Source organism: Streptomyces sp. NPDC006339, from assembly GCF_040612775.1.
In the GTDB taxonomy this organism is placed as follows: domain Bacteria; phylum Actinomycetota; class Actinomycetes; order Streptomycetales; family Streptomycetaceae; genus Streptomyces.
In genome coordinates, this window is sequence record NZ_JBEXQW010000033.1 from 1 (window position 1) to 57,671 (window position 57,671).

At 74.9% G+C, this 57,671-nt stretch carries 49 protein-coding genes; 31 read left to right on the forward strand and 18 right to left on the reverse strand.

All coding sequences use genetic code 11. From position 1 onward, the window contains the following. Nucleotides 1-366: 366 nt before the first annotated feature. A complete protein-coding gene (locus ABZ135_RS25190; protein ID WP_356698519.1) occupies nt 367-735 on the reverse strand; it encodes a hypothetical protein in 369 nt (122 codons plus the stop codon). A 178-nt stretch (nt 736-913) separates the two neighbouring features. Between ABZ135_RS25190 and ABZ135_RS25195 the strand changes: the two genes are divergently transcribed. Both ABZ135_RS25195 and ABZ135_RS25200 read left to right on the forward strand, forming a co-directional pair. Then, entirely contained in the window at nt 914-2,344 is a 1,431-nt protein-coding gene (locus ABZ135_RS25195) for a carboxylesterase family protein (RefSeq protein ID WP_356698520.1), read from the forward strand. 131 nt (nt 2,345-2,475) lie between these two features. After that, nucleotides 2,476-2,646: a hypothetical protein gene (locus tag ABZ135_RS25200; RefSeq protein ID WP_356698521.1), complete on the forward strand. Its 171-nt coding sequence runs from the start codon at nt 2,476-2,478 to the stop codon at nt 2,644-2,646. On the opposite strand, the gene ABZ135_RS25205 is transcribed toward ABZ135_RS25200, so the two are convergent. Further along, on the reverse strand, nt 2,619-3,392 hold the full coding sequence (locus ABZ135_RS25205; protein ID WP_356698522.1) for a metallophosphoesterase: 774 nt from the start codon (nt 3,390-3,392) through the stop codon (nt 2,619-2,621). The two genes, ABZ135_RS25200 and ABZ135_RS25205, sit on opposite strands and share 28 nt — an antisense overlap. Nucleotides 3,393-3,631: 239 nt before the next feature. On the opposite strand from ABZ135_RS25205, the gene ABZ135_RS25210 reads away from it, so the two are divergent. Next, nucleotides 3,632-4,327 carry an RraA family protein gene (locus ABZ135_RS25210; RefSeq protein ID WP_356698523.1) on the forward strand — a complete coding sequence of 232 codons (696 nt, stop codon included), beginning with the start codon at nt 3,632-3,634 and terminating at the stop codon, nt 4,325-4,327. A gap of 163 nt (nt 4,328-4,490) precedes the next feature. Here the strand turns inward: ABZ135_RS25210 and ABZ135_RS25215 are convergent, their stop codons facing one another. Both ABZ135_RS25215 and ABZ135_RS25220 read right to left on the reverse strand, forming a co-directional pair. Then, complete coding sequence (locus ABZ135_RS25215; RefSeq protein ID WP_356698524.1) at nt 4,491-4,931, reverse strand: OsmC family protein; 441 nt, start codon at nt 4,929-4,931, stop codon at nt 4,491-4,493. A 64-nt stretch (nt 4,932-4,995) separates the two neighbouring features. Then, entirely contained in the window at nt 4,996-5,772 is a 777-nt protein-coding gene (locus ABZ135_RS25220) for a type 1 glutamine amidotransferase (protein WP_356698525.1), read from the reverse strand. Nucleotides 5,773-6,031: 259 nt separating this feature from the next. Here ABZ135_RS25220 and ABZ135_RS25225 point away from each other — a divergent pair, with 259 nt between their 5' ends. Both ABZ135_RS25225 and ABZ135_RS25230 read left to right on the forward strand, forming a co-directional pair. Next, nucleotides 6,032-6,322, forward strand: a complete 291-nt coding sequence (locus ABZ135_RS25225) for a hypothetical protein (RefSeq protein WP_356698526.1) — start codon at nt 6,032-6,034, stop codon at nt 6,320-6,322. A gap of 141 nt (nt 6,323-6,463) precedes the next feature. Then, the gene (locus ABZ135_RS25230) at nt 6,464-6,883 is read left to right on the forward strand and encodes a hypothetical protein (protein ID WP_356698589.1); all 420 of its coding nucleotides are present in this window, start codon (nt 6,464-6,466) and stop codon (nt 6,881-6,883) included. Nucleotides 6,884-7,434: 551 nt separating this feature from the next. Here ABZ135_RS25230 and ABZ135_RS25235 read toward each other — a convergent pair. Further along, nucleotides 7,435-8,211, reverse strand: a complete 777-nt coding sequence (locus ABZ135_RS25235) for an NAD(P)-binding domain-containing protein (protein ID WP_356698527.1) — start codon at nt 8,209-8,211, stop codon at nt 7,435-7,437. Nucleotides 8,212-8,392: 181 nt separating this feature from the next. On the opposite strand from ABZ135_RS25235, the gene ABZ135_RS25240 reads away from it, so the two are divergent. The 4 genes from ABZ135_RS25240 (at nt 8,393) to ABZ135_RS25255 (ending at nt 12,753) form a co-directional block, all read left to right on the forward strand. Then, nucleotides 8,393-10,807: a molybdopterin cofactor-binding domain-containing protein gene (locus ABZ135_RS25240; RefSeq protein WP_356698528.1), complete on the forward strand. Its 2,415-nt coding sequence runs from the start codon at nt 8,393-8,395 to the stop codon at nt 10,805-10,807. 55 nt (nt 10,808-10,862) lie between these two features. After that, a complete protein-coding gene (locus tag ABZ135_RS25245; RefSeq protein ID WP_356698529.1) occupies nt 10,863-11,342 on the forward strand; it encodes a (2Fe-2S)-binding protein in 480 nt (159 codons plus the stop codon). 58 nt (nt 11,343-11,400) lie between these two features. Further along, on the forward strand, nt 11,401-11,970 hold the full coding sequence (locus ABZ135_RS25250; protein ID WP_356698530.1) for a dihydrofolate reductase family protein: 570 nt from the start codon (nt 11,401-11,403) through the stop codon (nt 11,968-11,970). A gap of 126 nt (nt 11,971-12,096) precedes the next feature. After that, nucleotides 12,097-12,753 carry a maleylpyruvate isomerase N-terminal domain-containing protein gene (locus ABZ135_RS25255; protein WP_356698531.1) on the forward strand — a complete coding sequence of 219 codons (657 nt, stop codon included), beginning with the start codon at nt 12,097-12,099 and terminating at the stop codon, nt 12,751-12,753. Nucleotides 12,754-12,807: 54 nt separating this feature from the next. Here the strand turns inward: ABZ135_RS25255 and ABZ135_RS25260 are convergent, their stop codons facing one another. After that, complete coding sequence (locus ABZ135_RS25260; protein ID WP_356698532.1) at nt 12,808-13,509, reverse strand: FCD domain-containing protein; 702 nt, start codon at nt 13,507-13,509, stop codon at nt 12,808-12,810. 310 nt (nt 13,510-13,819) lie between these two features. Here ABZ135_RS25260 and ABZ135_RS25265 point away from each other — a divergent pair, with 310 nt between their 5' ends. The 6 genes from ABZ135_RS25265 (at nt 13,820) to ABZ135_RS25290 (ending at nt 20,924) form a co-directional block, all read left to right on the forward strand. Then, entirely contained in the window at nt 13,820-15,715 is a 1,896-nt protein-coding gene (locus ABZ135_RS25265; RefSeq protein ID WP_356698533.1) for a 2-isopropylmalate synthase, read from the forward strand. Further along, entirely contained in the window at nt 15,712-16,560 is an 849-nt protein-coding gene (locus tag ABZ135_RS25270) for an ATP-binding cassette domain-containing protein (RefSeq protein WP_356698534.1), read from the forward strand. Before ABZ135_RS25265 ends, ABZ135_RS25270 begins: the two co-directional genes overlap by 4 nt. 97 nt (nt 16,561-16,657) lie before the next feature. Next, nucleotides 16,658-17,665, forward strand: coding sequence for an alpha/beta hydrolase (locus tag ABZ135_RS25275; protein ID WP_356698535.1), 1,008 nt, complete (start codon nt 16,658-16,660; stop codon nt 17,663-17,665). Further along, nucleotides 17,658-18,839: an acyltransferase gene (locus ABZ135_RS25280; RefSeq protein ID WP_356698536.1), complete on the forward strand. Its 1,182-nt coding sequence runs from the start codon at nt 17,658-17,660 to the stop codon at nt 18,837-18,839. The genes ABZ135_RS25275 and ABZ135_RS25280 overlap by 8 nt, the downstream gene beginning before the upstream one ends. Then, a complete protein-coding gene (locus ABZ135_RS25285; protein WP_356698537.1) occupies nt 18,832-20,253 on the forward strand; it encodes a sensor histidine kinase in 1,422 nt (473 codons plus the stop codon). The genes ABZ135_RS25280 and ABZ135_RS25285 overlap by 8 nt, the downstream gene beginning before the upstream one ends. Further along, a complete protein-coding gene (locus ABZ135_RS25290) occupies nt 20,250-20,924 on the forward strand; it encodes a response regulator transcription factor (protein ID WP_356698538.1) in 675 nt (224 codons plus the stop codon). Before ABZ135_RS25285 ends, ABZ135_RS25290 begins: the two co-directional genes overlap by 4 nt. 66 nt (nt 20,925-20,990) lie before the next feature. On the opposite strand, the gene ABZ135_RS25295 is transcribed toward ABZ135_RS25290, so the two are convergent. Further along, a complete protein-coding gene (locus ABZ135_RS25295; protein ID WP_356698590.1) occupies nt 20,991-21,812 on the reverse strand; it encodes a hypothetical protein in 822 nt (273 codons plus the stop codon). Nucleotides 21,813-21,985: 173 nt separating this feature from the next. Beyond that, nucleotides 21,986-23,278: a VWA domain-containing protein gene (locus ABZ135_RS25300; protein ID WP_356698539.1), complete on the reverse strand. Its 1,293-nt coding sequence runs from the start codon at nt 23,276-23,278 to the stop codon at nt 21,986-21,988. A gap of 202 nt (nt 23,279-23,480) precedes the next feature. On the opposite strand from ABZ135_RS25300, the gene ABZ135_RS25305 reads away from it, so the two are divergent. The 8 genes from ABZ135_RS25305 (at nt 23,481) to ABZ135_RS25340 (ending at nt 33,772) form a co-directional block, all read left to right on the forward strand. Continuing rightward, nucleotides 23,481-24,152, forward strand: a complete 672-nt coding sequence (locus ABZ135_RS25305; protein ID WP_356698540.1) for a GntR family transcriptional regulator — start codon at nt 23,481-23,483, stop codon at nt 24,150-24,152. Nucleotides 24,153-24,497: 345 nt separating this feature from the next. Then, entirely contained in the window at nt 24,498-25,484 is a 987-nt protein-coding gene (locus ABZ135_RS25310; RefSeq protein ID WP_356698541.1) for an alpha/beta hydrolase-fold protein, read from the forward strand. A 126-nt stretch (nt 25,485-25,610) separates the two neighbouring features. Further along, nucleotides 25,611-27,107, forward strand: coding sequence for a peptidoglycan DD-metalloendopeptidase family protein (locus tag ABZ135_RS25315; protein WP_356698542.1), 1,497 nt, complete (start codon nt 25,611-25,613; stop codon nt 27,105-27,107). Nucleotides 27,108-27,118: 11 nt separating this feature from the next. After that, nucleotides 27,119-28,585 carry a hypothetical protein gene (locus ABZ135_RS25320; protein ID WP_356698543.1) on the forward strand — a complete coding sequence of 489 codons (1,467 nt, stop codon included), beginning with the start codon at nt 27,119-27,121 and terminating at the stop codon, nt 28,583-28,585. A 39-nt stretch (nt 28,586-28,624) separates the two neighbouring features. Continuing rightward, a complete protein-coding gene (locus tag ABZ135_RS25325) occupies nt 28,625-30,649 on the forward strand; it encodes a family 43 glycosylhydrolase (protein ID WP_356698544.1) in 2,025 nt (674 codons plus the stop codon). Nucleotides 30,650-30,804: 155 nt separating this feature from the next. After that, nucleotides 30,805-31,374, forward strand: coding sequence for a hypothetical protein (locus tag ABZ135_RS25330; protein WP_356698545.1), 570 nt, complete (start codon nt 30,805-30,807; stop codon nt 31,372-31,374). Between the two features lie 149 nt (nt 31,375-31,523). Beyond that, on the forward strand, nt 31,524-32,297 hold the full coding sequence (locus ABZ135_RS25335) for a serine/threonine protein kinase (protein WP_356698546.1): 774 nt from the start codon (nt 31,524-31,526) through the stop codon (nt 32,295-32,297). Between the two features lie 2 nt (nt 32,298-32,299). Beyond that, complete coding sequence (locus ABZ135_RS25340) at nt 32,300-33,772, forward strand: serine/threonine-protein kinase (protein WP_356698547.1); 1,473 nt, start codon at nt 32,300-32,302, stop codon at nt 33,770-33,772. A 22-nt stretch (nt 33,773-33,794) separates the two neighbouring features. On the opposite strand, the gene ABZ135_RS25345 is transcribed toward ABZ135_RS25340, so the two are convergent. From ABZ135_RS25345 to ABZ135_RS25360, 4 genes are all read right to left on the reverse strand, one after another. Beyond that, nucleotides 33,795-35,201, reverse strand: coding sequence for an alpha/beta fold hydrolase (locus ABZ135_RS25345; RefSeq protein ID WP_356698548.1), 1,407 nt, complete (start codon nt 35,199-35,201; stop codon nt 33,795-33,797). A 122-nt stretch (nt 35,202-35,323) separates the two neighbouring features. Continuing rightward, the gene (locus ABZ135_RS25350) at nt 35,324-36,205 is read right to left on the reverse strand and encodes a helix-turn-helix transcriptional regulator (RefSeq protein ID WP_356698549.1); all 882 of its coding nucleotides are present in this window, start codon (nt 36,203-36,205) and stop codon (nt 35,324-35,326) included. 162 nt (nt 36,206-36,367) lie between these two features. Continuing rightward, entirely contained in the window at nt 36,368-37,168 is an 801-nt protein-coding gene (locus ABZ135_RS25355; RefSeq protein ID WP_356698550.1) for an endonuclease, read from the reverse strand. Nucleotides 37,169-37,341: 173 nt separating this feature from the next. Then, nucleotides 37,342-40,062 (reverse strand): FAD/NAD(P)-binding protein, encoded by a 2,721-nt coding sequence (locus ABZ135_RS25360; protein WP_356698591.1) that lies wholly within the window; start codon nt 40,060-40,062, stop codon nt 37,342-37,344. 253 nt (nt 40,063-40,315) lie between these two features. On the opposite strand from ABZ135_RS25360, the gene ABZ135_RS25365 reads away from it, so the two are divergent. Further along, nucleotides 40,316-40,777 carry an Rrf2 family transcriptional regulator gene (locus ABZ135_RS25365; RefSeq protein WP_356698551.1) on the forward strand — a complete coding sequence of 154 codons (462 nt, stop codon included), beginning with the start codon at nt 40,316-40,318 and terminating at the stop codon, nt 40,775-40,777. Nucleotides 40,778-40,823: 46 nt separating this feature from the next. Here the strand turns inward: ABZ135_RS25365 and ABZ135_RS25370 are convergent, their stop codons facing one another. After that, nucleotides 40,824-41,279 (reverse strand): Lrp/AsnC family transcriptional regulator, encoded by a 456-nt coding sequence (locus ABZ135_RS25370; protein ID WP_345491484.1) that lies wholly within the window; start codon nt 41,277-41,279, stop codon nt 40,824-40,826. A 110-nt stretch (nt 41,280-41,389) separates the two neighbouring features. On the opposite strand from ABZ135_RS25370, the gene ABZ135_RS25375 reads away from it, so the two are divergent. From ABZ135_RS25375 to ABZ135_RS25385, 3 genes are all read left to right on the forward strand, one after another. Continuing rightward, nucleotides 41,390-42,430: an asparaginase gene (locus tag ABZ135_RS25375; protein WP_356698552.1), complete on the forward strand. Its 1,041-nt coding sequence runs from the start codon at nt 41,390-41,392 to the stop codon at nt 42,428-42,430. Nucleotides 42,431-42,646: 216 nt separating this feature from the next. Further along, entirely contained in the window at nt 42,647-44,101 is a 1,455-nt protein-coding gene (locus ABZ135_RS25380; RefSeq protein ID WP_356698592.1) for an aspartate ammonia-lyase, read from the forward strand. A gap of 72 nt (nt 44,102-44,173) precedes the next feature. Beyond that, nucleotides 44,174-44,857: a hypothetical protein gene (locus ABZ135_RS25385; RefSeq protein WP_356698553.1), complete on the forward strand. Its 684-nt coding sequence runs from the start codon at nt 44,174-44,176 to the stop codon at nt 44,855-44,857. A 13-nt stretch (nt 44,858-44,870) separates the two neighbouring features. On the opposite strand, the gene ABZ135_RS25390 is transcribed toward ABZ135_RS25385, so the two are convergent. Beyond that, nucleotides 44,871-46,295 (reverse strand): serine hydrolase domain-containing protein, encoded by a 1,425-nt coding sequence (locus tag ABZ135_RS25390; RefSeq protein ID WP_356698554.1) that lies wholly within the window; start codon nt 46,293-46,295, stop codon nt 44,871-44,873. Between the two features lie 278 nt (nt 46,296-46,573). On the opposite strand from ABZ135_RS25390, the gene ABZ135_RS25395 reads away from it, so the two are divergent. Both ABZ135_RS25395 and ABZ135_RS25400 read left to right on the forward strand, forming a co-directional pair. Further along, a complete protein-coding gene (locus ABZ135_RS25395; RefSeq protein ID WP_356698555.1) occupies nt 46,574-47,704 on the forward strand; it encodes a CapA family protein in 1,131 nt (376 codons plus the stop codon). 60 nt (nt 47,705-47,764) lie between these two features. Continuing rightward, nucleotides 47,765-49,072 carry a phosphoribosyltransferase family protein gene (locus tag ABZ135_RS25400; protein WP_356698556.1) on the forward strand — a complete coding sequence of 436 codons (1,308 nt, stop codon included), beginning with the start codon at nt 47,765-47,767 and terminating at the stop codon, nt 49,070-49,072. 119 nt (nt 49,073-49,191) lie between these two features. Here ABZ135_RS25400 and ABZ135_RS25405 read toward each other — a convergent pair whose 3' ends face one another. Next, the gene (locus tag ABZ135_RS25405) at nt 49,192-49,767 is read right to left on the reverse strand and encodes a TetR family transcriptional regulator (RefSeq protein WP_356698593.1); all 576 of its coding nucleotides are present in this window, start codon (nt 49,765-49,767) and stop codon (nt 49,192-49,194) included. A 79-nt stretch (nt 49,768-49,846) separates the two neighbouring features. After that, a complete protein-coding gene (locus ABZ135_RS25410) occupies nt 49,847-52,588 on the reverse strand; it encodes a SpoIIE family protein phosphatase (RefSeq protein ID WP_356698557.1) in 2,742 nt (913 codons plus the stop codon). A gap of 1,201 nt (nt 52,589-53,789) precedes the next feature. Between ABZ135_RS25410 and ABZ135_RS25415 the strand changes: the two genes are divergently transcribed. Then, entirely contained in the window at nt 53,790-54,863 is a 1,074-nt protein-coding gene (locus ABZ135_RS25415) for an enoyl-CoA hydratase/isomerase family protein (protein ID WP_356698558.1), read from the forward strand. A 36-nt stretch (nt 54,864-54,899) separates the two neighbouring features. Here ABZ135_RS25415 and ABZ135_RS25420 read toward each other — a convergent pair whose 3' ends face one another. Continuing rightward, nucleotides 54,900-55,694, reverse strand: a complete 795-nt coding sequence (locus ABZ135_RS25420; protein ID WP_356698559.1) for a VOC family protein — start codon at nt 55,692-55,694, stop codon at nt 54,900-54,902. 235 nt (nt 55,695-55,929) lie between these two features. Here ABZ135_RS25420 and ABZ135_RS25425 point away from each other — a divergent pair, with 235 nt between their 5' ends. Next, nucleotides 55,930-56,706, forward strand: coding sequence for a DUF2182 domain-containing protein (locus tag ABZ135_RS25425; RefSeq protein ID WP_356698594.1), 777 nt, complete (start codon nt 55,930-55,932; stop codon nt 56,704-56,706). A gap of 8 nt (nt 56,707-56,714) precedes the next feature. Here the strand turns inward: ABZ135_RS25425 and ABZ135_RS25430 are convergent, their stop codons facing one another. Next, entirely contained in the window at nt 56,715-57,659 is a 945-nt protein-coding gene (locus ABZ135_RS25430) for an endonuclease/exonuclease/phosphatase family protein (protein ID WP_356698560.1), read from the reverse strand. Between the last annotated feature and the right edge of the window lie 12 nt (nt 57,660-57,671).

The following is a 57,671-nucleotide window of genomic DNA, read 5'->3' on the forward strand; positions in this document are numbered from 1 at the left end:
GCCGCCTCGACTACCTGCACAGCACGCAGGAGGGGCAGCGCTTCTACATCGGGCGGCGGCACGTGCACGACGCCGCCCCGCCGCCGGCGGGGCCTTCGCCGGGGTGGTGCCGCCTGCGTGGCGGGGCAAGCTGCCGCGGCACCGGAGGCGCACGGAGCCGTCCGGGCCCTCTGGGCCGTGCCCGTTGCCCGGGCGGTACTGCCCGTAATGCGCCCGTACCTGCGCTGGCCGCACCGCCGTTGCCGGCCGCACCGCCGGTGTCCGCCGTGCCGGCCGCACCTGCTGTCCCGCCTGCCGGCGTACAAGCCCTCCCGACCGTCCAGGCTGCCTCGACCCGCCAGAAGGTCGATCCGTCCCCAGCCGCCGCTAGCGCAGCGAGCCGTACGCGTCCGTCACGCAGTCCGCCGCGCAGCGGCCCCGCTCGTAGGCGTGGCGCAGGGCGGCGGCGGCGTGTTCGCGGGTGATCTCCTCGTAGCCGAAGCGGTCGCGGGCGAGTCGGACGACATCCTCGACGGTGACGATGGCCGGCTCGCCCCGGCCCGCCGCGTCCCGTGCGGCGGCGATCGCCAGCTCAGCGGAGCGGGTCAGGGCCCGGACGTACGCCTGCCAGGCGAGGGCACGCGCCCGGCGCGGCGCGAGGGGGCGGGTCGACCGGCCCTTCCAGCGCGCGCCGGCGGCCATGAGCGCGGCGCCGGTCACGACCACCAGGACGCCGACGGCGGCGTCGGGACTCATGTTCACAGGGCCTCCCTTCCCCGCCGGGGCCGCGTCGAACCGGTCGGCCCGCTCGGGGCCTTGGGCGCCGCCGTTGACACGTGTAAATTGGCGGCGTCACGCTGTCCGCAGCACCGCGCGTCCACTCGCGCACCGGCCAGGCCAGGAAGGCACGCCCATGTCCCCGGAGACCCCTCTCGTGACCACGACCCGCGGCCCGGTCCGCGGCGAACGGCGGGCCGACGGAAGCTGCCGCTTCCTCGGCATCCCCTACGCCGAGCCGCCCATCGGCGCGCTCCGCTTCGCCGCGCCCGTGCCGCCCCGGCCGTGGACCGAGCCGCTCGACGCCACCGCGTACGGGCCGACCGCCCAGCGCCGCCCCTTCGCCGAGGTGACCACCATTCCCGAGCCGTCCGTTCCGGGCGCCGGCGTGCTCAACCTCAACGTGTTCACGCCCGAGCCCGACCCGGAGGCCGGTCTCCCGGTGCTCGTCTGGATCCACGGCGGCGGCTATGTCGCGGGCTCGGCCGCAAGCCCCTGGTACGACGGCGCCGCGTTCAACCGCGACGGCGTCGTGCTCGTCTCCCTCGGCTACCGGCTCGGGATCGAGGGCTTCCTCCACCTCGACGGCGCGCCCGACAACCGCGGCGTACGGGACTGGATCGCCGCCCTGGAATGGGTCAGGGACAACATCGCGCGCTTCGGCGGCGACCCGGCCAGGGTGACCGTCGCCGGGCAGTCGGCGGGCGGCGGAGCCGTGCAGACCCTGTTGGCCGTGCCCTCCGCACGCGGACTGTTCCGCGGCGCCCTGTCCGTCTCCGGCGCCGTGATGCGGCCCGACGGGCCGGAGGTCGCACGCGCCGTCTCACGCCTGTTCACCGCGCGCACCGGCCTGCCCGCCACGGCCGCCGCGCTCCAGGACCTGGACGACGACGAACTCCTCGACCTCCAGGACCGGCTCGGTGCCCCCGGGCCGGACCGCGAGGGACTGCCGCCGATGCTGTCCCTCGCCCCGTTCGCCGACGGCGAGCTCATCCCCGAGCCAGTCCTGGACGCTCTGACGGTGGGCGCCGCGGGCGCCGACATCCCGCTGATGCTGGGCTTCACCGCCCACGAGTTCGACATGATCCCCGCACCCGGCCCGGACGGGCCGCCCCTGCCGGTGCTGCTCGGCGGACTCGGCCTCACCGAGGACCGGGCGGCCGCCTTCGCCGAGGCGTACGCGGACACCGATCCCGGCGGCCGCTTCGGCAAGGCCCTCACCGACGTCACCTTCCGCGCCCCCTCCCTCGCGGTCGCCGACGCCCGCGCCGAGCGCGCACGGCCCACCTGGCTCTACCAGTTCGAGTGGACCTCGCCCGTCAACGGCCGGGCCTTCCACTGCCTCGACCTGCCCTTCGCCTTCGACCTCCTCGACGCCGAGGGTGTCGAGGCCGCCGCCGGCCCGACCCCGCCCCAGTCGCTCGCGGACGCCCTCCACCGCGCGTGGGTCTCCTTCGTGACCGACCAGGACCCGGGCCCGGACTGGCCCCCGTACACCTCCGACACCCGCACCACCAAGCTGTGGAACACGCCCCCGACCACGGACGGCGACCCGCTCCGGCGCGTGCGCGCGATCTGGCTCGACTGAGGGGCGGGAGGGACTCCTGCCGGAATGTCTTCTTCGACGGAGGATGGCGGCTGTCCGGCACGGGGACCTGGGAACTGGTCGACCGCAGCGGGGGACAGACCGTCCGCCTCACCCTGACGAAGCGGACCGCCGTGGACCGAACCGACCGCGCCGACCGTGCCGATGGCGCGGGCCGGGCGGACGGCCGCGGCTCCGGCAAGGACGTCGTGCTGGTCTTCTTCTTCGGCGACCGCGACATCGGGAACACGTACGTCATGCGGCGCGCCGCGCCGGGTCAGCCGCCGAGCGGCACGCTTCGGTAGTGCGTCGTCAGCCGGCCGTCCTTGGAGAGGAGATGGAAGGCCAGCGACGGGGCCATCTCGTCCCGGTACACGTAGTCCGACGGGCCGCCGGACTGCTCCCACGGCAGCTTCGACGTCGACACCACGCCCGGCGCCACGAGGAGCGGGCGGCCGGCGAACGTGGTGGCGGCGGCGGTGTGGGAGTGGCCGCAGAGGAAGGCGATGACGGAGGGGTACCGGCGGGTCAGGGCGGCGAGGCGGTCCTCGCCGAACTGCCGGAGGCCGTCCACATAGGGCATGCCGAGCGTCGCCGGCGGGTGGTGGAAGCCCACGAAGACCGGCGTGCCCTCCGGTGTCCGAGCCAGTTCCTCCTCCAGCCAGGTCAGCGTCTCGTCCTCCAGGAAGCCCTCGTCCTTGCCCGGTATCGACGAGTCGCACAGCGCCAGGACGAAACCGTCGCGGCGCAGCACCTGGTTCACCGGTGCCTCAGGAGCCGGAGGTTCCGCGCCGAGCAGTACCCGGCGGAAGACGTCCCTGCGGTCGTGGTTGCCCGGACAGGTGAGCACGGGATGCCGGGTGGACAGGACGTTCTCGCGGATCCACACGTACTCCGACTCCGCGCCGTGGTCGGCCAGATCGCCCGTGACGATCACCGCGTCGAAGTCGTACGGGAGCGAGTCCAGGAAGCCCATGGTGGCCTTCGTCCGCTCCCTGCTGCGCGGCGAGTCGTCGACGTGGATGTCACTGAGGTGCGCGATCACGATCACGGTTCGTCCCCTTCACGGTCCCGGAGGGTTCTTTCCTCTCCCTGCCGAGCGGAACGTATCCCGCACCCCGGCGCCGTCGCGCGGGCCAACCCCTGCGCATTGGCCCTTTTCCCGCGCTCCGAGCGGGCTAGCCTCGAACAGGCCGCGCACGCCCCGTGCGCCTGACCTGCTGCGCATCCGCCGGGCGCCTGCCGCCTGCCGCCCGTCCACCGCGCATCCGCCGAAGGGACCGTCGCCCCATGCACAAGAGGTTCGCCGAACTCTCCACCCCGCTGGTCGCCGATGCCTGCGTACGGCTCCGGGTACCGCTACGGGCCGCACCCGCCGGCGTCCGGCCGGTGGTCCCCGGCCACCGCGTCGCCGGACGGGCACTCCCCGTCCGGCACTACGGCAGCGTCGACGTCTTCCTGGAGGCATTCACCACCCACGCCACCCCCGGCGACGTACTCGTCATCGACAACGACGGCCGCGAGGACGAGGCATGCGTCGGTGACCTCGCCGTCCTGGAGGCCCAGGCGGCCGGTCTCGCGGGCGTCGTCGTCTGGGGCCTGCACCGCGACACCGCCGACCTGCGCGAGATCGACCTGCCGGTCTTCTCCTACGGGGCCCACGCCCCCGGACCCGTACGCCTCGACCCGCGCGGGCCGGAGGCCCTGCGCACCGCCCGCTTCGGCGCGCACACGGTCGGCGCCGACGACGTCGTCTTCGCCGACGACGACGGTGTGCTGTTCGTGGCGGCCGACCGCGTCGACACCGTACTCGACACCGCCGAGACCATTTTCCGCACCGAGCGGAACCAGGCCCGGCGGATCCGGGCCGGGGAGACCCTGCGCGAGCAGACCCGCTTCGACGCGTACCTCCGACGGCGGGCCGAGGACCCGGAGTACACCTTCCGGCAGCACCTGCGCGGCATCGGCGGCGCCATCGAGGAGTAGCGCCGGACCGGTCGGCAGGGCAGGACCGGACCGGTCGACAGGACAGGGCGGGCGGGGCAGGGGCAGGGTCGCCACGCCCGCCGCCCGCCGCCCGCCACTCGCCGGGGCACGGGAGCGGCCGCCCCGCCTGCCGCCCGCCGGGGCACAGGAGCGGCCGGGCCGTTCAGCCCGCGCGGAAGCCGGTCGACCCGTCCGGCAGCAGCGCCTCGACCTCCGCGCCGTGCTCCACGGTGCGGCTCACCGTGCAGTACTTCTCGTGCGTGAGCCGCACCCCGCGGGCGAACACGTCGGCCGCCCGCGGGTTGTTGTCCGGCAGCTCGAACTCGTAACTCACCCTGATCCGCCCGATCCTGCCGTCGTCCTCGGGACCCGACACGCCCTCCACCACGATCCGCAGGTCGTCGTGGTCGACGGCCCGCGCCGTGCGGTCGATGACCAGCCCGCCGCAGCCGCCCATCGCCGCGAGCAGCAACTCGACGGGCGTGAACGACGGCTGGGCCGCCGCGTCGTCCTCGGCCGCGATCCGCACCTCCGCGCCGCGGTCGTTGCGGGCGGTCCAGGTGCGGTATCCGGTGCGAACGGTCTCGATCCGGTAGTCGGCCATGACGGCACTGCTCCTCGCTGCGGGACGGCGTGCGGACGCGAGCGCGTCCGCACGGCCCATCCCATCACTCCCGCCCGGCGGCCGCCCGCACGGGCGCGCCCTCCCGCACGACGGCCGCCCATCGCTCGGCCATCGCCCCCCACACCGTCCGCAGCAGCGGCTCCGCCTCCCGCAGGGAGGTCACCGCGCCGACCGGGTCTCGGCCCTCCGCGCGCACCTGCGGACCGTCGGCGGCGGCCCAGTCGGCGACCGTGCCGGAGAGCGCCTCCGGGTGGAACTGCAGGCCCCACGCGCACGGGCCGATCCGGAATGCCTGGTACGGGCAGTCGTCACCGGCCAGCAGCGGCACCGCCCCGGGCGGCAGCCGTTCCACGTCGTCCCAGTGCCACTGGGCGGCCGGCGCCCCCTCGGGCACCGCGCCGAGCAGCGGATCGTCCTCGGCGCCGGGCAGCCGGCGCAGCGGCACGACACCGAGCTCGGGCCCCTGGCGGCGGGGCGTGACCCGCCCGCCGAGCGCGTGCGCCATGATCTGGCCGCCCAGGCAGATGCCGAGGAGCGGGACGCGGGCCTCGACGGCCTCCCGTACCAGCGCCCTGACCCGTGGCAGCCACGGAGCGGCGGTGTCGTCCTCGCAGTTGGCCGAGCCGCCCAGGACGAGCAGTCCCGCCCAGCCGTCCAGGGACGCGGGCAGAGCCTCGCCCCGCCACGGGTGGCGCACCCGCGGGTCGAGCCCGGCCGCGCGCAGCCGTTCGCCGACGAGCCCCGGCCCGGCGCCGGCCTCGTGCTGGACCACCAGGACCCGGGGCCGGAGCCCTGTCCGATGGCCGGTGGGGTGCGTCACCTTCGTCACAGTCGTCCCGCCTCCACGATCCGTCGCAGCCACGTCCTGGTGTGCGCTGTCACTGCTCCGAGGGTGGCTGAAGAACCGTTTCCGCGAGGCCGGTTCGCCGGACTCGACGACTCGGCCCGCCCCGGCCGCCCCGCGTTCCGTACGGCTCTTGCGGGCGTACGGCGCACGGGCGGCACTGAGTACCCGGTGTGCGGTGGACTGAGTACCTCGTCCGATGTCCCGGCCCCGGTGCCGTTGATGAACTGGCGTCATGACCGACGACGCCCCGCGCACCACCGCCCGTCCCCTCCGCCACGTCACCGCCACGGCCACCGCCACCGGTTCGGCCCTCGCCGTGGCGCTGCTGCCGGTCGTGGTCGGCGCGCTGCTCGCGCGCTCGGTGGGCGGAGACCCGATGGCGTCCGTCAACGCGCTCATCGCGAGCGGCGGTCAGCGGGCCAAGCTCTCCCGTACCCAGCTAGGCGACTGCGGCGGCCGGGCCGTCGCCACGGCCCGGGGCGTCTGGGACCGTTCGGCGCGTCGCGCCGATGTGTACCGGTAGGCGCGGCGAGAGGTGCGCGACCGGTCACGGCGTGACAGCCTGACCGAGGCCCGGCGGCCGGCGACCGGCGACCGGCGACCGGACGGCCGACGCCGGGGCGGGGAACGCCGGGGAGCGGCGGGGGAGCGGGGAGTGGGGGAGATGGAAGAGGCGGTGTACGCGTCCGTCACCTACGCGGCTCCGTGCGGAGAATGCGGCGCCGAGCTGGAATGTCACGGCGTGCAGGCGCTCGTCGGTCGCCGACTGCGCTGGGACGTCGAACTCGTCTGCTGGGCCTGCGGCTTCGAGCTCGCCGTCTGCGGTGGCGACCTGCCTCCCGAGCGGCGGGCTCAGTTGTTGGCCCGGCACGGCGCCACGGCGCTTCGGGTGAGCGGCCCCGGGGCGAGCGCGGTCGCCGTGCTGCGGGTGGTGCGGGCGGAGCTCGGGCTCGACCTGGCGGCCGCCAAGCTGATGGCGCGTCGGGTCCTGGACGGGAAGTGCTCGGGGACGCTGCCCGAAATGGAACGGCTGGCGCGCGCGTTGCGCACGCACGGCGTGCCCGCGACCGTGGCCGGGCAGTGACTCCCCGTCTCGCTGGCTGGCTGACCGGTTTCCCAGTTGACCGGGTGACCGGGTGACCGGGTGACCGCGTGTCCGGAGCGCCGTCGTACGGCCGACCGGGTCGCCGCCCCCGTACGGTCCGCCGCGCCGTCTGCCGGGCCCGTCGGCGGTCCGTAACGGTCCGCCGCGCCGTTCGCCGGGCCCGTCGGCGGTCCGGTCGGCGGGGGCCGCCGGCGGTCCGGTCGGCGGGGGCCGCCGGTGGTCCGGTCGGTGCTCCGGTCGGCGGAGGCTCGCCCGTGGTCCGTGCGGCGGGGACTGCAGGTGGGTCCGTGGTCCGTACGGTTCGCCGCGCCGGTCACCGGGACCGTCGGTGGTCCGGTCGGTGGTCCGTACGGGACGCCGTGGCGGGACGGCCGGTGTCGGCGCCCACCCCGGACAGCCCTACGACCCCGCCCCTGGACAGCCCTACGACCCCGGCCTCCGACGGCCCTGCGAGACCGGCCCCGCCCTCCAGGCGTCCTGACACCCGCCTCAATCCGAGCCGCCGCCTTCCGGGGCAGCCCCCCCGGGGCTCAGCCGCGGAAGGCCGCCGGGCGTTCCGGGGAGGCGTCGGCGAGGGCCTTGCGGACCGCTTCCACGCCCGCCCGCAGGCCGTAGACGGGGGTGTCGGGCTGCTGGCGCCAGGAGTCGTCGATGCCGCCCGCGTCGACCGTGTCGAAGCCGAGCTCGTCGATGAGGGCGCGCACCGTCTTCTTCGCCACCTCGTCGTCGCCCGCGACCGGCAGGGCGATCCGCTCGGGGTCACCGGCCGGGCGGGGGCGGTCGATGATGTCCTCCGCGTAGGTGCCGTTGAACGCCTTGACCACGGGGTGGCCGATCTGCCGCTCGGTCCAGCGGCTCTCGGTCAGGCCCTCGTCCTCGATGGCGGCGATGCGGCCGTCGCGCTCCCGCGGGTAGTAGTTGCCGGTGTCGATGACGACGAAGCCCTCCGCCGCCCCGTCGAAGAGGCCGGCCGGCAGGTCGGGGACGGCCTTGAGCGGGACCGTCACGACCACCACCTCCGCGCCCCGCGCGGCCTCCGTGACCGCGACCGGCGTCGCACCGGTCTCCTCGGCCAGGGCCGTGAGCGTGTGCGGGCCCCGCGAGTTGGCGACGGAGACCTCGTGCCCGAGCTTCGTGAGACGACGGGTGAGGTTGCCGCCGATGTTGCCTGCGCCGATGATGCCGATCTTCATGGTCGTGCCTTCCGCATGGGGAACGTCCTGAGTCCGAGCCTGCGAGCGAGCGGTGCGCACCGCCGTCACGCCTCTGCCCAACCGCCCGTGGCCCGCGGCCATTCCCGGTGACATGAGGACCCGGCGGGATCGGCGTGAAAGCTACGCCGTTTCCGCCCCGGCGCGGGTCCGTTCGGGTGATGATCCACTGGCCACACCACGGACACACCACGGCCACACCTCGGCCCCGCCTCGTTCCACCCCCCCGGCCGCCGCCGAGGACCACCCCGAACCCGCCGTCGAAAGGGCCATGCCCATGGAAGCCCAGGACCCCGCCGCACCCGCCGCACCCGCCGCGCCTCCCGCGCCCACCCCATCCGCCGCCCCTCCCGCGCCGGAGGCCCCCACACCACCGCGCGGCATCGGCCGGCGCCGGTTCCTCGGTTACGTGCTGGCGGCGCCGACCCTCACCGTCGCCGCCCGGATCGGCGAGGACGCCCTCGCGCCCGCACCCGCGGCCGCCGCCGTCCCCGCCGCGGCCCCGGGCGTCGTCCCGTCGCTGCCCGGCCCCGCCGAGATCCTCGACCTCAACGACCTGCTCACCGTCGCCGCCCTGCCCACGGCGAACCTCATCACCATCCGCCTCGACCCCGACGGCACCGCCCACTTCGCGCTGCCCCGCGCCGAAGTCGGCCAGGGCATCACCACCTCCACCGCGATGATCATCGCCGAGGAGCTCGACCTCCCCCTCGACCGCGTCAGGGTCACCCTCGCCGACGCCCGCCCCGAACTGCTCTTCAACCAGCTCACCGGCGGTTCCAACACCACCATCTCCACCTTCACGCCCGTCCGGGTCGCCGCCGCCGTCGCCCGGGGCCGGCTGCTGCGCGCCGCCGCCCTGCAACTCGGCGCCGCCGTCGACACCCTCAGCACCGAGGCGGGCGTCGTCACCTCCGCGACCGGCGCCCGCCTCACCTACGGCGAACTCGCCGTCAAGGCGGCCGCGGTCACCGACACCCAGGTCTCCGTCACCCTCAAGGACCCCGGCCGCTTCCGGCTCATCGGCACCGCCCAGCGCCGTATCGACGCCCTCGACGCCGTCACCGGACGCAAGAGGTTCGCCTTGGACGTCCAGGTCCCCGGCGCGCTGCCGACCATGGTGTGCCGCCCGCCGACGATCAACGGCACCGTGCGCTCCGTCGAGAACCTCTCCGAGGTCGCGGCCATGCCCGGCATCACCGACGTCGTCACCGTCTCCACCGGCGTCGCCGTCCGCGGCCGCACCTTCGGCCAGTGCGTCGACGCCGTCCGCGCCCTGAAGGTCACCTGGGGACCCGGCACCGCCGAAGGCGCCTCCGACGCGACCGTGCTGCAGAAGCTGCGCCGCGCCGAACTCCCCCTCGTCGTACCGCCGCTCGACCTCCTCACCAAGGCCGTCGACGCCCGCTTCACCTTCCACTTCGCGAGCAACAGCGCCCTGGAGACCAACTGCGCCGTCGCCGACGTGCGCCCCGGATCCGCCGAGATCTGGGCCAGCCTCAAGTCCCCGATCGTCGCCCAGGAGAAGATCGCGCTCCAGCTCGGCCTTCCGGTGAGCGCCGTGAAGGTGCACGTCACGGAGGGCGGCGGCTCGTTCGGCCGCAAGCTGTTCCACGACGCCGCCGGCGAGGCGGCCGAGATCTCCCGGGCGATGGGCAAGCCCGTCCGGCTCATGTGGCATCGCACCGACGACTTCCGCCAGGGCCGTACGCACCCGATGGCGACCTCCCGGGTCCGCGCCACGTACGCGCTCGGCGAGGTCCTCACGTACGAGCAACGGCACACGTCCGTCGCCACCGACTTCGGCCACGGCGTCGGCGAGATCATCACCTCGGAGGCGGCGAAACTGCCCGTCGCGGACCTCACCTTCTCCGAGACCATGTTCCAGCTCACCCAGTCCAGCCCCTACCACTTCGGGGTGACCACCCAGCTCCTGAACGAGGTGGACCACGGCTTCAACACCGGCTCCATGCGCAACATCTACTCGCCCAACGTGCGCTGCGCCCAGGAACTGGTCGTCGACGAACTGGCCAGGCGCATGGGGCAGGACGCGCTCGCCTTCCGCCGCCGCTTCCTCAAGGACGACCGGGCCCGCGCCGTCCTCGACAAGGTCGCCGAGATCGGCCGCTGGGGGAGGCCGATGGCGGCCGGCACCGCGCAGGGCATCGCCGTCCACCCCGAGTACCACTCCGTCGTCGCCGTCCTCGCCGAGATCGACTGCCGCCCCGAGACGACCGGCAGGAAGATCCGCGACGCCTATACGGGGCCGCGCGTCACCAAGGTCGTCTGCGCCGTCGACGTCGGCCTCGCCGTCAACCCGCGCGGCCTGGAGGCCCAGATGATGGGCGGCATCATCGACGGCATCGCCCTCACCCTCACCTCCAGCCTGCACCTGCAGGACGGCCGCTTCCTCGAGAGTAGCTGGGACAACTACTTCTACACCCGGCAGTGGAACACCCCGCCCGAGCTGGAGATCGTCGTCATGCCGTCCACCGGCGACGAGCCCGGCGGGGCCGGCGAACTCGCCGTCGCCGCCGCGAGCGCCGCCGTCGCCTGCGCCTACGGACGGGCCACCGGCGCCATGCCGACCGTCTTCCCGGTCAACCACGGCGCGCCGCTGTCCTTCACACCGGCCCCCACCGTGCCCCCGATCCCCGCCTCCCCGACCGACGGCCGCGACCGCGCCCTCTGAGCGCGCACCCGCGCCACCCCGCCACCTCGCCCCGCATCGAGAACAAGGAGCCACCGTGCCCCAGCACACCTTCATCCTCAACGGCAAGGCCGTCACCGCCGAGGTCGAGGGCGACGTCCGGCTGCTCTGGGTGCTCCGGGACGTCCTCGGCGTCACCGGCCCCAAGTACGGCTGCGGCGTGGGCGTCTGCCAGGCGTGTACGAGCCACCTCAACGGCAGGGCCTTCACCCCCTGCTCCGTCCCGGTCGAGGACCTCGCCGCCGACGACGAGGTCACCACCATCGAGGGACTGCCCGCCACCGTCGGCAGGGAACTGCACCCGATGCAGGAGGCATGGCTCGACATCGACGTCGCCCAGTGCGGCTACTGCCAGCCGGGCCAGATCATGACCGCCGTGGCGGCCGTACGACGCGCCCATGAGGCCGGACGGGAGATCGACGAGACCGATCTCGACCAGATCCGCAACATCTGCCGCTGCGGGACCTATAACCGTATCCGTGAGGCCATCAAGGAGGGCGCCCGCCGCATGGTGTGAGCCGGGACGCTCCCTCGCACCGCAGCGGCCTCCGCCGACGAGAGGGAGCGTGCCGCCCATGCCCGGAAAGATCGTCCTGTTCGCCGGGGTCTCCCTCGACGGCTACATCGAGGGTGAGGACCACGACATCGGCTGGCACCAGGTCGACGAGGACCTGCACCTCCATTTCAACGAGGAACTCGCCTCCATGGGCCGCTTCCTCAGCGGACGGCGTACTCATCAACTGATGGCCGACTTCTGGCCGACAGCGGACGAGGACCCCGACAGCACCCCCGCGACCCGCGCATTCGCCCGGATCTGGCGCACCATGCCGAAGACGGTCTACTCCACCACCCTGCGGGAGGCCGGCTGGAACACCACCGTCGTGCCCCGCGTGGACCCGGCCGAGGTCCGGGCCCTCGCCGAGGCCGCCGACGGCGACCTCACCCTCAGCGGAGCGGCACTCACCGCCGCCTTCCGCGAACAGGACCTGATCGACGCCTACCAGATCTACGTCCACCCGGTCGTCGTCGGCCGCGGCACCCCGCTCTTCCGGCCGCTCGACCACCCCGCCACCGTCCTGCGCCTCGAACGGTCCCGCACCTTCGGGAACGGCGTGGTGATGATGCGTTACGAGCGGAAGCGGTAGCCGCCGGGCGCGGGCGGCGCCGCGCGGACGGTGCGGGGCGGTCGAGCGGCACGGCGCGGCACAGCACGGCGCGGGCGGTGTGGCGCGGGGCCGTGTGCGGGCGCCGGCCGCTGGTAGCGTGCGGCCGTGGACGACTTCTCCCGTTCGTGGGCGGCCCTGCGCTCCGCCGTCGCCGCACTCGCCGACGAGGACTTCACCCGGCCCTCCGGCTGCACCGGCTGGCTGGTACGCGACCTGGTGTGCCATCTCGTCATCGACGCCCAGGACGTCCTCATCACCCTCGCGACGCCCGCCGACACGGAACCCACCCGCGACGCGGCCACCTACTGGGAGGTCTCCGACACCGCGCCGACCGGTGAGGACCCGCTCGACGCCCTCACCGTCCGGCTGGCCGCCGCCTACCAGGACCCCCGGCTGCTGCTCTTCCACCTCGACGACGTCGGCTCCGCCGCCGGGCGGGCCGCCGGGCTCGCCGACCCCGCGCTCCGGGTCGCCACCCGAGGCCAGGTGCTCACCGCGGGCGACTACCTGTCCGCGTACGTCCTGGAGTGGACCCTGCACCACCTCGATCTCGGCGCCCACCTGCCGCACGCGGCGCAGCCCCGCTCCGACAGCCTCGCCGCGGCCCGCCGCCTGCTGGAGGAGATCGCCGGTGCCGCGTTCCCCGAGGGGATGCCCGACCGGGACGCGCTGCTCGTCGGGACGGGGCGGCGCGCCCCGACCGGCGCCGAGCGGGCCGCGCTGACCGGCACGGGCCTGCGGCTCCCGCTGCACCTGGGCTGAACGCGCCCGGTCGGCCGGAGACCGCGGCGGGCCCCGAAGCCGTACGAGGCCAGGTCAGCCGGCGCGGCCGGGGGAGAGCAGGAGGGCGAGCGTGCCCTCCAGTTCCCGGCTCGCGAGCCGGGCGGCCTCCTCCGCGTCGCCCGCCTCCACCGCCGCGACCAGCGCGGCGTGCGACTCCTCGCCGGTGCGCGGGTCCTCGGCGCGCAGCGCGAGCAGGTCGAGCAGGTCGACCAGACCCTGCCGCAGCGCGGGCGCGAACTCGGCGAACAGGTCGGTGAGCACGGGGTTGTGAGCGGCCGCCACCACGGTGGAGTGCAGCCGGATGTCGGCGTCGACGAAGGCCGCGTCGTCGCCGTCCGCCGCCGCGCGCCGCCCGGCCAGCGCGTCCCGCATCGCGTCGATGTCGGCGTCCGTACGGCGCAGCGCGGCGAGCCGCGCCGCCTGCACCTCCACCAGCATCCGCACCTCGTAGACGTCCGTGACCGCGGCCCTCCGCAGCCGGGTCGGCCAGTCCTCCACCGGCCGGGTCGCCGTCACGAAGACCCCGGCGCCCTGACGCGGCTGCACGAGCCCGGCGCCGGCCAGGGCGCGCAGCGCCTCGCGGACGGTGGAGCGCCCGACACCCAGTTCCTTCGCGAGGGTGGTCTCGCCGGGCAGCCGGGTGCCGACGGGCCAGTGGCCGGCGGTGATCTGCTCGCGCAGTCGCTCGGCCGCCTGCTCGACGAGGGGGCTGGGGCGCAGGGCACCGAGGGGCATGGGAGTCACCCGATTCTCCGGTCGTTCTCCGGCTCGCTGAGGTTCCGGATCCTCGCCGACGGTCCGGATCGTCGACATCGTCGAAGACCCGGATCGCGAGAATCCCTCGGAGAGAAACTAACCCCTGAACTTGTCTGAGGAGTACTTGTCTGAGGAGCTGAGGAGTGGTTAGGCTGCCGGTCATGATCGTTCGCGGACTGCTCCTTCTCGGGTGCCGCGGCGGGGCCTGACGCGACCGGCACCCCGCCGCGGGAGCCCGTTGTGCCGCCGGTCGCCCCGACCAGCAGCCCCCAGAAGGAGCCCTCGCACCATGACCACCGCGTACCCCTGGAACCCACAGCGCCCCGGCCCCATGCCGTACCACCGCTACCGCCCCTACCAGGACCGGGTGCACGTACCCGAGCCGCGCGAGCGCCGCTGGCCGGCCGCCCGCATCGAGAAGGCGCCGCTCTGGGTCCCCGTCGACCTGCGCGACGGCAACCAGGCCCTCGCCGAACCCATGGACACCGCCCGCAAGCGCCGCTTCTTCGACCTGCTCGTACGGACCGGGTTCAAGGAGATCGAGGTCGGCTACCCCTCCGCCAGCCGCACCGACTTCGACTTCGTCCGCCACCTCGCCGAGCTGACCCGCTCGGGCGCCGTCCCCGAGGACGTCACCCCCGTCGTCTTCACCCCCGCCCGCGCCGATCTCATCGAGCGGACCTTCGCCTCCCTCGACGGACTGCCGAAGGCGGTCGTCCACCTCTACATCCCGACCTCGCCCGTCTGGCGCGACACCGTCCTCGGCCGCGACCGCGCCCAGGTGCGGGCCGCCGTCGAGGACGCCGCCACCCTCATGGCGCGGCTCGCCGACGCCCGGCCCGACAGCCACATCCGCTTCCAGTTCGCGCCGGAGACCTTCAACCTCACCGAACCGGACTTCGTCCTGGAGCTGTGCGACGCCTTGACCGAGCTGTGGGACGCGAGCCCCGACCGGCCCGTCACCCACAACCTGCCCGCCACGGTCGAGATCTCCACGCCGAACGTGTACGCCGACCAGATCGAGTACATGCACCGCCACCTCGCCCGCCGCGACAGCGTCATCCTCTCCGTCCACCCGCACAACGACCGCGGCACCGGCGTCGCCTGCGCCGAACTCGCCGTCCTCGCCGGCGCCCAGCGCGTCGAGGGCTGCCTCTTCGGCAACGGCGAACGAACCGGCAACGTCGACCTGGTGACCCTGGCCCTCAACCTCTACGTCCAGGGCGTCGACCCCATGCTCGACCTGACCGACATCGACGCCGTCCGGGCGGTCGTCGAGGAATGCAACCGGCTGCCCGTGCACCCCCGCCACCCCTACGCGGGCGACCTCGTCCACACCGCGTTCTCCGGCACGCACCAGGACGCCATCAGCAAGGGCCTCGCCCGGCACGCCGAGACCGCCGCCGACGCCGGACTCGACCCCGCGCTGGCCCCCTGGAACGTGCCCTACCTGCCCATCGACCCCGCCGACATCGGCCGCGGCTACGAGGCCGTCATCCGGGTCAACTCCCAGTCCGGCAAGGGAGGTGTCGCCCACCTCCTGCGCGCCCACCACGGCCTCGACCTTCCCGAACGCCTGCGCCGCGAGTTCTCGGCCCTCGTCCAGGAGGCCACCGACGCCCATGGCCGGGAAGCGACGCCCGACGAACTGCACGCGCTGTTCCACGCCGCCTACCTCGCCCCGGGACAGGGCGAGGGACCGGTACGCATGGCGGAATGGAGCACGGCCCCCGAAGCGGCAAACGGCACCGAAGCGAACCGCATCGAAGCGGACGGCACCGAAGCGGACGACATCGAAGCGAACCGCATCGAAGCGGACGGCACCGAAGCGGACGACATCGAAGCGAACCGCATCGAAGCGGACGGCACGGTCCACCGCTTCGACTGTCTCCTGACCACCGGCGGACGCACCGCCGCCTACCGGGGGCACGGCAACGGGCCGCTCTCCGCCTGCGCCGACGCCCTCGGCCGGGCCGGAATCACCGTCGACATCCTCGACTTCACCGAACACGCCACCGGCCCCGGTGCCGCCGGCGAGGCCGTCGCCTACGTCGAGTGCCGGGTCGGCCGACGTACGGTATGGGGCGCGGGCCGCGACACCTCCATCCTCACCGCCTCCGTCCGCGCCGTCCTGTCGGCCGTCAACCGCGCCCAGGCCCACCCCGAGGGGACGCCGGCCCCATGAACCAGCCCGTCCTCACCGCGGACGCGGTCCACGTCGTCCGCGACGGCAACGCCCTCCTCGCCGACGTCTCGCTCACCGTCCACCCCGGCGAACACTGGGCCCTCCTGGGCCCGAACGGCGCCGGCAAGACCACCCTCCTGAGCCTCCTCGGCGCCCACCTCCACCCCACCCACGGGCGGGTGGAGGTGCTCGGCCACCGGCTCGGGCGCACCGACCTGCGCGGCCTGCGCGCCCACATCGGCCATGTGAACCCCCGCCACCCCCTGCGCTCGGCACCCCGGCTGTACGACGTCGTCCTCACGGGCCTCACCAACTCGTTGGAACGTCCGCCTCGTTGGGAACCGACCCGGCGGGACCGGGAGCGCGCCGACGAGCTGATCGCCACCCTGGGGCTGACCGCCCGGAGCGAGGCCCGCTGGCCGACCCTGTCGCAGGGGGAGCGGGGCCGGGCCCTGATCGCCCGCGCCCTGATGCCCGCACCCCGACTGCTGCTCCTCGACGAGCCCGCGACCGGTCTCGACCTGCCGGGCCGCGAGCACCTCCTGACCGCTCTGGACAAGCTCGCCGCCGCCCACCCGGAGCTCGCGACCGTCCTGGTCACCCACCACCTGGAGGAGCTGCCCACCGCCACCAGCCACGCGCTGCTGCTCCGCGACGGCCGGGCCCTCGCCCGGGGACCGGTGGGCGAGGTCCTGTCCGGCGACCTGGTCGGCGCCTGCTTCGGGATGCCGCTCACGCTCGCCCGGGCCGACGGCCGGTGGACCGTCCGCGCCGAGCGGACCCGGCCGGCCGATCCTTCCGCCCGCGACGGAAGGAGAGCCGTGCCGGCTACCCGTCATACCTGAGAGCTACCGCCGGGGTTGGCTCCCCGGCGGGACGCCGACCACACCGGGCGCTTCATACCTTCCGGAGCGGAACGAAACACCGTACGGAAGGACCCCCATGGCGCCCCAGCCGCGCGGCGACCGCCGCGCACCCTCCCTCGCCCGCTTCCGCCGCACCCTGCTCGCCGCGCTCGTCACCGCCGCCGTGACGGTCCCGCTCGCCGGGGCCGCCCGGCCCGCCGACGTCCCCGCGCCCGCGCCGGCGGCCACCGCGCCGCTGACCGCCACCGAACCCACGGCACTCGGCGCGGAACTGACGGCACGGTACGCGGCCGGCCGGGCCGAGGTGCGGGCCGCCGCGCGGACGGCGGAGACCCACGGGGCACACCGCCGGGCCGCCTCGCTGCACCGGATGGCGGCCCCGGAGCGCCGCTTCCTCTCCTTCGACGGGCGCGACGGCGGCCGGAGCGCCGAGGTCGTCGGCGACCTGGCCCGCGCCGACCTGATCGCGGTCCTCGTCCCCGGCGCCGACACCGGACTCGACGCCTACGACCGCTTCCACCGCGGCGCGACCGCCCTCCACGACACCGTCCGGCACCAGACCGGCGGCGGCCGGATCGCCGTCGTCGCCTGGCTCGGCTACCGCACGCCCGCCACCGGCAGCGCCGCCTCCCTCACCCCCGGCCGCGCCGAGCAGGCCGCTCCCCGACTCCGCGCGCTCGTCGAGGAATTGGCCCGGATCAGACCCGCCGCCCGGATCACCCTCCTCGGCCACTCCTACGGCTCCGTGGTGTGCGCCCGCGCGGCGGCCGGCCTGCCCGTCGCCTCCGTCGTCCTCTACGGCAGCCCCGGCACCGGCTTCGACGGCGCCGCCGACCTGCGCACCCGGGCCACCGTCTGGGCCGGCCGGGCCACCGGCGACTGGGTCGGCGACGTCCCCCACACCCGCGTACCGCTCCTCTCCGGCACCGAACTCGGCTTCGGCACCGATCCCGTGGACCCGGCCTTCGGTGCCCGCGTCTTCGCCGCGGGCGACGGCGGACACAGCGACTACCTCGCCCCCGGCTCCGTATCGCTGCGGAACCTGGCCGCGATCACCGCCGGAAGGGAGCCGTCCCATGCGTGAGCTCCTCACCCGCACGGCCGGCCGGACAGCCGACGCCACCCCGCCCGGACGCGACCGCGCCCTCGACGCCCTGCGCGCCCTCGCCATCCTCGGCGTGGTCCTCGGCCACTGGCTCGTCACCGCCCTCGTCGCCGACAGCGGCACCCTGCGCACCGAGAGCCCGCTGCGCCACCTGCCCGCGTTCACCCCGGTCTCCTGGGTGTTCCAGACCCTCGCGGTCTTCTTCCTCGTCGGCGGCCACGTCGCCGCCCGCGGCCACACCGCCGCCCGCGCCCGCGGCGAGAGCCACCGCCGGTGGATCGCCGGCCGCCTCTCCCGGCTCTTCCGCCCGGTCGTCCCGCTGCTCGCGGTCTGGCTCACCGCGACGGCCGTCCTGCTCGCCTGCGGAGTGCCCTGGCAGACCCTCCACACGCTCGGCACCCTCGTGCTGTCCCCGCTGTGGTTCCTGCTCGTCCTCGCCGCCCTCACGGCCGCCACCCCGCTCGTCGCCCGCGTCCACCCGCTGTGGCCGCTCACCGTCGTCCTCCACGTCGACCTGCTCCGCTTCGGCTTCGACGGCCCCGCGTGGACCGGCTGGCTCAACCTGCCGGCCGGCTGGCTCGTCCCGTACTGCCTCGGCGCCCTCCTCGCCCGCCGCGGCCCGTTCACCCCGGCCGCCGCCTGGGGCCTGCTGCTCGGCGGGGCCGCCGCGACCGGCCTCCTGGTGGCCTTCGCCGGCTACCCCGGCTCCATGGTCGGCGTGCCCGGCGCCCCCGTCTCCAACCTCAACCCGCCCACCCTCGCCGCCGTCACCTTCGGCCTCGCCCAGTCCGGCGGAGCGATCCTGCTCCTCGGACCGCTCCGCCGCGCCCTGCGCCGGCCCGTCGCCTGGGCGGCGGTGGCCCTGCTGAACCTCTGCGCCATGACCGTCTTCCTCTGGCACCAGACCGCGATGATCGCCGTCACCGCCGGCGCCCTTTTCACGGCGGACCTCCTCGGCCACGGCCCGCTCGCCGGACTCCACACCGTCCCCGACGGCGCCACCTGGGTCCTCGCCCGGCTCGGCCTGCTCCCGCTCTTCGCCGTCGCGCTGCTGATCTGCGGCGCCGTCTTCCGCACGTACGAACGCACCACCCGCGCGGCCCGCGTACCGCAGGCGAGGCCCCGCGCGAGGAAGGAGGCACGACGTGCCTAGGCTGGGGCAGGGCGGACGATCATGGGGCGCGGACGACGCGGACAGTCACGGGAACACGGTGGGGGACACGGTGGGGGACACGGCACGGTGGGCAAGCGTCCTGCGCGCGGCCCCGGGCATCCTGCGGACCGCACCGGCCGTCCTGCGGGCCGACCTCAGCCCGGGCCGCCGCGACCCGCTGCCGCGCCACCGCCATCTCGGCCGGCTCGCCCACGGCCACATCGTCCTGCTCTGCGTCCTTTTGGGCCTCTGGGACGCGAACCACTACGAGAGCTTCATGCAGCCCGCCACGGGCTCCGTCTCGCTGCTCGTCGTCCTCCAGAGCGCCGCGCCCGTCCTCGCCCTCACCAGGCCCGCCGCCGCCCTGTGGCTCTCCACCACCACGCTCGCCCTGACCGCGTCGCTGACCTCGGCCGTGTTCGGCCTCGCCTGGCCGTGGAGCGTACCGGGCATCGTGCTGCACACCCTGGTCCTGCTCCTGCTCGCCCTCCGGGTGCGCCCCGCGGCCGCCGTCGCCGCCCTCGGGCTCTCCCTGCTCACCGGCGTCGGCGCTGTCGTCCCGCACGGCGTCCCGGGCCTGATCACCCTTCCGCAGGGCGCCGTCCTCTTCGCCACCGCGACCGCCGTCGGCTGCGCGCTGCGCGCCGCCCGTGTCTCGCGCACCCGGCTCGTCGAGCAGGAGGAACTCACCGCCGAGGAGCGTGCCCGCCGCGCCCTGCTGGAGGAGCGCGGCCGGATCGCCCGCGAGCTCCACGACGTCGTCGCCCACCACATGTCCGTGATCTCCATCCAGGCCCAGGTCGCCCCGCACCTGGTCACCGACCCGTCGCCGGAGCTCCGCGAGAACCTGGCCGGCATCCGGCAGAACGCCGTCGACGCCCTCACCGAACTGCGCCGCGTCCTCGGGGTCCTGCGCGGCGACGGCGCGGAGGGCGACACGGCCGCGGGCGTACGGCACGCCCCGCAGCCCACCCTCGACCGCCTCGGGGAACTCCTCGACAACGTCCGCGCCGCCGGTCTCGACGTGACCGCCACCTCCCGGGGCGAGAACCGGCCGCTCTCGCCGGGCACCGAACTCTCCGCGTACCGCATCGTCCAGGAGGCCCTGAGCAACGTCATGCGGCACGCTCCCGGCACCCGGGCCACCGTGGAGACCCACTACCACCGCGGCGGACTGACCCTGCGGATCACCAACACGGCCCCGGCCCGGGCCACCCGCCCCGCGCCCGCAGGAGCCTCAGGTGCCTCCGGTGGCGTGGGACCGGGCGGCCGGGAACCCGGCCACGGACTCCTCGGCATGCGCGAGCGCACCGCCATGCTGGGCGGCGAACTCGCCGCCGGACCCACCCCCGACGGCGGCTGGGAGATCACCGCCACCCTCCCCGCACCCCTCGACCCCAAGGACGGTTCATGAGCGACGACATCAGGGTTCTGATCGCCGACGACCAGATGATGGTCCGGCAGGGGTTCACCGTCCTGCTGAACGCCGAACCCGGCATCCGGGTCGTCGGCCAGGCCGTCGACGGCGCCGACGCCCTGGCCAAGGCCGCCGAACTCCACCCCGACGTCGTCCTGATGGACATCCGCATGCCCGGCATGGGCGGCATCGAGGCCACCCGCGTCCTCACCGCACCCGCCGACTCCACCGTCAAGGTCCTCGTCCTCACCACCTTCGACCTGGACGAGTACGTGTACGAGGCGCTGCGCGCGGGCGCCGCCGGGTTCCTCCTCAAGGACGCCTCCGCCGAGGAACTCGCCCAGGCCGTACGGATCGTGGCGCGCGGCGACGCCCTGCTCGCGCCCAACGTCACCAAGCGGCTGATCGCCGAGTTCTCCCGGCTCAGCCCCGCTCCCAAGACACCGCTCATGGACCGCGTCGGCGGTCTGACGGAGCGCGAGACGGAGGTGCTGACGCTCATCGCGCAGGGCCTGTCCAACGCGGAGATCGCGAGCCGGCTCGTCGTCGCCGAGCAGACCGTGAAGACCTATGTCGGCCGCATCCTCACCAAGCTCTCCCTGCGCGACCGCACCCAGGCCGCCGTCCACGCCTACGAGACGGGTCTCGTCCGCCCCGGCAGTCACTGACCCGGCTCCCGACTCCCAGGTGTGGGCACCGGGGGCCGGGGGCCGGGGGGCTGGAGCGGCGGGCGGTCAGATGCCGGGCGGCACCCGTGAGGGGCGGCCGGAGCCGCGCGTCAGGACGTAGCCGCCGACGCCCGCGAGGGCGGCGAGCACGCCGCCGGCGGCGGTCCAGACCCAGCGGTCGGACCACCGGCCCGAGGACCACCCGTCCTCGGGCGCCCGGGCCTCCACCGTCTCCGGCGTGGTGGCGCCCGGCACCAGCGGCACGGCGAGCGCGCCGTCCGCGGCGTAGGCCCCGCCCGTGTCGTGGGAACTCGCCCGGACCCGTGCCGAGAACGGCTGGCCCCGGTCCTCCTCGGGCAGCCCGGTCACGGTGAGGCGGACGAAGTAGGCGCCCGGCAGCGGGTCGTTCGACCAGGTGTCCGCGGCCGCCCGGACCGGGCGCAGGGCACAGGCCAGCTCCACCGTCGCGGCCTCCTTGGCGGCGCTCCTGGACTGGGTGCCGTACGTGCACGGCTGCCGCCTGCGCAGCCCGTCGTACACGTCGATCCGCCAGGCCGAGGAGCCGTGCCGCAGCGCGCTGTCGGGCAGCGTGACGGTCGCGGTGACCGTCGGGCGCTGGCCGGTGTCGGCGGGGAACACCCAGTACAGGTAGTCACCCGTGGACGCCTGCGCGGTGGCCTGCTGCCCCTGCCGGAAGAAGGCGGCGGTACGGAAGGAGGTGCCGGCCTCGGTCGGCCCCGCCTCCGCCGCGGCGCCGCTCGCGCTGCCGCTGGGCGTCGGCGCCGGCGTGTCGGCGACACCCGCCGGGGCGGCCGGGCCGAGCAGGGCGGCACCCGCGAGCACGAGACCCGCGGTCACCCGGCGGAAGGCGCGCCGCGCGCCCGGTATGAGCGCGCCGGGTGGGGGCGTGGCCGGAGTGCGGGCGCCGCGCGCGGGCGTGCCCGGGGAGGGCGCCTGCGGCACGGTCGTGGCCGGAGTGAGCGGGTTGCGCGGGGCGAGCGGGGTGCCCGGGGCGAGCGGGGTGCCCGGGGCGAGCCGGGGCCGCTGCGAAGAGGTGCGCATCAGTGGGTCCTCCAGACGGCGACGCGCCAGCGGGACAGCCAGCCCCAGATCAGGCCGCCGAGGAAGCCGGCGACCACCAGGGCGCCGAGCAGCCACCAGCCGCGACCCAGGCCGAAGGAGGCGACGTCGGAGGCGGAATCGGGGCCGTCGACGACGTCGATCGCGAGCTCGACCGGCATCCCGGGGGTGGTCTTGACGGACGGCGGAGCGGAGAAGGAGTTGCTGACCTGGAGGCAGACGGTCTCGGCGGCGGGCTTCGTGTCGTCGTCCAGGGCCTCGTCGTTCTCCTTCTTCGGATAGCGCAGACCCGTCGAGATGACGTCGGTGCGCCCGTCGCCCGCCTCCGAGCCGCGGACGATCTCCCGCCCGTGCACGGTGACCGCCCGCAGCAGCACGCCATAGTCGTCGTTCACGGCCCGGTCGGCGGCGATGCTCACCGAGGCGCGCAGCTCCTGGCCGGGCAGCACGTCGACCCGGTACCAGCGGTGCCGGCCGATGACCTGCCGGTCGGTGTAGAGACCCGGCTGGAGCGTCGGCGCGCCGGCGCAGCGTTCGGCGCCGTTCGTGGCCACCGGCGTGACGACCGGGTCGGCCGCGCGATCGACGAGCTGCCGCACCCGGCCGGAGAGCTCCTCGGTGCGGTGCACGGAGGTGTAGGTGCCACCGGTGGCCTCGGCGATGCACATCAACTGCCGGCGGGTCTTGACGTCGGGGACCAGCCCGAGGGTGTCGATAACGAGATGGATGCCTTGGGCGGCGATGTCACGGGCCACCTCGCACGGGTCGAGCGGGGCACAGGTGTCCTCGCCGTCCGTGATGAGCACGATCCGCTTGGTGGCGTCGCCGCCCTTGAGGTCCTCGGCGGCGCCCAGCAGGGCGGGCCCGATGGGGGTCCAGCCGGTGGGCGCGAGCGTGGCGACGGCGGTCTTGGCCTCCGTACGGTCCAGCGGGCCGACCGGATAGAGCTGCCGGGTGTCCTCGCAGCCGCGCTTGCGGTCCTGGCCCGCGTAGTCCGCGCCGAGGGTGCGGATGCCGAGCCGGACCTCCTGCGGCACCGCGTCCAGGACCTCGTTGAATGCCTGCTTCGCGGCCGCCATGCGGGTCTGTCCGTCGATGTCGCGGGCCCGCATCGAGCCGCTGACGTCGAGCACCAGCTCGACCTTGGGGGCCTCCTTGGCGGAGTCCGCGGCCGCCGGTCCGTCGTCGGCGGCGGCACTGGTCGGGAAGAGCCCGACGGCCAGGGCGGCGAGCAGCGCGCAGGCCCCGGTCGCCAACCGTTTTCTCGTGATCATCGGAGGATCGTAGGGATGATCGTCCGGCAATCCAAAACGGGGCCGGCTCCCGGCTTCTGAGCGGAGGTCAGGGGAGAGGACCCGGAGGCGGGGCCGGGCGTGGGCCGGAGGCCGGGCGGACGTGACGGGCGTCGCACCTCCCGTGACGGGGAGCCCGCGGCGCGGTGGCATACCGTGAGGTGAGCGATCACCGGGAGGACAGATGACCGGGACACGGGAGGCCGACCCCGCCCCACCCGCCCCCACGGGAGGCTGGCTCCGCGACCGGGTCTGCGAGGGGCTGCGCGACCGGATCATCACCGGCCGCCTCAAGCCGGGCGACCGGCTGGTCGAGCGGGACGTCGCCGAGGACTTCGGCGTCTCCCGGGTTCCCGTGCGCGAGGCGATCCGCATCCTCATCGGCGAGGGCTTCCTCCAGGCCGTCTCGCAGCGCCGGATCGTCGTCCGCGAGATGTCCCGGCAGGACGTGGAGAACCTCTTCGACATGCGCGAGGCCCTGGAGGTCCTCGCCGTCCGCCGCGCCGCCGAACGGCGCACGCCCGCCGAGCTGTCCACCCTCGCCCGGCTGCTCGACGAGGCCCGCGCCGCCACCGACGCCGGCGGCCCCGAACGGCTCTCCCGCGCCAACGCCGCCTTCCACGCCCAGATCGTCCGCATGTCGCGCAACGAACTCCTCGTCACCTCCCTCGAATCCCTGGAGGGCCGGCTCCGCTGGCTCTTCCAGCAGGTGGACGACCCGGAGCCGCTCTGGCAGGAGCACCGTCTGCTGTACGAGGCGATCGGCGCGGGCGACGCGGACGCCGCGGCCGGGCTCGCCCTGCACCACGTGCGGTACTACCGCGCGGTGGCGCTGCGGCTGCTCTTCGAGGTCTGAGGGAGAAGAGGGGCGGGCCGGCTCGGCGGTGCTCGGGGCCGGCGAAATCCGGCCGGCAGCCCGCCTCCCGGGCCGAGCGCCGCTTGCCGTGCGCGGGGACGCCGCCCGCCCTATGTCACGGGGCCACCACGGCGCGCCCGAACGCGTGAGCGCCGCGCCGGCGGCCCCTCTGGCCGACGGCCCCCTCTAACCGAACCGGGCCGCGCCTGTCAGTCCGTAAGGTTCCGGGTTCTGCGCGGGCCGAGGTGTCGCTAGCTTCCGAACGGCCGCCGCACGGCGGCCGGGACCGAACCTCGGCCGTCCCACCATCCCCTCAGCCGAGCGGCCTTTCCCTCTATGGAGGTCATGTTGACCGCGCACCACCTTCCCTCCCGCAGGAGCATCCTCAGGACGGCCGGCGGGCTCACCGCCGCGGCGGCCCTCGGCGCCGGGGGCGTGCTCGCCTCCGCGCCGACGGCCTCGGCGGCGGGCGACGGCTTCGGCCTGCGCATCGTCGACCGCAACGAGAGCGACCACCGGATGTGGTACTACCGCTTCCAGACCGACGCGATCGGCTGGAACCCCGGCGTGAACGTGCTGCTGCCGGACGACTACCACCACAGCGGTCGCACCTACCCGGTCCTCTACCTCCTGCACGGCGGCCTGGAGGACTTCATCACCTTCGACGCCCACCACGACATCCGGGGTCTGACCGCCGGGAAGCGGCTCATCGTCGTGATGCCCGACGGCGGGCGCGCCGGCTGGTACTCCAACCCGGTCAGCTCCGCCGTCGGCCCCCGCAACTGGGAGCACTTCCACCTCGCGCAGTTGCTGCCGTGGGTGGAGGCGAACTTCCGGACGTACGCCGAGTACGACGGCCGCGCCGTGTCCGGTTTCTCGATGGGCGGATTCGGCGCGCTGAAGTACACGGCCAAGTACTACGGGCACTTCGCCTCGGTCAGCGCCCACTCCGGCCCGGCCAGCCTGCGCTGGAACAACGGCGCGGTCACCCACTGGGCCAACGTGTCCTCCGCCGCGGTGGAGCTGGGCGGCGGCAGCGTCTACGGCATGCCGTTCTGGGACGAGGCCCGGGTCACCGCCGACAATCCGGTCCAGCGCATCGAGAGCTACCGGCACAAGCGGATCTTCCTGGTCGCCGGCACCAGCCCGGAGGACATCCAGGGCTACGCCAACGAGTCGGTGGTGCTGGAGACCCAGCGGGAGTTCAAGTACCACCTCGACCGCGCCGGGATCCCGCACGAGTCGTACGAGCTGCCCGGCGGCCACTACGTCCGCCGGGACATGCTGGAGCGCGACATCAACGGCGTCATCGGCCGCCTGCGCAAGGCGTGACGGGGGGGACGTCAGGTGTTACTCGCTCTTTCCCGACGCGCCCGCGCCCGACGCGCCCGGTGCGCCCCGCACGCCCCACGGGCCCGGAACGCTCGGTACGGCCGGCGCGTCGTGTTCGGCGCGGCCGTGGCCTTGGCGGCCCTGCTGCCCGGCCTCGCGACGGGCTCCCCGGCGGGGGCGGCGACGCCGGAGGCCCGGCCCCTCGCCGCGGCGGCCGGTTTCGCGGCCGCGTGCCCGGCCGCCGGCCCGGTGTCGCAGCACTACCACAGCGGCCACAACGGCGTGGACATCGCCAACGACTACGGCACCCCGATCCACGCCGTCGGCGACGGCGAGGTGACCATCTCCGGATACGAGTCCGGGTACGGCCAGTGGATCCGCATCCTGCACCCGGACGGAACGATCTCCGAGTACGGGCACATGTACCAGCGGGACGTGTTCGTCGGCGACCGCGTCGTGGCCGGCCAGCGGATCGCCCTGATGGGCTCCGAGGGCAACTCGACCGGCCCGCACCTCCATCTGCGGATCTGGGGTGACGCGTCCGCCACGTACGGCGTCGACCCCGAGCCCTACCTCGCGCAGCGCGGCATCGAGCTGCCCTGCCTCCCCGGCAGCGGCCCCCGCCCCGCCCCGCTGGTGTATCCGGCGGAGTCGGGCCGGGTGGTGTCGGCGCGGTCGGCGGACGGGCGTCTCGAGGTCTTCGCGGCGGGTGCGGACGGTGTGCACCACGCGTGGCAGACGGCGGTGAACGGGGCCTGGTCGGAGTGGGAGTTCCTGGGCGGCCCCGGTGGCGCGGAGCTGGCGATCGGGCCGAACGCCGATGGGCGTCTGGAGATGTTCGCGATCAACGGGAACACGTTCCAGCACCGCTATCAGACACAACCGTCGGGTGGCTGGTCGGGCTGGGAGTCGTTCGGTGGCGGCGGTCGTGACATCGCCGTCGGCGCGAACGGAGACGGACGGCTCGAAGTCTTCGCCTCGGGTCCGGTCGGGGTCTTCCACAAGTGGCAGACGGCCGCGAACGGCGGTTGGTCGGAGTGGGAGCCGGCGGGCGGCGGTCCGGCGAACAGCCGGATCGAGATGGAGAAGGCGCCGGACGGCCGGCTGGAGGTCTTCGCGCTCAACGGAGATGTCTTCCAGCACCAGTACCAGACCGCCGTGAACGGTGGCTGGTCGGGCTGGGAATCGTTCGGCGGTGGTGGCCGTGATCTGACGGTGGATCACAACCAGGACGGGCGGATCGAGGTCTTCGCCTCGGGTCCGGTCGGGGTCTTCCACAAGTACCAGACCAGCCCGACGAGCTGGTCCGAGTGGGAGCGGACCGGTGGTCCCGCCGACTCCCAACTGAGCAGTCAGCGGACCGCCGACGGCCGGGTCGAGGTGTTCGCCATCAACGGCACCGTCGCCCAGCACATCTGGCAGACGGGCGTGAACGCGCCGTACGGCCAGTGGGAGTCCTTCGGCACCGGCGGCACCGACGTGACGGCCACGGCCAATGACGACGGCCGCATCGAGGTCTTCGGCACGAGCGGTGCCGGGGTCTACCACAAGTGGCAGACCGGCTTCGCGAGCTGGTCCGAGTGGGCCTGGCTCAACACCACCTCCGGCCCCGCCGTCCATTGAGGAGACAGCAGGTGAGAACCACGCACGGCTCCCGGCGAGCGCCCCATCGCGTCATCCTGGCGGCGCTCACCTCGTTCCTGCTCGCGGCGGGGATCCTCGTCGGCGCCCCGCCCGCGTACGCCGCCCCGAGCGACCTGTGCGCCCGGGTGGGTCACACCGCCGGCTTCCGCGGGGACAGCCTGGTCACCGCGGTCGCGGTCGCGCTGGCGGAGTCCAGTTGCGACCCGTCGGCGACCAACACTTACAACAACACGCCGCCGTCCCGCGACCGGGGTCTGTGGCAGATCAACGACTACTGGCACCCCGAGGTCGACGACGCCTGCGCCTACGACGCCCAGTGCAACGCGAACGCGGCCTTCGAGATCTCCTCCGGGGGAACCAACTGGCAGCCCTGGTCCACCTACAACCAGGGCCACCACTGGCGGCACATGGACGAGGCACGGGCCGCCGTCGACCGCCTCGGGCACCACGAGCCCGGTCCCAAGCCGCTGGTGTATCCGGCTGAGTCGGGCCGGGTGGTGTCGGCGCGGTCGGCGGACGGGCGGCTGGAAGTCTTCGCGGCGGGTGCGGACGGTGTGCATCACGCGTGGCAGACGGCGGTGAACGGGGCCTGGTCGGAGTGGGAGTTCCTCGGTGGCCCCGGGGGCGCGGAGCTGGCCATCGGCCCCAACGCCGATGGGCGTCTGGAGATGTTCGCGATCAACGGCAACACGTTCCAGCACCGCTATCAGACGCAACCGTCGGGTGGCTGGTCGGGCTGGGAGTCGTTCGGCGGGGGCGGTCGTGACATCGCCGTCGGTGCGAACGGAGACGGACGCCTGGAGGTCTTCGCGTCCGGCCCCGTAGGGGTCTTCCACAAGTGGCAGACGGCCGCGAACGGCGGCTGGTCGGAGTGGGAGCCGGCGGGCGGTGGTCCGGCGAACAGCCGGATCGAGATGGAGAAGGCGCCGGACGGCCGGCTGGAGGTCTTCGCGCTCAACGGGGACGTCTTCCAGCACCAGTACCAGACGGCGGTCAACGGTGGCTGGTCGGCGTGGGAGTCCTTCGGCGGTGGTGGCCGTGATCTGACGGTGGATCACAACCAGGACGGGCGGATCGAGGTCTTCGCCTCCGGCCCGGTCGGGGTCTTCCACAAGTACCAGACGAGCCCGACGAGCTGGTCCGAGTGGGAGCCCACCGGTGGTCCCGCCGACTCCCAGCTCACCAGCGAACGCACCCAGGACGGCCGGGTGGAGGTCTTCGCCATCAACGGCAGTGTCGCCCAGCACATCTGGCAGACCGGGGTCAACGCCCCCTACGGCCAGTGGGAGTCCTTCGGCACCGGCGGCACCGAGGTCACCGCCACGGCCAATGCCGACGGCCGCATCGAGGTCTTCGGCACGAGCCACGCCGGCGTCTACCACAAGTGGCAGACCGGCTTCGCCACCTGGGCCGAATGGGCCTGGCTCAACACCACCTCAGGCCCCGCCGTCGACTGACTCTCCGGATCGCTCCGGAGACGAGTCTGGAGAAGAGTGATGCGACCGATCAGCAGGCGGAACCTGCTGCTGGCCGGCACCGGGGCGGGCGCACTCGCCCTCCTCGGTGCCGGACGGGCCGGCGCGAGCGCGGACGTCCCGCCCCACCGATGGATCGGCGCCGGGCCCTTCCGCCACGTCCACGACCCGTCCACTCCCGGCCGGCGCCGCTACCTCAACGACCACACCCTGATCCGGGCCGGCGGACGCTGGCACCTGTTCGGCATCGTCGGGAACAGCGCGGCGACCGGCGAGGCCCCCGACAGCGCCGCCGAGATCTCCTTCACGCACGCCTCAGCGCCCCACCCCCACGGGCCGTGGACCGCGCACGCCGACGCCCTGACCGTCGATCCCGGCTACCACGGCGAGGAACACCTCTGGGCGCCGCACGTCATCGAGGCCGGCGGCACCTACTGGATGTTCTACGCCGCGGGCGGCCGCGGCGGCGCCGCCATCAACCTCGCCACCTCCACCGACCTGTTCACCTGGACGCGGGTGCCGTCCGGACCGCTCTTCCGGGGTCGCGCGGCACGTGACCCGATGGTCCTGCGGATCGGCGGCGAGTGGGTCATGTACTCCACCGAACTCTCCGCCGTCGACGGCCGTCACCTGGTGTGCCACCGCCGCTCCGCCGACCTGCTCCACTGGAGCGAGCCGGGCGTCGCCTACGCCGACGAGACCACCGACGCCACCGGCGTCTCGGTCACCGAGTCCCCGTTCGTCGTCGAACGGGACGGCTGGTACTACCTGTTCATCGGGCCCCGCGGCGGCTACGACGGCACCGACGTCCTCGCCTCCCGCGACCCCTTCCGCTTCTCCCTGGACGGCTACGCGGGCCATGTGCCCGGCCACGCCGTGGAGCCGTTCACCGACGGGCAGCAGTGGTACGCGAGCGCCGCCGGCTGGTTCCGGCACGGCCTGTACGTGGCCCCGCTGCACTGGCAGGACACGCCACCGTCGTGGCAGAGCCCCGACAACCCGGTCACCGCCCTCGACGTACAGGGCCGCCTGACCGTCTTCGCCCTCGACGCGGGCGACCGCTCCCTGCTGCGGCGCGTCCAGCTCGCCCCCGACACCGACACCTGGTCCGCGTGGGAGGAGTTCGGCGGCCCGGCCGGGGCGGTCCCCACCCTCGGCCGCAACACGAACGGCCGCCTGGAGGTGTTCTCGCTCGCGCCCGGCGGCGCGAACCTCCACCACCGGGTCCAGCGGCCCGACGGCGGCTGGTACGACTGGGAGGAGTTCGGCGGCCCCGCCGGGTCGGCTCCCGCCGTCGCCCGGAACGCCGACGGCCGCCTGGAGGTCTTCGCCCTCAGCCCCGGCGGCACCCTCGTCGCCCGGCGTCGGCAGGGGACGCCCGGAGCCCTCACCTGGGACCCCTGGGACGCCGGCTTCGGCGGACCCGCCGGTGCCCCGCCGGTCGTGGCGGCCAACGCGGACGGCCGTCTGGAGGTCTTCGTCCTCGCGCCCGGCGGCACCGCCCTCCTGCACCGCTGGCAGGAGACGCCCGGCGGCGCGTGGGGGCCGTGGCACCGGTTCGGTACGGCGGCGGGCGCGGCCCCCCGGGTGGCCCGTGACGGCAGCGGCCGGCTCACCGTCACCGCCATCGCCCCGTCCGGAGTGGCCGCCTTCCACCGGCGCCAGTCGGTGCCCAGCGGCGGATGGGACGACTGGCGGCCGCTGTTCGGCTGGTCGGCCGCGGCCCCGCTGCTCGTGCCCAGCGCCGACGGCCGCCTGGAGGCCCTCGCGCTGTCCCCCGGCGGCGAACGGCTCGCCCACCGCTGGCAGCTCGCGCCCGGCGGCGCCTGGGACGCCGGCGCCGACTTCGGGGAACCCGGCGTCGCGCTCGCCGCCCCGCCGTCGGCCGCGCCCGACGGCACCGGCCGGATCCACGTCTTCGCGGTCACCGCCGAAGGCCGCGTCCGCACCCGGGTCCAGGCGCGGCCGAGCGGCGGCTGGCAGCCGTGGACCGCCTTCGGCGACCGGCTCCTGGCCCCGCTCCCGTCCGGCGCCCCCGCACCCTGAGCGCCACGGCCCGACCTCCGCCGCCCCCGCCCTCCCGACCTCCGCCGCCCCCGCCCTCCCGACTTCCGCCGCCCCTCACCCCGTACCGCGCATGCGAAGGCCCCCGGCGCCGCCGTCCGTATCAACCGCCCACCCCGAAAGGGAGCCACCCGCCCATGACACAGCCACCGCCCCGGCCCACGCCCCCCACCGGTGCCGCTCCGGGCCGCCGGCGCGCCCGCTGGGAGCGCTACCGGATCACCCACCCGTTCTCGGCCCGCGCCCAGCTCGGCCTGTGGGGCGCGATCGCCGGGACCGTCGCCCTGGCCGCGCTCCTCGGCCGGGCCCTCGACATGAAGGGCGGCGTCGTGATCGTCGTGGCCCTGCCGTTCATCGTGTCCTGGTTCGAGAACCAGCGCACGGCCTTCCAGTTCGACGCCGGCGGCCTGCGGATCGGCGCCCTGTCCCTGCCGTGGGATGCCGTCGACCGGATCGTCGTCGTGAACCCGCCCCACGAACAGGACGCCGTGATCGGCGTACGGCCGTTCCCCGGGGCCCCGCTGCCGCCCGGCGCCGCACCCCAGCCCCGGCACCCGGCCGTGTCGGCCCCGTTCCACGTGGTCGTGCCCCGGCACAAGCTCGACCTCGCCAAGATGACGGCCAAGGCGCGCCGTTACGCCCCCGAGCACGTCCGGATCGTCGTCGCCGACGCCTCCGGGGAGCGGCCCGTCACGCCCGCCGCCTGACTCCCGCCTGACCGCCGCCCGACCGGAGGGCAGCGGCGGCGCCCCTCCGCCCTCCTCCCGAAGTGGCCGATGCCACGCGGTGAATCGGCATGCGCAGGCGGTAACGTTCGGTGTGTCGGGCAACGGTCGGCACGCGGGACGGGGGAGCGGTGAGCGGCATTGTCGTGCACCTGCCGGAGGGGAACGGCGGCGACGCGGTCACCCTGCGGCTCGGGCCGGGAGAAAGGGCACGGTTCGGTCGCGGCTCGGCGAGGACGCCGGTCGAACTCCGCCTCGCCGACGAGGCGGTCTCCCGGCTGGCCGGAGAGATCCGCGCCACCGACGACCACTGGCAGTTGAGCAACCTCAGCACCACCCACGGCTATCTCGTGGAGAACCCGGAGGGTGCGGGCGAGTACCTCCGGGTCCCGCCGCGCCGGGTCGGCGCGCCCATCCCCTTCGAGTTCTCCCGCGTCGTGCTGCCCACCCGCCGCGACACCCCCGTCTACTTCCAGGTGTTCGCGCCCGACCACGTCTATCTGGACCCGCAGGCGACCGGCGGCTCCTGGGAGAGCCGCACCCTCACCGCGTACTCCCTGGACGAGACCGCCACCTACTTCCTGGTGCTCGTCGCGCTCTGCGAGCCGTGGCTGCGCGACCGTTCGCCGGTGGCGGTGCCGACCACGCCCCAGGTCGTCGAGCGGCTGCGCGGCCATGCCGCCTGCGCCCGGCTGACCGCCCGCGCGGTCAGTTCGCACATCGACTACCTCGCCGACGAGAAGCTGCGGATCGGCGCCCCCGACCCGGACGCGGCCGGCCGGGCGGACCGCAGGAACGGCAAGCGGGAGGCCGTCGTCGGTCTCGCCCTGAAGTTCGGCATCGTGCGGGAGGAGCACCTCGCCCTGTTACCGCCGCGCGCCGAGCCGGCCGAGCGCGGACGGTAGCCGTGGCGCGGAGGGACGACCGGGCCGGATCCTGGGGGAGCGGTGGGCCGGAGCTGCTGCCGCCGGGCCACCGGATCGGGGACTGGACCGTCGGCGAGCCGATCGGCGCCGGCGGCTGGGCGACCGTCTACGCCGGCCGGCCCGCCGACCGGCCCCACGCGTCCGACGCGCCGGATGGCGGCCCGGACGTCGGCCCCGACATCGGCCCGGACGTCGGCCCGGACGCCGTGTCGGACGTCGCGCTCAAGGTCATGCCGACGGCCGGCCTCGCCCCCCGCCAGGCCCGCGGCGTGGCCGAGTCGGCCCGGCGCGAGGTCGAGCTGGCCCGCCGGGCCCCGCACCCGAGCCTGGTCCGGCTGCTGGACTCCGTGGTGCTGGCCGCACCGGACCGCCCCTCCCTGGACGGCGCGATCGTCCTCGTCATGGAACGGGCCCGGTGCAGCCTGCGCGACCTGATCGACGCGGGTGCCACCGGCACCGACGCCACCGGCACCGGCGCCGGCGTCACCGAGGCCGAGGGCGGCCGGCTGATCGCCGGCATCTGCGAGGGCCTGGCCCATCTGCACCGGTCCGGCTGGGTGCACACCGACCTCAAGCCCGAGAACATCCTCATCGGCCGGGACGGCGAGGTACGGCTCTCGGACTTCGGCTTCGCCATCGAACTCACCGGCACCCACGGCTGGACGGCCCCCATGGGCACCCTGGACTACCTCCCGCCCGAACGCTGGAAGGAGCCCCTCGGCGACCGCGGCGTACGGGTCCGCGCCACCGCCGACATCTGGGCGCTCGGCATCGTGATCCACGAGGTGTTCGCCGCCGGCGCGTCGCCGTTCCCCGGCGCCACGCCGACGGCGCGCGGTGCCGCCGTGCAGGAGTACGCCGAGGGGCGCGCCGCCCTGCGGATGGACCACGCGGTCCCGGAGTTCTGGCGCGCCCTCGCCGCCGACTGCCTCGCCCCCACCCACGAGGCCCGCGCCCCGCACACGGCCGAGAGCCTCCTCGAACGGATCAGGGCCCACGAGGCCGGGCGCCGGAAGCGGCGTCCCCGGCCCCGCCTCCGTACCGCCGTGCTCGCCCTCACCGCCGGCGCGACGGCGGCCGCCGGGGCCGCGCTCTGGTGGTCGGCGGAGGGCCGCGCGGACCGCGAAGGGCCGGGCACGATCCGGGTGTTCAACGCCGAGCGCGGCTGCCAGGACCGGACGGACCGCGACCGGCAGTGCAGCCTCGGCCTCGCGATCGACCCCCGCCGGCCCTACACGGCCGAGAACGTCGTCCCGACCCGGGTCTGGCACGGTGACCTCCTGGACGCCGACTGCCGGTTGCCCGACGGCGAGCCCATCATCGACGAGGAGGACCTCAGGTCCACCGTCTGGTACCGCGTCCGCCTCCCGCGAGCGGATGCGGAACCCACCACCGCCTGGCTGCCGGCCGTCCGTACGAGGGACCGCCCGGCCCTGCCGCGGTGCGCTCCCTAGCGGCCCGGTCCGAAGGACGGCCCTACCGCAGCAGGAACGCCTCCGCCGCCCGCGCGCCCGCGTCGCTGCGGCTCTGGGTGGAGTGGCCCACGCCCGGGAGGACGACCAGTTCGGCCCGAGGGGTCGCGGCGGCGAGGTCACGGGCCCACCGCACCGGGGTCGACAGGTCGCGGTCCCCCGCGAGCATCAGGACCGGCATGGTCAGGGTGCGGCCCGGCGCCGGGCGGTGCGGGCGCGAGGACGGCCAGGGCAGACAGGTCCGGGGAATGCCCTGGGCGCCGGCCGTCTCCCGCTGGAACGGCCACACCTCCGCCGGCCTGATCCGCTGCACGGCCTTCCGCAGGGCCCGTTCACGGCCCTCGACGGGGGCCGAGGCGTCGCCCCACGGCCAGCGCGAGTCGGCGCAGAGCGTCGCCGCGTGCAGTCCCGAGCTGAAGGCGGCCGGGGGTTCGTCCGACGGCGCGGAGAAGCCGGCCACCAGGCCGTCCAGCCTGGCCGGATCCCCCTCGGCGGAGGCGTGCAGGGCGTTCAGGATGCCGAAGCGGGGGTCGTTCAGCTTCGGGTCGATGATGCTCGCGATGACGAGCAGGTTGAAGACGCCGACGCCGTTGCCGTCCCGGCGGACCACCTTCGCGAGATCGCGGGCCGGGTCGAAACCGCATTTCTGCTCCCGGCACGCGGCGCGCAGTACCGCCCCGGAGTGGCCGAACGCCGCCTCGTACAGCACGCCGGCACCGTCCAGCGGGACGACGGAGTCGAGGACGAGCCGGCGCACCCGCTGCGGATGGGTGAGGGCGTACTGCCCGGCGGTGAAGGTGCCGTACGAGACCCCGTCGAGGGTCCAGGAGTCCACGCCCAGAGCGCGCCGCAGGTCCTCCAGGTCGGCCACCGTGTCGCCGGTGGTGTAGAGGTCGCGGTGCGGCCCGAGGCTGTCGGCGCAGGCCGTGACAGCGGCGGGCGTGGGGGCGACGGTGTCGCTGCTGCCGACCTCCTTCTGGAGGGCGGGGCAGTCGACGGCCGTGCCGCCGGTGCCGCGCTGGTCGATCATCACCAGCCGGTACTGGTCGAGCGCCCGGGGGAGCCGGCCGCGGATCCGCTGGACGTACGGGACGCCGGGCTGTCCCGGTCCGCCGGTGAGGAAGAGCAGGGTGCCCCGCGGCGCGTCGGCCGCGCCGACGACGGCCGTGCGCAGCTTGAGGGTGCCCGGCACGGCGCCGGAGCGGTCGAGCGGCACGGTCAGGTCGGCGCAGGTCACGTCGGGCTGGCCGGGGCAGGGCTGATGCCCAGTGAGGGCGGGCGCCCCGGCGGACCGGGCGGCCGGGGTGGTGCCGGAGGGGCCGCCGGCGGCGGCGCCGGGGGCCGAGGCCGCGCACGCGGCGGCGGTCAGCACGGCGGCCAGGGCCGTGCCCGTTCTGGTCAGGAAGGTCATCGTCGCGTTCCCCCGCTCGGAAGACGGGGTGCCGCGCGCTCGCCCCGGAGGACGGCGCGGCACCGGCCGGGTGTCCGGCCGCCGCCATCCTGCGGGCCGCCCCCGCCCGGGGCGTTGGACATTCATGCGCGATCCGCGAGGAGCCCCCGCACGGCGCTGGGAGGCTGACCCGTACGGTCCCGGCACAGGCGGGTCAGATGGGCCTGGTCGGCGAACCCGTAGGCGTGGGCGAGGGTCCTCAGGCTGTCCTCGCCCTCCTCCAGGGCGTGGAGCACGCCGCGGATCCGCAGCTCGTTGCGGTAGCGGGTGAGGCTGCTGCCGGTGACCGCCCGGAAGACCCGGCTGAGGTGGTGCGGGGAGGCCCCGACGGCCCGGGCGAGGTCCTCCAGGGGGAGCCGCAGGGCCGGGGCGCCGCCGGCGAGGACGGCGCAGGTGTCGCGGACCAGTCGGCCGTGGCCGCGCGCGGTGGCGGGCCGGGTCCCGGTGTCGGTGCGCCAGTGGCCGGCGGACTCGGCCACTCCGTCGAGCAACCGGTGCAGCCGGTCGGCCAGTTCGAAGGAGTCGGCGCCCCGCCGGGCGGCGGCCAGCAGGGCCCGGTGGCGTACGTCGGTGGCGCCGGTGACGGTGAAGCGCCGGGAGACCGGCGGGCCGTCGAAGCGGTCGGCGAACAGCGCCGCGCCGACCCGGAACTCGGTGGACCGGTCGCCGGGGCCGGCCGGGTGGGCGACCCGCTGCTCGTCCCCCGGCCGGGTCAGATAGCCGCCGCTCGGGTCGACGAAGAACTCCTCGCCGGCGATCCGGCGCAGATAGCCGCCGGAGCGGGTGAGGACCACCGTGTACGCCTCGGCGCGGCCGGGTGCGGCGAAGCCGGTGCGGTCCTCGCAGCACAGGATGTCCTGGACGGTGATCCCGGCGGCCGTGATCCGGCCGCGCAGTTGCCCGCGCCGCTCCCGCACCGCATCGCAGCGCGGCAACCCCCGCCCGTCACGGCCGTCCTCGCCCACGCCGTACCTCCTGCCGCTCGTGCGAACCACGTTCGTCGTGCGCCTCGTGCGCGTCGCGTCCGTCGTGTGCGCCGTGTGCGCCGTGCGCATCGGGGCCCGTGGGGCCGGGACCGGGGCCGGGCTCCCCGAGGGGCGGGGGGCCCGGCGCGGCTCACGGTCGGGCTACCAGATTGCCTCGACCCACTCCGGGTGGTCGATGAACGGATTGCGGTTGCGCTGGTAGCTGTTGTAGATGACGTCGTTGCGCCGCTCCTCGAAGGTGCTCGGCGGGTCCTGCTGGTGCCACTGCTTGAGTATCGCGAGGCGGCCGTGGAAGGGGACGCTGCCGTTGGTGCTCGACTCGTTGGTCTCCAGGTCCGGCCAGGAGTCGTCGCCCTCGTAGCGGACCGCCATGTACAGGATCATGCGGGCCACGTCGCCCTTGTCCGCGTCGCGCGGCTCGAAGGAGTTGCTGTCCGTGTAGCTGCCCGGCGCCCCGCTGACCGCGCTGCCGCCGTTGTCCCAGTCCTTGTTGCCCCGGGTGCTGTTGACCTGCACGTCACACGCCCGCAGGTGGTGCAGGTCGGTGCCCGGACCGGCCGAGGTGCCGAAGCTGCCGTGCGACTGGGCCCACACGTGCTCGCGGTTCCAGTCGCCGACGTCACCGCCGTTGAGGCTCTTGCTGCGGGAGTAACCGCTGTAGAGCAGCAGGACGTTGGCGGTGTTGTTCGGGTCCTGGTCGGTGACCTTCAGCGCGTTCCAGACCGCGTCGTACGAGATCTTGTTCTGGCTGCTGATGATGGTGTGCAGCGAGGACTTGAGGCTCGGACCGGTCTTGCCGATCGCGTCCTTGTAGTACGTGCTGTCGTAGGCGCCCGTCGTGGCGCCGGCGGGAGTCGCGGTGACCGAAGGAAGGGTGAGGCCGACCAGGACGGCGGTCATCGCCGCCCAGGTCTTCCACTTGCCTCTGTGCGCAACGGACATGGGGGGCCCTTTCCCGGGGACGGGACGCGCGGGAACGCCGCCCGGGCTCAAGCGGACGGCGCTCTACGCGTGTTGAATCGGTGTCACCGGGAGAGTGGCACGCACGCCTGGCTTGTCGTGTAACGGTCAGAAGGCTTTTTCATGACGTTCCGGCATACGGCGCAACTCCGCGTTCAGGCGCCGAGGCCCGCCAGCCGCCGCAGGTCCAGCGGCGAGGCGCGGCGGTCGAGACGCTCCTCCAGCAGACGCCGCGCCCGGTCGCTCTCACCCGCCTCCACCAGGGCGTACAGCAGCGTCTCCTCCACGACCTCCCGCTGCGCCGCACTGCCGCCGACCCGGCGCAGCGAGGGCAGCAGCGCGTCCAGCCGCTCCGCCGCCGTCGCCCACTCCTCCTCCAGCACGGCCTCCAGGGCGCCGCACAGCGGCACCACGACCTCCCGCTGCACCGGATCCGCCCCGGCCGCGTGGGTCCGCAGCCGGCGCAGGGCCGCCAGGTCGCCCGCGGCGGTGAGGGCGACGGCGCTGTGCAGCGCGGTGAAGGCGGTCGAGGGGCGCTCGACCAGATCGCGCTCGACCGCGTCGAGCACCCCCTCGACGGGCACCCGCCCGGTCCAGTTACGGCACATCCGGGCCCGCCACAGCAGCGAACCGGAGTCGACCAGCGCCCGCACCCCGCCCACCTGACCCGGCGCGAGCTGCGCGAACCAGCGGCGGCGCACGGCCGCGGAGTCGTCCAGGGCCAGCTCGTGCAGCGCCACGTGCCAGGAGAAGTGCGCCCGGTGCACCGCGCCCCGGCCGTGCCCGCCGATCCAGTCGTCGAGCCACTCCCGGCCCTCGCGGTGCGCCCCCGACTCGTAGTGCACATGGGCGAGGGCGTGGACGGCGTGGCCGGAGGCCGGCTCCTCGGCGAGCGCCGCACGGGCGAGGTCGCCCGCCTCGTCGATCAGGCCCTGCTCCTGGCGGACGAAGGCCAGCAGCGAGGTGTGGAACCAGTGGCCGCCGTACGCGGGCGCGGTGCGCTCCACCAGACGCAGGGCCAGCGTGCCGTCGAGGTCGCCCACACCGGCGAAGGCGATGGTCGGGACGGCGATCCCGAGGGCGAACGCGTCGCCGGGGAAACGCTCCAGATGGCCGATCAGCGCCGTGTCGCCGTCCGAGGCCACCGAGCCGGCCGAGCTCCAAGCGCCACCCGCGCCCGGCGCGCCCGGCCCGTGCGTCTCGTGGTCCCGGATGCGGCGCGTGACGACGTCGACGAACGAGCGCTCCCGCTCGTCCCCGCGCTCCCGCGCACTGCGCCGCGCGTCCGCCAGGGCGCGCGCGACGTCGACGTCCGCCCCTCCCTCGTGACCGAGCAGGGCGAGCGCGGCGTGCCCCAGGGCGAAGCCGGGGTCCAGTTCGACGGCCCGGCTGAACGCCTCGGCGGCCTTCGCCCGTACGGTGATCACCCGGCCGAGCCCGGAGCGGAAGGCCGCCGCGGCGGCGGCGTGCGTGGACAGCGGCAGTCCGAACTGGTCGGTGGGCCGCCGGCGCACCGGCCGCGCGGTCCGGCCGCCGAGCGGCGCGAGGAGGGCCTCGGCGACCTCCTTGGCCTGCGTACGGATCTCGGGGATCGCGGTCGTCTCCCACAGCTCGCCGCGGCGCGGCGAGCCCAGCGTGAACAGCGGCCGGCCGGCGTCTCCCCGCGCGTCGCGCAGCCGGCCCCCGTCGGTCGCCACGCCGATGCCCAGCGGCCCCGGCACGGCGAAACCGTCGGCGAGCAGACCGCCCCACAGCGGGTCGCCGCCGGCGTCGGCCCGCAGCCCCGGCCCCGTGCAGTCCACCACCCACCCCACGCGCAGCCCGCGGCCGTCGGAGAGCGTGACGGTCAGGCCGCCGCCCCCGTCCGGCGCCGCACCGGTGACCCGGCCCGCGTGCACCCGCAGCCGCCGGGCCGCGCGCGCCCGGGCGACCGCCTCGGCCGTGGACGGGGCCATACGGTGCCTGTGGACGTTCCACCGGGTGGCGTCCCGGCCGAGGAACTCCGCGCGCTCCTCGTCGGTGAGCCCCTGCCAGAGCTGCCCGATCCACGGCCGCAGCCCGTCGAACGCGGGCCGCCAGTCGCCGTGCGCCCGGCGCGTCGCGGAGACGTACCGCAGCACGGCGCGCCGCAGGGCGGGCAGCGGCAGCACGGCCAGGTCGGGCGGTGGCGGTACGGCGGGCAGCGGGGCCAGCGCGTGCGGCTGCGGCAGCAGCCCGGAGCGCGAGACGGCGTGCACGGTCCGGCCGGGCCGGTCGAGGACCAGGGCCAGGTCGACCGCGGTGAGACCGGTGCCCACGAGCAGCACGTCGTCCGACGGCGATACGGCGGCCAGCGCGCCGGGCGCCCAGGGACGGGCGACGAACCGGTCGGAGTCGGCCAGCCCGGCCGGGGCCCACTCGGCCCGGCCCGCCGCGGGACCCGTGGCGAGCACCACGCCGTCCGCCGCCAGCGTGCCGCCGTCGGCGAGCCGGAGCTCCAGTCGTCCGCCGGGTGCGTCGGCCAGGCCCGTCGCCCGCGTGCGCAGCCGCCGTACGGACACCGTGCCGTGCGCCGCGATGATGGAGCGTCCGAGCGTGTCGGCGAGATAGGAACCGTAGCGGTGGCGCGGCGCGAAGTCCGTGTCCCGGACGCTCGGTTCGCCGTGCGCGCACAGCCAGCGCCGGAAGTGGCCCGGGTCGTCCGGGTAGCAGCTCATGCCGCCCACCGGCACGTTCAGCCGGTGCTCGGGGACCTCGGTGGCGTACGCGGTGCCCCGGCCCGCCTCGGGTGCCGGGTCGACGAGGACGAGGTCGAGCGGCGTCCGCCGGCGGGTCGCCGTCTCGCACACCTGGACCGCGACGAGCGCGCCCGCCGCACCCGCGCCGACGACGGCCACGGTGGGCCGGGCGGAGGCGGGCGAGGGGGCGGGGGCGGACGCGTCGGACTGCGGGACTGCGGCGGACACCACGGGCACCTCCGGGGGCGGAGTGGGGCGGGGGCGGGCACGGCACGGGTGTTGTTCACTATGTCGATGAACAAAATGAACGGGCAACGCCGGATTCGGCCAACGGCGACGGGCCGCCGTGCTCGTGACGCCTCATCCGTTCCGCGACGGGCCGGGAACGCGCCACTCGTGAGACATTGAGCCGGTGAGGATCTCTGCACGAACGGACTACGCCATCCGGGCCATGGCGGAGCTGGCCCGCTCCCCGGAACGGCCGCTCAAGTCCGAGGACATCGCCGGACGCCAGGACATCCCCGTCCGCTTCCTCTTCGTCGTGCTCAGCGAGCTGCGCCAGGCCCGCCTGGTGGCGAGCGTCCGCGGGCCCGAGGGCGGCTACTCGCTCACCCGGCCGCCCGCCGAGATCACCCTCGCCGACGTCATCCGGGCGATGGACGGGCCGCTCGTCAGCGTGCGGGACCTCAAACTGACCAGCCTCGAGTACCAGGGCGCGGCCGCCCCGCTGCCCGACGTGTGGCGGGCGGTGCGCACCAGCCTGCGCCAGGTCCTGGAGTCCACGACCCTCGCGGACCTGGCGAGCGGCGAACTGCCCGACCTGGTCCGGGACCGGGCCCGCGCCTACCGGGACGACGTGCGCACCTATCCGTAGGCCGCAGGCCGTAGATCATCGGCCCATGGCCATCGGTCTACGGTGGTCAGCGCTCGACCGGCAGGCCGCGGGGCTCCTTGACGCGCTTCATGATGATCTGCGAGTTGACCTCCGTGACCCCCGCCAGGGTCGTCAGCCGCTCGATCCACAGCCGCTCGTACGCCGCGAGGTCGGCGACCGCGATCCGCAGCAGGCATCCCGGGCTGCCGAAGAGGCGGTACGCCTCGATGACGTCGGGGATGTCCTGGAGCGCCTCCTCGAACGCCTCCACCGTCTCGCGGTCCCGCTTCACCTCCACCGAGACCAGCACCTCGAAGCCCCGCCCGACCGCCTCCGGGTCGATGACCGCGCGATAGCCCTGGATCACCCCGTCCTGCTCCAACTGCCGGACCCGCCGCATGCAGGGGGAGGGGCTCAGGCCCACCCGCTGGGCCAGCTCCTGGTTGCTCAGCCGGCCGTCCTGCTGGAGCTCGCGCAAGATATGAAGATCGATTCGGTCCACGACGCAATTATCCACTACGGAGTTCATGATTCCGGGGTGAATCCGCAATCGCATTGCGTGACGATTGACCTATCGTTGCCGCGCACACCCCAGGGAAGGACAGCACGCTCATGAAGTGGACGCGCGACGCCCGGCCGCGCCGCATCGTGGTCATCAGCACCGGCGGCACCATCGCCAGCCGCTGGACCGGCAGCGGATACGCCGCCGACGCCTCCGGAGACGACGTCGTGGCCACGGCCGCGGTCCCCGACAACGTCGAGGTCGAGGTCGTCGACCTCTTCAACGTCAACAGCTCCCGGATGACCACCGCGCGCCAGCTCGCCCTGCTGCGCACCGTCCACGAGACGCTCGCCGACCCCGGCGTCGACGGCATCGTCGTCACCCACGGCACCGACACCCTCGAAGAGTCGGCCTTCTTCCTGGACCTGCACCACTCCGACCCCCGCCCGGTCGTCCTCACCGGCGCCCAGCGCCCCTTCGGCACGGGCGACGGCGACGGTCCCGGCAACCTCTACGACGCGCTCCAGGTCGCCGCCACCGTCCGCGGCCTCGGCGTCCTCGTCGTCTTCGACGGCCTCGTCCACGCCGCCCGCGGCACCGTCAAGACCAAGACCCTCGCCGCCGACCCCTTCGCCGACCCCTCCGGCGAGCGCGTCGGCCGCCTCGGCTTCGGGCAGGTCGACATCGAGCGCGAACCCGTGCGCCCCGCACCGCTGCCGCTGCCCGCCGAGGACCGGCCGGCCCCGCGCGTCGACATCGTCACGCACCACTCCGACGCCGACCCGGTCCTCTTCGAGGCGGCCGTCGCCGCCGGGGCCCGCGGCATCGTCCTCGTCGGCACCGGCGCCGGCAACGCCACGCCCGAGATCGCCGAGGCCGTGGCCCGCGCCGTCGACCAGGGCGTTCACGTCGTCCTCTCGACCCGGGTCGCCTCCGGCCCCGTCGCCGAGGTCTACACGGGCGGCGGCGCCGTCGACCTGGCCGCCGCCGGCGCGGTCCTCGCCGGCACCCTGCGACCCGGTCAGGCCCGCATAGCCCTGCTGGCCGCGCTCCTCGCCGACACGCCCTCGCCCGAGCGCCGCACCGGCCTGCTCCGCACCCTCCTCGAAGGCCCGGTCCGCGCCGAGCCGGCCCTGGCCGTCGCGCACTGAGGCGTGCGGCGGGGCACACGGGTGGGGCCCTTGGGGGCTCCGCCCGTCTCGCTGGGCCGCCCCATGGGCCCCGCCCCCATGGGCTCCGTCTCGCCGGCCCCGGCGCGGCCGGGCCCCGCGCCCCGGCGGGGCCTCGCCCCTCATCGCTCGGCCCCCTCGCTGGTCCACCTCCTTCCGCCGCCCTCCCCTCCCCCCGCGTAAGGCACCGTCACCGTGATCCCCGCACCACAGCACACCGCTCCCGAGCCGACCGTTCCCTCGCCTGCCGTCCGGCGCGAACACGACCTGCTGGGCGACCGCGACGTCCCGGCCGACGCGTACTGGGGCGTCCACACCCTGCGCGCCACGGAGAACTTCGCCATCACCGGCACCCCGATCTCCGTCTACCCGCAGTTGATCGACGCGCTCGCCGCCGTGAAGGAGGCCGCCGCCCTCGCCAATGAGGAGCTCGGTCTGCTCCCCGCCGACAAGACGGCGGCCATCGTCGCCGCCTGCCGCGAGATCCGGGGCGGCGCGCTGCACGGCGAGTTCGTCGTCGACGTCGTCCAGGGCGGCGCCGGCACCTCCACCAACATGAACGCCAACGAGGTCGTCGCCAACCGGGCCCTCGAACTCCTCGGCCACCCCAAGGGCGCGTACCACCTCCTGCACCCCAACGAGGATGTCAACCTCGGCCAGTCCACCAACGACGTCTACCCGACCGCCATCCGCATCGCCGCCATCGGCGCGGCCCGCGAGCTGCTGCGCGCCATGGCCGTGCTCCAGGACGCCTTCGCCGAGAAGGCGGTCGAGTTCGGCGGCGTCGTCAAGATGGGCCGCACCCAGCTCCAGGACGCCGTGCCCATGACGCTGGGCCAGGAGTTCTCCACGTACGCCGTGATGCTGGAGGAGGACCGAGGGCGCCTTGCCGAGGCGGTCGAGCTGATCCACGAGATCAATCTCGGCGCCACCGCCATCGGCACCGGTCTCAACGCCGCCCCCGGCTACGCGGAGACCGCCCGCCGGCACCTCGCCGACATCACGGGACTGCCCCTGGTCACCTCCGCCAACCTGGTCGAGGCCACCCAGGACTGCGGCGCCTTCGTGCAGCTCTCCGGCGTCCTCAAGCGGATCGCCGTGAAGCTCTCCAAGACCTGCAACGACCTGCGGCTGCTCTCCTCCGGTCCGCGCGCGGGATTCGGCGAGATCAACCTGCCGCCGGTCCAGGCCGGTTCGAGCATCATGCCCGGCAAGGTCAACCCGGTCATCCCCGAGGTGGTCAACCAGGTCGCCTTCGAGGTGATCGGCAACGACATGACCATCACCATGGCGGCGGAGGGCGGCCAGCTCCAGCTCAACGCCTTCGAGCCGGTCATCTTCCACGCCCTGTCCAAGAGCCTGACCTCGCTCAGGGCGGCCTGCCTCACACTCGCCGAGCGCTGTGTCACCGGCATCACGGCCAACGTCGAGGTCCTGCGCGCGAGCGTCGAGAACTCCATCGGCCTGGCCACCGCGCTGAACCCGCACCTCGGCTACACGGCCGCGACCGCCATCGCCCAGGAAGCCCTGGCCAGCGGCCGCTCGGTCGCCGAGCTCACCCTGGAGAAGGGCCTGCTCCCGCCCGAGCGGCTCGCCGAACTGCTCACCCCCGAGCACCTCACGGGCACGGCGGGCGGGGTGCTGAGCATCTGACGCTCAAGCCTGCGGGCGACAGAGCCGACATTTCTACCGATAGAGGTACGAATAAGTCGTGGAGTCGCCCGCATGCCGAACCCAGCCGTCACCTTCGCCGCAGCAGCCACCACCCCGGACGAGCTCGACCGCGCAGCCGCCGCCCTGCTCGACACCGCGGCCTGGCAGGAGATCGTGGCCCGCTGGACCGAGGCCCCGCCGGTACGGGAGGAGGCGGCCGACTGGCGGCGGCTGCTGTCCGTCCCGGTCGACCGGCTCGTCGCCGACGCCCTCGCGTCCCTCGACGCCCGGCCCGCCGCCCCCGACACCGCCCCCGCCCCCGTCCCCGGGACCATCACCGGAACCGAGCCCGCCCTCCCGCCCGGCGAACGGCCGCTGCCCGGCCGGCTGGGCGCGATCCTGCCGGACCGGCTGCACATCTGGCGCCGCATCGGCAGCCCTGACGTACGCCCGTCCGTGCATCTCGCCCACGCCCGCCGCGTGCTCACCACCTGGGGCTGGCAGAACACCCCGTACAAGCTCCGCGACCGGCGCGGCGCGCGGTGTGTCTGCGGGGCGATGCTGGCCGCCCACCGGCTCGGCTACGGCAGCGCCGCCACCATGAACGAGGCCGGGGCGTGGATGCTCGAAGAGCTCCGCTCCCGCGGCTGGACCGAGCTGATCGGCCCCTGGAACCGGGCCCAGGGCCGTACCGCGGCGGACGCGCTCGCCCTGGTGGACGCCACGATCCGCCGCGCGGCCCGGGCCGGTCGCTGAACCCGGAAACCCTCTAGTGCCGGACGCCCGGCAGGCGGTCGACCAGCGGCGGCAGATCGGCCGGGGCCGGCGGGGCGGCGGAGCGCAGGCCCTCGGCGGGCGCCGGGGCGCGGCCGCTCAGGGCGCCGTCGACGAAGGCGTACAGCGCCGGGGTGACCGGATCGGGCAGCGGTCGGCCCTGCTCGTCGAAGCGCTGGTACTTCATCAGGTTCCAGGCCACGGTGACCTGGCGGCGGCCGTCCTCGGTGGCGAGCGACCACGTGCCCGCGCCGAACACCGCGCCGTCATGACCCCAGTACCAGCCGCCGCTCGGCATCTTCAGCGTGTAGAGGCCCAGCCCGTAGCGCATCAGGGCCTCCTCGCCGGGCTCCGTCTCGTAGGCCGGGACCGTCGTCTTCATCGCGCGGAGCGCGGCCGGGCCGAGCAGCCTGCCGCCCAGCAGCTTGCGGTAGAAGGTGTTGAGGTCGTCCGTCGTCGACACCAGCGCGCCGGCCGTGCCTCCCCACGACATGTCGTACGTGCTGTAGTCGCGCGGCGGGTCGATGAGACCGAAGAACGACTCGTACATCCCCGCGTGCGGCCCCTTGATCGACGGCGAGGCGGGGAAGTAGGTGTGGCGGAGGCCCGCCCGGCGTATGACGTGGCGGGTGATGTACGCCTCCGGGTCCTGGCCCGAGACCCGCTCCAGGATCAGCCCGGCGAGGATGTAGTTGGTGTTGGAGTAGGAGTGCGTCCCGCGCTCCTTCACCGGCGGGGCGGCCAGACCGAGCCGGGCGAGCTCCTCCGGTGCGATCCGCCGCAGCCGGTTCTCGTCCAGCGTCCTGCCGGGGTCCTGGAGCAGCCCGGGGAAGGCGGGCAGGATGTAGTCGGCGATGCCGCTCGTGTGGTTGAGCAGCATCCGGACCGTCACCTTCTCGCCGCGCTCGCCGGTGACGAGGTCCGGGAGGTAGCGGCCGACGGGCGCGTCCAGGTCGATCCGGCCGCGTTCCACCTGCTGGAGGAGCGCCACGGCGGTGAAGGTCTTGGTGATGCTGCCGACCCGGTGCTCGAAGCCGGGCGCCATGGGCCGTCCGCCGGCCGGGTCGGCGAGGCCCGTGGCACCGCGCCACCGCTCGGAGCCGTCCCGGACCGCCGCGAAGGCCCCGTACATGCCCGCGGCGTGGAAGGCGTCGAGACTGCCGCGCAGCGCCTCCCGGTCCAGGGCGGGCCGGTGGTGGAGCGCCACCGCGCTCGCCGACGCCGCCCCCGTGGCGTCGGCGGCATGGGCCGGGAGCACGCCCAGGGACAGGGCGAGCAGGGCGGTCGAGAGTACGGCCGTCGTACGGGCCGGGCGCCGGGTGGCGGCGGCCGAGCCGGTGAGGTGCGGGACGTGCGCGGGCTGGTCGGGGTGCGTGGGCTGCGTGGGGTGCGCGGGTCGCGTGGTGCGCGTGGAGCGCATGAGAAGGTTCCCCCTTCGTCGGTCGTCTCGCCGACGACGCGCCCATCGCGGCGGCCGGTCGCGACCGCCGGTCGCGACGGTCGATCGCGTCACGGTCACTGCGGTCGGCCGCTTCGCCGGCCGGTGCGCCGGTCGTCCCACGGGTCGTCGTCGGTCGCCCCGCGCGCGGTCCGCGCACGGGGCGACCATCCTCGCCGCCTCGGCCCGCGCCGCGCGTCCTTCCCCGGGACGATCATGATCATCGGAAGGCATGACGCCCGGGGGACTAGCCTGGGTGTATGGGCGGCGACGGTCTGACCGGACTGTTCCTCTGCGGCGACGTGATGCTCGGCCGGGGAATCGACCAGATCCTTCCCCATCCGCTCGACCCCGCCCTGCCCGAGCGGTACGTGCGCGACGCCCGCCACTACGTGGCCCTCGCCGAGGCACGCTCCGGACCGGTGCCCCGCGCCGCCGGCCCCGGCTACCCGTGGGGCGAGGCCCTCGCCCTGCTCGACGCCGCCCGGCCGGACGCCCGGGTGGTCAACCTGGAGACGGCGGTCACCCGGCACGACGTCCCGGTCCCCGGAAAGGCCGTCCACTACCGGATGGATCCGGCCAACCTGCCCGCGCTGACCGCCGTACGGCCCGACGTGGTCGTCCTCGCCAACAACCACGTCCTGGACTACGGCCGGCGCGGACTCGACGACACCCTCGACGCCCTCGCCGGCGCCGGACTGCGCACCGCCGGCGCGGGCCGCGACGCGGAGGAGGCCCGGCGGCCCGCGGCCGTACCGCTGCCCGGCGGACGCCGGCTCCTCGTCTTCGCCCTCGGTCTGGCCTCCAGCGGCGTGCCCCGCGACTGGGCGGCCACCGCCCGGCGCGGCGGGGTCCACTTCGCGGCGGGACCGGCCGACGAGGCGGCGGCCCGGCTCACCGCCCGGCTGCGCGCGGCCCGGCGGCCCGGCGACCTCGTGGTCGTCTCCCTCCACTGGGGCCCCAACTGGGGCTACGTCCCGGCCCGTGCCGAGGTGTCCTTCGCCCACGCCCTCGTCGACGCGGGCGCCGACATCGTGCACGGCCACTCCTCGCACCACCCGCGGCCCCTGGAGGCGTACCGGGGCAGGCTCGTCCTGCACGGCTGCGGCGACCTCGTCAACGACTACGAAGGCATCAGCGGACAGGAGCACTACCGTGACGACCTGCGGCTCCTCCACCTCGTCACCGTCCACGACGAGGACGGCGCCCTGGCGGAGGTGCGGCTCGTGCCGCTGCGCAGCCGGCGGCTGCGCCTCGAACGGGTCCCGGAGCGGGACCTGCGGTGGCTCCACGACGTGCTCGGCCGGATCAGCCGTCCCTTCGGCATGCGGATCTCCCGCGTGGCCGAGGGGGAGGCGGGCGGACCGGCTCTGACGGCCCGGCCCGTGTGACGCCACGGCCCGTCCGGGCCGGGCCGGTTCCGCGGGACCGGGCAGGAAGGCGAGCAGGACATGTACTTCACCGACCGTACCGACGCCGGCAGGCAGCTCGCCGAGCGGCTCACGGACCTCCGGGGACGGGACGTGACGGTCCTGGGGCTGCCCCGAGGGGGAGTGCCCGTCGCGGCCGAGGTCGCCGACGCGCTCGGCGCGGCCCTGGACATCTGTCTCGTACGGAAGCTGGGCGTGCCCTTCCAGCCCGAGCTGGCCATGGGCGCGATCGGCGAGGGCGGCGTCCGCGTCCTCAACGACGAGGTGATCGCCCGGACCGGTGTCTCCGACCGGGACCTCGCCGAGGCGGAGCGGCGCGAGCGGGCCGTCCTGGAGGAGCGGGCCCGCCGCTACCGGGGCGCCCGTGAACCGGCCGACGTCACCGGCCGTACGGTCGTCGTGGTCGACGACGGCTTCGCCACCGGCGCGACCGCGCTCGCCGCCTGCCAGGTGGTACGGGCCCGGGGCGCCGCCCGGATCGTCCTCGCCGTGCCGGTCGCGCCCCGCGGCTGGACCACGCGGGTCGCGGGCGCGGCGGACGAGACGTACTGCGTGCGCGAACCCGTCACCTTCTACGCGATCGGCCAGTTCTACCAGGACTTCTCCCAGACCCCGGACGAGGAGGTCGTGGCCCGCCTGAGGGCGCGCCGCGGCGGCGCGGAGGGGGCGGCGGGGGCCGAGGACGCCGAGGTCCGCATCCCGCTCGGCGGAACGGAGGCGGGAGGACACCTCACCGTGCCCGAAGGGGCCACCGGTGTCGTGCTCTTCGCGCACGGCAGCGGCAGCAGCCGGCACAGCCCGCGCAACCGGGCCGTCGCCGCCACCCTGCACCGCGCCGGGCTCGGCACGCTGCTCTTCGACCTGCTCACCGAGGACGAGGCCGCCGACCGGGCCAACGTCTTCGACACGCCCCTGCTCGCCGAACGCCTGCGGCGGGCCGCCGACTGGCTCGCCGAACGCCCCGGCGCGGGCGCCCTGCCGACCGGCTACTTCGGGGCCAGCACGGGCGCGGCCGCGGCGCTGTGGGCCGCCGCCGAGCCCGGCAGCCGCGTCGGCGCCGTCGTCTCCCGCGGCGGCCGCCCCGACCTCGCCGACGAACGCCTCCCTGAGGTCACCGCACCGACCCTCCTGATCGTCGGCGGCGCCGACCCCCTGGTCCTCGACCTCAACCGCCAGGCCGAAGCCCGCCTCCACTGCGACCACCGCCTCGTCACCATCCCCGACGCCGGCCACCTCTTCGAGGAACCGGGCACCCTGGAACGCGTGGGCGACCTCGCCGCCACCTGGTTCACCGACCACTTGCCGAGCCCGGTACGGGACGCGGTCTAGGGGCTGCTCCGGGTTGTGGCCCATGCGCCGGGCCGGAGGCAGCGGAATCAGACGGAGGGCACCGCCTGAGCGGCCTTCAGGTGGTGCGGTGAAGCGCGGAATCGGACGTCGGACGCGGTCTAGGGGAAGACGATCCGGTCGACCGCCGCCTCGATCAGGGCGTCGCGCTCGGTCTCGGAGAAGACGTCGGGGAGCGTGAGCTGTTCCACGATCAGCCAGTTGAGGGTCAGGATCAGGAGCTTCACCGCGGTCGCGTCGCCCGGGAGGTCGGTGGACTCGTGGTAGGTGACGTTCTGTTCGACGTCCGCGCGGACCCGCTCGGTGAGGACGGCGCGCAGGTTCGGGCGGCGGGTGGCCTCCAGGCGGAGTTCGAGGAGGGCCAGGTAGCCGGTGGGGAAGGAGCTGACGCGCTCGACGAGGTCGCGCATGAGCTGTGTGTACGTCGCGCGGTCCGGGCTCGCCGTCCGGTGGTGGTCCAGCGTCTGCGCGTCGGGCTGGAGGCGCTCGTAGACGCGGGCGCCCGCCTGGGTGAGGAGGTCGTCCCGGTTGACGAAGTAGTTCGATGCGGTGCCGGGCGGGACCGCCGCCTCGGTGTCGACGGCCCGGAAGGTCAGGCCCCGGGCCCCCTCACGCGCGAGCACCTCGATCGCGGCGTCGACGAGCGCTGCTCTGCGCTCGGGATTCCTGCGCGCCACCGTCATCACTCCTGTCACCAGGTCCGGCCTGTAGTACTTCAAGGAGAGTACTACGGGCGGAGTGAAGGTGCGTGGCGCCTCACCAGGCCAGATCCTCCAGCGCGTCCGGATCGAGCATCGGTGCCGCCGCGTCGCCGCCCCCGTCCGGCGCGACGGGGAGTTCGGCCCAGATCGTCTTGCCTCGGCGCGCGTAGCGGGTGCCCCAGCGGTGGGCGAACTGCGCCACCAGGAACAGCCCCCGGCCGCCCTCGTCGGTGTCCGTCGCGTGCCGCAGATGCGGCGACGTGCTGCTGCCGTCCGACACCTCGCAGATCAGCACCCGGTCGTACACCAGCCGCACCTTGACCGGCGGCCGCCCGTACCGGATCGCGTTCGTGATCAGCTCGCTCAGCACCAGCTCCGCCGTGAACCCGACGTCCTCAAGACCCCACTCGGCGAGCCGCGCCGCCGCCGCGTTGCGCACCGGCGCGACGGCGGACGGATCGGACGGCACCTCCCACTCCGCGATCCGGTCCGGGGGGATCCGGCGGGCGCTCGCCACGAGCAGCGCGATGTCGTCGGACGGCACCGGGAACAGCAGCGTCGCGAGCACGTCCGCACAGGTCTGCTCCGGCGTCCGGCCGGGCTGGGCCAGGGCCCTGCGCAGCAGCGCCAGCCCCGTGTCGTAGTCCCGGTGCCGGTCCTCCACCAGACCGTCGGTGAACAGCACCAGCTTGCTGTCCGGCTCCAGTCGCAGCCGCGCCGACGCGAACGGCCGGTCGCCCAGACCGAGCCCCAGCGGTAGCCCCGCGGGCAGTGCGGGAAACTCCACGCTGCCGTCGGGCCGCACCAGCGCCGGCCCCGGATGGCCCGCGCTCGCCATCGTGCAGAAACCGGTGGTCGGGTCGTAGATCGCGTACAGACAGGTCGCGCCGGCCGTGCCCTCCGCACCGCCGTCCCGGTCCTCGCTCCGCCCCCTGCCCCCATCCCCGTCCCCGTCCGCGTCACCCGCGCCCTCCCGCTCCGGCGCCGGCTCGTTCTCCTCGCCGAGCCGGTCGATCAGCTCGTCCAGATGGGTCAGCAGCTCCTCCGGCGGCAGGTCGAGCGTGGAGAAGTTCGCCACCGCCGTCCGCAGCCGCCCCATCGTCGCCGCCGCGTGCAGTCCGTGCCCCACCACGTCCCCCACCACGAGCGCCACCCGCGCCCCCGGCAGCGGGATGACGTCGAACCAGTCGCCGCCCACCCCCGCCGTCGCGGGCAGATAGCGGTAGGCCACCCGCATGGCGTTCTGCTCCGGCAGCACCCGCGGCAGCAGACTGCGTTGCAACGCCACCGCCATCGAGTGCTCGCGGGTGAACCGCCGCGCGTTGTCGATCGCCAGCGCGGCCCGCGCCGCCAGCTCCTCCGCGAACGACAGGTCCTCCTCACCGAACGGCTCCGGGGTGTCCCGTCCCCGCCAGAAGTTCGCCATCCCGAGCACCACACCCCGGGCGAGCAACGGCACCGTGAGCAGCGAGTGCAGTCCGTACGCGAGCGCCTGCGCCGCGCCCTCCGGGTCCTGCGCCCGCCACCCCTGCGCCGAGGCCAGGTCCGCCTGGAGCACCGCCCGGCCCTCGTCGAGCGCCGAGGCCATGGGCGTGGTCGGCACCACGAACCGGATCAGATCGCCCACCGGCTGCAACGGCGTCTCCTGCCGCACCCCCGTCAGCGCCGTGCGCCGCATCTCCGTGTACGCGCCCGAGGGCTCCTCGCCGCGCATCACGGGGTCGAGCAGCTCCACCGTCACGAAGTCGGCGAACCGCGGCACCGCCACCTCCGACAGTTCCTCCGCCGTCCGCACCACGTCCAGCGTCGTGCCGATCCGGGTCCCCGCCTCGTACAGCAGCCGCAGCCGGCCCCGCGCCACCTCGGCCCGGCCGGTCAGCGCGGACAGCTCGGTGGTGTCCCGCACGGTCATGACGCTGCCGCCCGCGCGGTCCCCGGTGGGCCGGACGTTCACGGCGAGGAGCCGGTCACCGGCGAGGTGCACCTCGTCCGTCGCGGCCCGGCCCGACAGCAGCAGCGCGGCGGTACGGGGTTCCAGGCCGAGCTCGCGGACATCGCGCCGCTCCGCGTCCGCCGGCAGCTTCAGGAGGCGGCGCGCCTCGTCGTTCGCGAGCAGCAGCCGCCCGTCGCCCCCGACGATGACGACACCCTCCTTCACCGAGTGCAGAACCGCCTCGTGGTGCTCCTTCAGCCGGGTCATCTCCGCCGGGCCGAGGCCGTGCGTCTGCCGGCGCAGCCGCCTGCTCACCAGACCCGCGCCGCCCAGCGCCAGCGCCAGCGCGACGCCGGCCGCGCCGAACAGCAGGGGAAGCCGGGCCTCCACCGAGTCGCCGACCGTCTCCACCTCGATGCCGCTGGTCACGATGCCGACCACGGTCCCGTCCTCGGCCCGGACCGGGACGACCGCGCGGACGGCGTCGTTCGGAGCCCCGTGGAAGACCTCGGTGAACGACTCCCCGGCCCGGGCCCGGTCCAGATCCCCCTGGGCCCGCTGGCCGATGAGAGAGGGGTCGGAGTCCGTGAAGCGGGCGCCGTCCGGGGCCAGCACGGCGACGAAGTCGACGCCGGAGCCGAGCCGGGCCGCCTCCGCGCGGGGCTGGAGCGCCGCCGTCGGATCATCGGACCGCAGGGCCTCGGCGAGCCCGGGTGCCTGGGCGAAGGTCTCGGCGACGGCGAGGGAGCGGTGGCGGGCGTTCCGCTCGCTGTCGTAGCGGTCCTGGAGGACGAGGGCGAACGCGGCCGCGGCGATGAGCAGCAGGGCGATGATCGCCTGCAGGGCGAAGACCTGCCCGGCCACGCTCCGTAGCCCGGTGGGCCGTCCCCGGCCTGCCTCAGGGGACCGGTCGGCGCCTCGCGTCACCGTGCGCTCCTTCCCGCCCTGCTCGCCGGGGGCTTCCTTCCATGCTGCCCCCGGTGCGACCGGCAGGGGAAACGGGAGCCGCCGCGACGGAGAGCGACCGTTGGGCCGACCGGGCGACGGCGGGAGTGGGAGAGGGGATCCCGGGCGCGGGCCTGGGGTGGGGCGAGGGACCCCGGGAGACGGCCCGGGCCGGGCCCGATCGCACCCACCCGGCCGGTCAGCGGACCGGACCCGGGCGAAGGACCAGGCGCAGGACCGGACGGGTGAGGGGGGCCGCCGCAGGCGGACCGTGGCGGTGCGCCGCCCGGAGGGGGCAAGGTGGGTGCGCCGCCTTGGCGCAGGCGAGCCGTGACGGCACGCCGCCGGGAAGAGGGCCAGGTGCGTGAGGCGCCCGGGACCGGAGGACCAGGCCGATGCGCGCCCAGCGTGCGGCGGCACCTGCCCGATCGACGCAAGCAGATACGAGGCATGGCCGCGGCGCCCGGCGCCGGCGCCGTGGCGGTGCGCCACCCGGACGGGGGCCAGGTGGGTGCGCCGCCCTGGTGCAGGCGAGCTGTGGCGGTGCGCCGCCGGGAAGAGGGCCAGGTGGGTGAGGCGCCCGGGACCGGAGGACCAGGCCGGTGCGGCGTCCAGCGTGCGGCGGCACCTGCCCGGTCGGCGCAAGCAGATACGAGGCATGGCTGCGGCGCCCGGCGCCGGCGCCGTGGCGGTGCGCCGCCCGGACGGGGGCCAGGTGGGTGCGCCGCCCTGGTGCAGGCGAGCCGTGACGGCGCGCCGTCGGGAAGAGGGCCAGGTGGGTGAGGCGCCCGGGACCCGGGGGCCAGGTGAGTGCGGCGCCCGGACGGGGACCAGGTCGGTGCGGCGCCCAGCGTGCGGCGGCGCCTGCCCGGTCGGGGTCGCGGATACGTGGCCCGGCAGGCGGCCGCCCCTGCCCGGGCGGCGTTCGCCGATACGCGGCCCCCGCGCGCCCACCGTCGGATCCACATCACTCCTCACCGTTCGCCCATCCGGGTCGCCACCCCGCGCCGGCCGGTGGCGGAACCGAAGCCCTGTCCGGCGGCGGCCGGGGCGGTTACGGTGGACGGAAGATCGTTTCGGCACCCCGGAACGGCCCCGGAAGGAATCGGAAGGACGCACCATGTCGGCACCCACCGGCCCCCGTGAGCCCGAGGTCCTCGTCCACACCGAGGGCCGGGCCGGCTTCCTCACCCTGAACCGGCCGCGCGCCATCAACGCCCTCACGCATGCGATGGTGCGCCGGATCGACGAGGCCCTGACGGAGTGGGAGCACGATCCGTCCGTCACCACCGTCGTCCTCCGCGGCGCGGGGGAGCGGGGCCTGTGCGCCGGCGGCGACATCCGCGCCATCCACGACGACGCCCGGGCCGGCGGCCCCGCCTCCGTCGGCTTCTGGCGCGACGAGTACCGGCTCAACGCCCGGATCGCCCGCTTCCCCAAGCCGTACGTCGCCTTCATGGACGGCATCGTCATGGGCGGCGGCGTCGGCGTCTCCGGGCACGGATCCGTCCGGATCGTCACCGAACGTTCCCGGGTCGCCATGCCCGAGACCGGCATCGGCTTCGTCCCCGACGTCGGCGGCACCCATCTGCTGAGCCGCGCCCCCGGCGAACTCGGCACCCACCTCGCCCTCACCGGCACGGCGGTGGGCGCCGCCGACGCGCTCCTCGCCGGCCTCGCCGACCACTTCGTCCCCGCCGCCGCCCTGCCGGAGCTCGCCACCGACCTCACCCGCCTGCCCGCCGCCGAGGCCGTCGCCCGCCACGCCCGCCCGGCACCGGCCGGTGAGCTCGCCGCCCGGCGGGACTGGATCGACGCCTGCTACGCCGCCGACACCGTCGAGGGCATCGTCGAGCGCCTCACCGACTCCGGCGTCCCCGAGGCCAAGGAGACGGCGACCGTCCTGCTCACCCGCTCGCCCACGGCCCTCAAGGCCACCCTGGCCGCGCTCCGCCGCGCCCGGACGCTCGACTCCCTCGAAGCGACCCTGAACATGGAGTTCCGTCTCTCCTGCGCGGCCCTCACCTCGCCCGACCTCGTCGAGGGCATTCGCGCCCAGGTCGTCGACAAGGACCGTGACCCCCGCTGGACCCCGCCGACCCTCGCCGGCGTGACGGCGGAGGCCACCGCACGCTGGTTCGCCCCGCAGCCCACCGGGGAGCTGGGCCTGACGGCACCGGAGCCCCGAGACTGACCGGCCGCGCGCCACCGCCCGGCGCCGCGACCGTCCTCAGACCTCCCCCTCCGCCGCCTCGTCCAGCGTGAACAGCCCGCCCTGCGGATCGCGCACCGACGCCCGGCGGCCCGCCGGCACCGGCCAGCCGTGGTCCGCCTCCGGGACCAGCGAGCCGCCGTGCTTCACGACCGCGGCGGTCGCGCGCTCCAGGTCGGGCACCCGGAAGTGGACCAGCCAGCGCGGGCGGAGCTGCGGCTGCGGTGAGGCCGCCTCCACCGGGCCGCTGTTCAGCCGGGCGATCGCCTCGCCCTGGCTGTACAGCACGACCTGGTCGTCCTCGTACGCCACCTCGAACCGCTCCACACCGCCGTTCAGCCAGTCCAGGACGCCCCCGTAGAAGACGGCCGCGTCGAAGGCGTTACGCGTGTGCAGCTCCAGCCAGGCCGGGGCATGGTGCTCGCCGAGCCGCCAGCGCGAGGACACCCGGCCCTCCCACACCCCGAACGCCGCACCTTCCAGGTCCGTGGCCAGCGCCGCCCGGCCACGCGGCGGAAAGGCCACCGGGCCCACGCCGACCGTGCCGCCGCGCTCCCGGATGCGCGCCACCGCCTCGTCCGCGTCGGGCACCGCGAAATACGGCGTCCAGGCCACCGGCACCGCCATCCGGACGGCCACCTCGCCGATCCCGGCCACCGGGACCCCGTCCCGCTCACCCACCGAGAAGCCGTGCCCCAGCGGGCCGTGCCGGAAGGTCCAGCCGAGGACGGCCGCGTAGAACTCCTCCGCCGCGCCGAGGTCACGCGCCGCCAGACTCAGCCAGCAGGGCGCGCCCGGCTCATCCGCGCTCACCGGCACCCGGCTCACCTCACTCCCTTGCTCTTTCATTCCCTGCGTCCCGTACGTCTCCCTTCAGACACCCTCGCCCCGACGCCGGGCCCACGCCACTCCGGGAGCCGCCCGGCGCGCCGCCGGCGCCGCGCCTCGCCGCCGGCTGTGCTGTCCTGGAAGGGTGGGCGAGACACGCACCCCCGGTCACGCCCCGGCGCTGCTCCCGGCCCGGGACCTGGCCGCGGCCTGGCTGCTCATGGCGGTCATCGCCGCCCTGGCCTGGACGCTGACCACCGCACAGGCCCGCGACATGGGCGTGGAGCCCGGCACCATGGGCATGGCCGTGCCGCTCTTCCTCGCGCTGTGGCTGGTCATGATGGTCGCGATGATGTTCCCCTCCGTCGCGCCCGTCGCGCTCACCTGGGCGAGGGGGATCGCCCGCCGGTCCACCGGAGCCGTCCGCGCGGGCCGCACCGCCGCCTTCGTCAGCGGCTACCTGCTCGTGTGGACCGCCTTCGGCCTCGTCGCGTACGGCCTGCTCGCCCTCACCGACGCCCTGGTCCGCGACCACCCGGACGCGGGTCCCTGGATCGGCGCGGGGGCCTTCGCCCTCGCCGGCCTCCAGCAGCTCGGCCCGCTCAAGAACGTCTGCCTGCGCCACTGCCGCAGCCCGATGCTCCAGTTGACGCGCTACGCCCACTACCGGCCCCGCGCCCGCGACGTCCGGGTCGGCCTGCACCACGGCCTCTACTGCCTCGGCTGCTGCTGGGGCCTGATGATCCTGCTCGTGCCGCTCGGCGTCATGAACGTGGCCGCCATGGCCGCGGTCGCCGCCGTCGTCTTCCTGGAGAAGCTCTGGCGCCACGGCCCCGCCCTGAGCCGCGTCGCCGGTGTCGCCTTCCTGGTCCTGGCGGCCCTGTGCCTGGTCGACCCCGTCCAGGACTGGCTGCTGCCCGGCCTCACCACGGACGGCACGCCCATGGAGCCCATGCGGCCCGGGGAGCCGATGGACGACATGGGCGCGCGTCCCTAGGACAGGTGTCAGACGACGGTCACCGTGCCGACGAGTATCCGGTGGTCCGAGCAGGCCGGGACGCCCGTGCACGTGGTCGAGATGGCCAGCGAGTCCGCGCTGTACGGACCGGCCAGCGCGCTCTCGCGCACGAAGATGTGGTCGATCTTCGCCAGGCCCCCGCACGGCGGCGTGGCCCCGGGCGTCCCGTCCGCCGTCCACTCGCCGTAACCGAGGCAGTTGCCGGCGTCGTTGTCGTCCAGCTCCCGGTAGTGGCCGGTGTTGCCGGAGTTGTTCGGCGTGTCCAGGCTGGGCGCGTAGTACGCGTTCAGCCGGCCGTAGTGCGGCTGGGCGTTGAAGTCGCCCGCGATCAGGGCCGTCTCACCGGCCGTGTGGTACGCCTCCAGCTTCTGCCGCACGAAGTCGAGCTGGGCCACGTTGAAGGACTGGCTCGTGGTGATGTGGGTGGTGCAGAAGCGGGTCCCCGTGCCGTCCGTGAGCGGCGCGCACAGCATGTTGCGCTTCTCGGCCGTCCCGTCGTCCGGCAGCGCGAAGCGGGCGGCCGCACCGAGCGGCCGCTTGCTGAAGATCGCGTTCCCGAACGCCTCGCCGTTGCACACCGCGGCGTTCCCCGCCGGGCGGCTCGGCTCGAAACGGGCGAAGTTCTGGGCGTCCAGCGGCCAGCCCTCGGCCCGGAGCGCGTCCACCAGGGCGCTGTACTGCCCCTGACACAGCTCGTTGAAGGCCGCGAAGTCCGCCGAGCGGTTCGCGATCGAGGCCGCCGCCTGCGTGACCATGCCGTCGGTCGTCGAACCGTCGTGGATCGTGTTCCCCGCCACGTTCCACTGCCACACCGTGTACGTGCGCGCGGCCGACGTCTCGGCGGCCTGGGCGGCCGTCGGCAGCAACACGGACGCCACCGCGCCCGCGAGCAGCGCTCCCAGGGCCCGCCGGCCCCTCCGGACGCGTCGCATGACAGGACTCAA

Excerpts from the sequence above, each read along its gene's own strand:
- ABZ135_RS25190 (WP_356698519.1), bottom strand. The coding sequence starts at position 735 with ATGAGTCCCGACGCCGCCGTCGGCGTCCTGGTGGTCGTGACCGGCGCC.
- ABZ135_RS25210 (WP_356698523.1), top strand. The coding sequence starts at position 3,632 with ATGCACAAGAGGTTCGCCGAACTCTCCACCCCGCTGGTCGCCGATGCC.
- ABZ135_RS25215 (WP_356698524.1), bottom strand. The coding sequence starts at position 4,931 with ATGGCCGACTACCGGATCGAGACCGTTCGCACCGGATACCGCACCTGG.
- ABZ135_RS25225 (WP_356698526.1), top strand. The coding sequence starts at position 6,032 with ATGACCGACGACGCCCCGCGCACCACCGCCCGTCCCCTCCGCCACGTC.
- ABZ135_RS25230 (WP_356698589.1), top strand. The coding sequence starts at position 6,464 with ATGGAAGAGGCGGTGTACGCGTCCGTCACCTACGCGGCTCCGTGCGGA.
- ABZ135_RS25235 (WP_356698527.1), bottom strand. The coding sequence starts at position 8,211 with ATGTCACCGGGAATGGCCGCGGGCCACGGGCGGTTGGGCAGAGGCGTG.
- ABZ135_RS25240 (WP_356698528.1), top strand. The coding sequence starts at position 8,393 with ATGGAAGCCCAGGACCCCGCCGCACCCGCCGCACCCGCCGCGCCTCCC.
- ABZ135_RS25250 (WP_356698530.1), top strand. The coding sequence starts at position 11,401 with ATGCCCGGAAAGATCGTCCTGTTCGCCGGGGTCTCCCTCGACGGCTAC.
- ABZ135_RS25260 (WP_356698532.1), bottom strand. The coding sequence starts at position 13,509 with ATGCCCCTCGGTGCCCTGCGCCCCAGCCCCCTCGTCGAGCAGGCGGCC.
- ABZ135_RS25265 (WP_356698533.1), top strand. The coding sequence starts at position 13,820 with ATGACCACCGCGTACCCCTGGAACCCACAGCGCCCCGGCCCCATGCCG.
- ABZ135_RS25270 (WP_356698534.1), top strand. The coding sequence starts at position 15,712 with ATGAACCAGCCCGTCCTCACCGCGGACGCGGTCCACGTCGTCCGCGAC.
- ABZ135_RS25275 (WP_356698535.1), top strand. The coding sequence starts at position 16,658 with ATGGCGCCCCAGCCGCGCGGCGACCGCCGCGCACCCTCCCTCGCCCGC.
- ABZ135_RS25280 (WP_356698536.1), top strand. The coding sequence starts at position 17,658 with ATGCGTGAGCTCCTCACCCGCACGGCCGGCCGGACAGCCGACGCCACC.
- ABZ135_RS25290 (WP_356698538.1), top strand. The coding sequence starts at position 20,250 with ATGAGCGACGACATCAGGGTTCTGATCGCCGACGACCAGATGATGGTC.
- ABZ135_RS25300 (WP_356698539.1), bottom strand. The coding sequence starts at position 23,278 with ATGATCACGAGAAAACGGTTGGCGACCGGGGCCTGCGCGCTGCTCGCC.
- ABZ135_RS25305 (WP_356698540.1), top strand. The coding sequence starts at position 23,481 with ATGACCGGGACACGGGAGGCCGACCCCGCCCCACCCGCCCCCACGGGA.
- ABZ135_RS25310 (WP_356698541.1), top strand. The coding sequence starts at position 24,498 with ATGTTGACCGCGCACCACCTTCCCTCCCGCAGGAGCATCCTCAGGACG.
- ABZ135_RS25325 (WP_356698544.1), top strand. The coding sequence starts at position 28,625 with ATGCGACCGATCAGCAGGCGGAACCTGCTGCTGGCCGGCACCGGGGCG.
- ABZ135_RS25330 (WP_356698545.1), top strand. The coding sequence starts at position 30,805 with ATGACACAGCCACCGCCCCGGCCCACGCCCCCCACCGGTGCCGCTCCG.
- ABZ135_RS25345 (WP_356698548.1), bottom strand. The coding sequence starts at position 35,201 with ATGACCTTCCTGACCAGAACGGGCACGGCCCTGGCCGCCGTGCTGACC.
- ABZ135_RS25355 (WP_356698550.1), bottom strand. The coding sequence starts at position 37,168 with ATGTCCGTTGCGCACAGAGGCAAGTGGAAGACCTGGGCGGCGATGACC.
- ABZ135_RS25375 (WP_356698552.1), top strand. The coding sequence starts at position 41,390 with ATGAAGTGGACGCGCGACGCCCGGCCGCGCCGCATCGTGGTCATCAGC.
- ABZ135_RS25385 (WP_356698553.1), top strand. The coding sequence starts at position 44,174 with ATGCCGAACCCAGCCGTCACCTTCGCCGCAGCAGCCACCACCCCGGAC.
- ABZ135_RS25390 (WP_356698554.1), bottom strand. The coding sequence starts at position 46,295 with ATGCGCTCCACGCGCACCACGCGACCCGCGCACCCCACGCAGCCCACG.
- ABZ135_RS25395 (WP_356698555.1), top strand. The coding sequence starts at position 46,574 with ATGGGCGGCGACGGTCTGACCGGACTGTTCCTCTGCGGCGACGTGATG.
- ABZ135_RS25400 (WP_356698556.1), top strand. The coding sequence starts at position 47,765 with ATGTACTTCACCGACCGTACCGACGCCGGCAGGCAGCTCGCCGAGCGG.
- ABZ135_RS25415 (WP_356698558.1), top strand. The coding sequence starts at position 53,790 with ATGTCGGCACCCACCGGCCCCCGTGAGCCCGAGGTCCTCGTCCACACC.
- ABZ135_RS25425 (WP_356698594.1), top strand. The coding sequence starts at position 55,930 with ATGGCGGTCATCGCCGCCCTGGCCTGGACGCTGACCACCGCACAGGCC.
- ABZ135_RS25430 (WP_356698560.1), bottom strand. The coding sequence starts at position 57,659 with ATGCGACGCGTCCGGAGGGGCCGGCGGGCCCTGGGAGCGCTGCTCGCG.